Source organism: Mesorhizobium sp. WSM3864 (genome assembly GCF_002294955.1).
Taxonomy (GTDB): Bacteria; Pseudomonadota; Alphaproteobacteria; order Rhizobiales; family Rhizobiaceae; genus Mesorhizobium.
On sequence record NZ_NSGD01000003.1, the window covers coordinates 455,513 to 510,223 of the forward strand.

General features: G+C 63.7%; 62 protein-coding genes (1 of these 62 running past the window's edge). 43 read left to right on the forward strand and 19 right to left on the reverse strand.

Translation table 11 applies throughout. The features are described 5' to 3' along the window. A protein-coding gene (locus CK215_RS09965; RefSeq protein ID WP_348628587.1) for a HAMP domain-containing protein crosses the window boundary here: on the reverse strand, positions 1–1,916 show its 5' end (the start). 3,571 nt of this gene lie to the left of the window's left edge; only the first 1,916 of its 5,487 coding nucleotides appear in the window; the start codon lies at positions 1,914–1,916; the stop codon falls past the left edge of the window. Between CK215_RS09965 and CK215_RS32395 the strand changes: the two genes are divergently transcribed. Next, positions 1,917–2,135, forward strand: a complete 219-nt coding sequence (locus CK215_RS32395; protein WP_348628588.1) for a hypothetical protein — start codon at positions 1,917–1,919, stop codon at positions 2,133–2,135. It abuts the gene before it with no gap. Between the two features lie 158 nt (positions 2,136–2,293). On the opposite strand, the gene CK215_RS09970 is transcribed toward CK215_RS32395, so the two are convergent. Further along, entirely contained in the window at positions 2,294–3,793 is a 1,500-nt protein-coding gene (locus CK215_RS09970; protein ID WP_095830814.1) for an ATP-binding protein, read from the reverse strand. Between the two features lie 208 nt (positions 3,794–4,001). On the opposite strand from CK215_RS09970, the gene CK215_RS09975 reads away from it, so the two are divergent. Continuing rightward, the gene (locus CK215_RS09975) at positions 4,002–4,256 is read left to right on the forward strand and encodes a hypothetical protein (RefSeq protein WP_095783502.1); all 255 of its coding nucleotides are present in this window, start codon (positions 4,002–4,004) and stop codon (positions 4,254–4,256) included. A 96-nt stretch (positions 4,257–4,352) separates the two neighbouring features. Here CK215_RS09975 and CK215_RS09980 read toward each other — a convergent pair whose 3' ends face one another. Beyond that, positions 4,353–4,838: a hypothetical protein gene (locus CK215_RS09980; RefSeq protein ID WP_095826768.1), complete on the reverse strand. Its 486-nt coding sequence runs from the start codon at positions 4,836–4,838 to the stop codon at positions 4,353–4,355. Between the two features lie 199 nt (positions 4,839–5,037). On the opposite strand from CK215_RS09980, the gene CK215_RS09985 reads away from it, so the two are divergent. Both CK215_RS09985 and CK215_RS09990 read left to right on the forward strand, forming a co-directional pair. Next, positions 5,038–5,403 (forward strand): RidA family protein, encoded by a 366-nt coding sequence (locus tag CK215_RS09985; protein ID WP_095778768.1) that lies wholly within the window; start codon positions 5,038–5,040, stop codon positions 5,401–5,403. Positions 5,404–5,432: 29 nt separating this feature from the next. Next, positions 5,433–6,656, forward strand: a complete 1,224-nt coding sequence (locus CK215_RS09990; RefSeq protein ID WP_095830815.1) for an amidohydrolase/deacetylase family metallohydrolase — start codon at positions 5,433–5,435, stop codon at positions 6,654–6,656. 5 nt (positions 6,657–6,661) lie between these two features. Here CK215_RS09990 and CK215_RS09995 read toward each other — a convergent pair whose 3' ends face one another. Then, the gene (locus tag CK215_RS09995; protein ID WP_067003960.1) at positions 6,662–8,452 is read right to left on the reverse strand and encodes an NAD(P)/FAD-dependent oxidoreductase; all 1,791 of its coding nucleotides are present in this window, start codon (positions 8,450–8,452) and stop codon (positions 6,662–6,664) included. A 52-nt stretch (positions 8,453–8,504) separates the two neighbouring features. After that, positions 8,505–9,452, reverse strand: a complete 948-nt coding sequence (locus CK215_RS10000; protein WP_095783505.1) for a MurR/RpiR family transcriptional regulator — start codon at positions 9,450–9,452, stop codon at positions 8,505–8,507. Positions 9,453–9,722: 270 nt separating this feature from the next. Here CK215_RS10000 and CK215_RS10005 point away from each other — a divergent pair, with 270 nt between their 5' ends. The 13 genes from CK215_RS10005 (at position 9,723) to CK215_RS10065 (ending at position 23,551) form a co-directional block, all read left to right on the forward strand. Continuing rightward, positions 9,723–10,556, forward strand: coding sequence for an ABC transporter ATP-binding protein (locus tag CK215_RS10005; protein ID WP_067003964.1), 834 nt, complete (start codon positions 9,723–9,725; stop codon positions 10,554–10,556). Continuing rightward, positions 10,553–11,401: an ABC transporter permease gene (locus CK215_RS10010; protein ID WP_067318822.1), complete on the forward strand. Its 849-nt coding sequence runs from the start codon at positions 10,553–10,555 to the stop codon at positions 11,399–11,401. Before CK215_RS10005 ends, CK215_RS10010 begins: the two co-directional genes overlap by 4 nt. 84 nt (positions 11,402–11,485) lie before the next feature. Further along, the gene (locus tag CK215_RS10015; RefSeq protein ID WP_067003968.1) at positions 11,486–12,658 is read left to right on the forward strand and encodes an ABC transporter substrate-binding protein; all 1,173 of its coding nucleotides are present in this window, start codon (positions 11,486–11,488) and stop codon (positions 12,656–12,658) included. A gap of 74 nt (positions 12,659–12,732) precedes the next feature. Further along, a complete protein-coding gene (locus CK215_RS10020) occupies positions 12,733–13,824 on the forward strand; it encodes a Gfo/Idh/MocA family oxidoreductase (RefSeq protein ID WP_095830816.1) in 1,092 nt (363 codons plus the stop codon). A gap of 492 nt (positions 13,825–14,316) precedes the next feature. Continuing rightward, positions 14,317–14,406, forward strand: coding sequence for a K(+)-transporting ATPase subunit F (locus CK215_RS10025; protein ID WP_067003971.1), 90 nt, complete (start codon positions 14,317–14,319; stop codon positions 14,404–14,406). A 22-nt stretch (positions 14,407–14,428) separates the two neighbouring features. Further along, on the forward strand, positions 14,429–16,132 hold the full coding sequence (gene kdpA / locus CK215_RS10030; RefSeq protein WP_095830871.1) for a potassium-transporting ATPase subunit KdpA: 1,704 nt from the start codon (positions 14,429–14,431) through the stop codon (positions 16,130–16,132). Between the two features lies 1 nt (position 16,133). Next, on the forward strand, positions 16,134–16,364 hold the full coding sequence (locus CK215_RS10035) for a hypothetical protein (protein WP_245418656.1): 231 nt from the start codon (positions 16,134–16,136) through the stop codon (positions 16,362–16,364). A 1-nt stretch (position 16,365) separates the two neighbouring features. Next, complete coding sequence (gene kdpB / locus CK215_RS10040; protein ID WP_095830817.1) at positions 16,366–18,462, forward strand: potassium-transporting ATPase subunit KdpB; 2,097 nt, start codon at positions 16,366–16,368, stop codon at positions 18,460–18,462. Positions 18,463–18,474: 12 nt separating this feature from the next. Further along, positions 18,475–19,038, forward strand: a complete 564-nt coding sequence (gene kdpC, locus CK215_RS10045; RefSeq protein WP_095830818.1) for a potassium-transporting ATPase subunit KdpC — start codon at positions 18,475–18,477, stop codon at positions 19,036–19,038. Positions 19,039–19,094: 56 nt separating this feature from the next. Beyond that, the gene (locus CK215_RS10050) at positions 19,095–21,818 is read left to right on the forward strand and encodes a sensor histidine kinase KdpD (protein WP_095830819.1); all 2,724 of its coding nucleotides are present in this window, start codon (positions 19,095–19,097) and stop codon (positions 21,816–21,818) included. Next, the gene (locus CK215_RS10055; protein ID WP_095778757.1) at positions 21,815–22,507 is read left to right on the forward strand and encodes a response regulator transcription factor; all 693 of its coding nucleotides are present in this window, start codon (positions 21,815–21,817) and stop codon (positions 22,505–22,507) included. The genes CK215_RS10050 and CK215_RS10055 overlap by 4 nt, the downstream gene beginning before the upstream one ends. Positions 22,508–22,676: 169 nt before the next feature. After that, the gene (locus tag CK215_RS10060; protein ID WP_245299831.1) at positions 22,677–22,940 is read left to right on the forward strand and encodes a hypothetical protein; all 264 of its coding nucleotides are present in this window, start codon (positions 22,677–22,679) and stop codon (positions 22,938–22,940) included. A gap of 143 nt (positions 22,941–23,083) precedes the next feature. Further along, complete coding sequence (locus CK215_RS10065; protein ID WP_095778756.1) at positions 23,084–23,551, forward strand: NUDIX hydrolase; 468 nt, start codon at positions 23,084–23,086, stop codon at positions 23,549–23,551. A 110-nt stretch (positions 23,552–23,661) separates the two neighbouring features. On the opposite strand, the gene CK215_RS10070 is transcribed toward CK215_RS10065, so the two are convergent. From CK215_RS10070 to CK215_RS10090, 5 genes are all read right to left on the reverse strand, one after another. Beyond that, positions 23,662–24,501, reverse strand: coding sequence for a citryl-CoA lyase (locus CK215_RS10070; protein WP_095830820.1), 840 nt, complete (start codon positions 24,499–24,501; stop codon positions 23,662–23,664). Further along, positions 24,498–25,682, reverse strand: a complete 1,185-nt coding sequence (locus CK215_RS10075; RefSeq protein WP_095830821.1) for a CoA transferase — start codon at positions 25,680–25,682, stop codon at positions 24,498–24,500. Before CK215_RS10075 ends, CK215_RS10070 begins: the two co-directional genes overlap by 4 nt. Before the next feature lie 15 nt (positions 25,683–25,697). Continuing rightward, positions 25,698–27,221 carry a tripartite tricarboxylate transporter permease gene (locus tag CK215_RS10080; protein WP_095830822.1) on the reverse strand — a complete coding sequence of 508 codons (1,524 nt, stop codon included), beginning with the start codon at positions 27,219–27,221 and terminating at the stop codon, positions 25,698–25,700. Positions 27,222–27,226: 5 nt separating this feature from the next. Next, positions 27,227–27,763, reverse strand: coding sequence for a tripartite tricarboxylate transporter TctB family protein (locus CK215_RS10085; RefSeq protein WP_095830873.1), 537 nt, complete (start codon positions 27,761–27,763; stop codon positions 27,227–27,229). A 124-nt stretch (positions 27,764–27,887) separates the two neighbouring features. Then, the gene (locus CK215_RS10090) at positions 27,888–28,853 is read right to left on the reverse strand and encodes a tripartite tricarboxylate transporter substrate-binding protein (protein ID WP_095830823.1); all 966 of its coding nucleotides are present in this window, start codon (positions 28,851–28,853) and stop codon (positions 27,888–27,890) included. 202 nt (positions 28,854–29,055) lie between these two features. On the opposite strand from CK215_RS10090, the gene CK215_RS10095 reads away from it, so the two are divergent. The 7 genes from CK215_RS10095 (at position 29,056) to CK215_RS10125 (ending at position 32,577) form a co-directional block, all read left to right on the forward strand. Then, a complete protein-coding gene (locus CK215_RS10095; RefSeq protein WP_095830874.1) occupies positions 29,056–29,907 on the forward strand; it encodes an IclR family transcriptional regulator in 852 nt (283 codons plus the stop codon). Positions 29,908–29,991: 84 nt separating this feature from the next. Then, positions 29,992–30,462, forward strand: coding sequence for a nucleoside deaminase (locus CK215_RS10100; protein WP_095830824.1), 471 nt, complete (start codon positions 29,992–29,994; stop codon positions 30,460–30,462). Between the two features lie 141 nt (positions 30,463–30,603). Further along, a complete protein-coding gene (locus CK215_RS10105) occupies positions 30,604–30,927 on the forward strand; it encodes a metalloregulator ArsR/SmtB family transcription factor (protein ID WP_095830825.1) in 324 nt (107 codons plus the stop codon). Beyond that, entirely contained in the window at positions 30,924–31,334 is a 411-nt protein-coding gene (locus CK215_RS10110; protein ID WP_095830826.1) for an SRPBCC domain-containing protein, read from the forward strand. Before CK215_RS10105 ends, CK215_RS10110 begins: the two co-directional genes overlap by 4 nt. A gap of 83 nt (positions 31,335–31,417) precedes the next feature. Continuing rightward, the gene (locus CK215_RS10115; protein WP_095830827.1) at positions 31,418–31,651 is read left to right on the forward strand and encodes a hypothetical protein; all 234 of its coding nucleotides are present in this window, start codon (positions 31,418–31,420) and stop codon (positions 31,649–31,651) included. Beyond that, entirely contained in the window at positions 31,651–32,100 is a 450-nt protein-coding gene (locus tag CK215_RS10120) for a DUF1801 domain-containing protein (protein ID WP_095830875.1), read from the forward strand. The genes CK215_RS10115 and CK215_RS10120 overlap by 1 nt, the downstream gene beginning before the upstream one ends. 78 nt (positions 32,101–32,178) lie before the next feature. Then, entirely contained in the window at positions 32,179–32,577 is a 399-nt protein-coding gene (locus CK215_RS10125) for a DUF1801 domain-containing protein (RefSeq protein ID WP_095830828.1), read from the forward strand. A 48-nt stretch (positions 32,578–32,625) separates the two neighbouring features. Here the strand turns inward: CK215_RS10125 and CK215_RS10130 are convergent, their stop codons facing one another. Further along, on the reverse strand, positions 32,626–33,180 hold the full coding sequence (locus CK215_RS10130) for a GNAT family N-acetyltransferase (protein WP_095830829.1): 555 nt from the start codon (positions 33,178–33,180) through the stop codon (positions 32,626–32,628). Positions 33,181–33,394: 214 nt separating this feature from the next. On the opposite strand from CK215_RS10130, the gene CK215_RS10135 reads away from it, so the two are divergent. From CK215_RS10135 to CK215_RS10150, 4 genes are all read left to right on the forward strand, one after another. Beyond that, positions 33,395–33,850, forward strand: a complete 456-nt coding sequence (locus tag CK215_RS10135) for a DUF2214 family protein (RefSeq protein WP_095830830.1) — start codon at positions 33,395–33,397, stop codon at positions 33,848–33,850. A 261-nt stretch (positions 33,851–34,111) separates the two neighbouring features. Beyond that, on the forward strand, positions 34,112–35,089 hold the full coding sequence (locus CK215_RS10140; protein ID WP_095830831.1) for a tripartite tricarboxylate transporter substrate-binding protein: 978 nt from the start codon (positions 34,112–34,114) through the stop codon (positions 35,087–35,089). Between the two features lie 93 nt (positions 35,090–35,182). Further along, positions 35,183–35,644, forward strand: a complete 462-nt coding sequence (locus tag CK215_RS10145) for a tripartite tricarboxylate transporter TctB family protein (RefSeq protein WP_067318859.1) — start codon at positions 35,183–35,185, stop codon at positions 35,642–35,644. Between the two features lie 10 nt (positions 35,645–35,654). Beyond that, complete coding sequence (locus CK215_RS10150) at positions 35,655–37,163, forward strand: tripartite tricarboxylate transporter permease (RefSeq protein WP_095830876.1); 1,509 nt, start codon at positions 35,655–35,657, stop codon at positions 37,161–37,163. Between the two features lie 80 nt (positions 37,164–37,243). On the opposite strand, the gene nth is transcribed toward CK215_RS10150, so the two are convergent. Next, the gene (gene nth / locus CK215_RS10155) at positions 37,244–38,059 is read right to left on the reverse strand and encodes an endonuclease III (protein WP_095830832.1); all 816 of its coding nucleotides are present in this window, start codon (positions 38,057–38,059) and stop codon (positions 37,244–37,246) included. A gap of 22 nt (positions 38,060–38,081) precedes the next feature. On the opposite strand from nth, the gene CK215_RS10160 reads away from it, so the two are divergent. The 10 genes from CK215_RS10160 to CK215_RS10205 all read left to right on the forward strand — a co-directional run bounded on the left by CK215_RS10160 (position 38,082) and on the right by CK215_RS10205 (position 45,434). Next, positions 38,082–38,576 carry a DUF2244 domain-containing protein gene (locus CK215_RS10160; protein ID WP_095800560.1) on the forward strand — a complete coding sequence of 165 codons (495 nt, stop codon included), beginning with the start codon at positions 38,082–38,084 and terminating at the stop codon, positions 38,574–38,576. A gap of 211 nt (positions 38,577–38,787) precedes the next feature. Next, on the forward strand, positions 38,788–39,693 hold the full coding sequence (locus CK215_RS10165; RefSeq protein ID WP_245418657.1) for a methylated-DNA--[protein]-cysteine S-methyltransferase: 906 nt from the start codon (positions 38,788–38,790) through the stop codon (positions 39,691–39,693). A 233-nt stretch (positions 39,694–39,926) separates the two neighbouring features. Then, on the forward strand, positions 39,927–40,397 hold the full coding sequence (locus CK215_RS10170) for a hypothetical protein (RefSeq protein ID WP_067004020.1): 471 nt from the start codon (positions 39,927–39,929) through the stop codon (positions 40,395–40,397). A 23-nt stretch (positions 40,398–40,420) separates the two neighbouring features. Next, positions 40,421–40,813 carry a hypothetical protein gene (locus CK215_RS10175; RefSeq protein ID WP_095830833.1) on the forward strand — a complete coding sequence of 131 codons (393 nt, stop codon included), beginning with the start codon at positions 40,421–40,423 and terminating at the stop codon, positions 40,811–40,813. Then, positions 40,780–41,304: a hypothetical protein gene (locus tag CK215_RS10180; RefSeq protein WP_095783523.1), complete on the forward strand. Its 525-nt coding sequence runs from the start codon at positions 40,780–40,782 to the stop codon at positions 41,302–41,304. The genes CK215_RS10175 and CK215_RS10180 overlap by 34 nt, the downstream gene beginning before the upstream one ends. After that, the gene (locus tag CK215_RS10185; protein WP_095830834.1) at positions 41,285–41,764 is read left to right on the forward strand and encodes a hypothetical protein; all 480 of its coding nucleotides are present in this window, start codon (positions 41,285–41,287) and stop codon (positions 41,762–41,764) included. The genes CK215_RS10180 and CK215_RS10185 overlap by 20 nt, the downstream gene beginning before the upstream one ends. 149 nt (positions 41,765–41,913) lie before the next feature. After that, on the forward strand, positions 41,914–42,816 hold the full coding sequence (locus tag CK215_RS10190) for a ribokinase (protein WP_095830835.1): 903 nt from the start codon (positions 41,914–41,916) through the stop codon (positions 42,814–42,816). Positions 42,817–42,821: 5 nt separating this feature from the next. Continuing rightward, positions 42,822–44,273 (forward strand): amidase, encoded by a 1,452-nt coding sequence (locus tag CK215_RS10195; protein ID WP_095830836.1) that lies wholly within the window; start codon positions 42,822–42,824, stop codon positions 44,271–44,273. A gap of 93 nt (positions 44,274–44,366) precedes the next feature. Then, a complete protein-coding gene (locus tag CK215_RS10200; RefSeq protein WP_095778737.1) occupies positions 44,367–44,981 on the forward strand; it encodes a LysE family translocator in 615 nt (204 codons plus the stop codon). 51 nt (positions 44,982–45,032) lie between these two features. Next, entirely contained in the window at positions 45,033–45,434 is a 402-nt protein-coding gene (locus CK215_RS10205; RefSeq protein ID WP_170950266.1) for a hypothetical protein, read from the forward strand. A gap of 30 nt (positions 45,435–45,464) precedes the next feature. Here CK215_RS10205 and CK215_RS10210 read toward each other — a convergent pair whose 3' ends face one another. Then, positions 45,465–46,409 (reverse strand): nucleoside hydrolase, encoded by a 945-nt coding sequence (locus CK215_RS10210; RefSeq protein WP_095783603.1) that lies wholly within the window; start codon positions 46,407–46,409, stop codon positions 45,465–45,467. 140 nt (positions 46,410–46,549) lie between these two features. Between CK215_RS10210 and CK215_RS10215 the strand changes: the two genes are divergently transcribed. Then, positions 46,550–46,975, forward strand: coding sequence for an Hsp20 family protein (locus CK215_RS10215; RefSeq protein WP_067004038.1), 426 nt, complete (start codon positions 46,550–46,552; stop codon positions 46,973–46,975). A 64-nt stretch (positions 46,976–47,039) separates the two neighbouring features. Next, positions 47,040–47,297, forward strand: a complete 258-nt coding sequence (locus CK215_RS10220; RefSeq protein ID WP_067318876.1) for a DUF1150 family protein — start codon at positions 47,040–47,042, stop codon at positions 47,295–47,297. A 117-nt stretch (positions 47,298–47,414) separates the two neighbouring features. Here the strand turns inward: CK215_RS10220 and ptsN are convergent, their stop codons facing one another. From ptsN to lptC, 6 genes are all read right to left on the reverse strand, one after another. Next, entirely contained in the window at positions 47,415–47,879 is a 465-nt protein-coding gene (ptsN, locus tag CK215_RS10225) for a PTS IIA-like nitrogen regulatory protein PtsN (protein ID WP_067004043.1), read from the reverse strand. Positions 47,880–47,939: 60 nt separating this feature from the next. Beyond that, on the reverse strand, positions 47,940–48,524 hold the full coding sequence (gene raiA, locus CK215_RS10230; protein ID WP_067004045.1) for a ribosome-associated translation inhibitor RaiA: 585 nt from the start codon (positions 48,522–48,524) through the stop codon (positions 47,940–47,942). Positions 48,525–48,837: 313 nt separating this feature from the next. Then, positions 48,838–50,367 carry an RNA polymerase factor sigma-54 gene (rpoN, locus tag CK215_RS10235; RefSeq protein ID WP_095830837.1) on the reverse strand — a complete coding sequence of 510 codons (1,530 nt, stop codon included), beginning with the start codon at positions 50,365–50,367 and terminating at the stop codon, positions 48,838–48,840. A 189-nt stretch (positions 50,368–50,556) separates the two neighbouring features. After that, a complete protein-coding gene (gene lptB, locus CK215_RS10240) occupies positions 50,557–51,375 on the reverse strand; it encodes an LPS export ABC transporter ATP-binding protein (RefSeq protein WP_095830838.1) in 819 nt (272 codons plus the stop codon). Further along, positions 51,375–51,992 carry an LptA/OstA family protein gene (locus CK215_RS10245; protein ID WP_095830839.1) on the reverse strand — a complete coding sequence of 206 codons (618 nt, stop codon included), beginning with the start codon at positions 51,990–51,992 and terminating at the stop codon, positions 51,375–51,377. The genes lptB and CK215_RS10245 overlap by 1 nt, the downstream gene beginning before the upstream one ends. After that, complete coding sequence (gene lptC / locus CK215_RS10250; RefSeq protein ID WP_067004053.1) at positions 51,979–52,692, reverse strand: LPS export ABC transporter periplasmic protein LptC; 714 nt, start codon at positions 52,690–52,692, stop codon at positions 51,979–51,981. The genes CK215_RS10245 and lptC overlap by 14 nt, the downstream gene beginning before the upstream one ends. 306 nt (positions 52,693–52,998) lie before the next feature. Between lptC and sppA the strand changes: the two genes are divergently transcribed. The 3 genes from sppA (at position 52,999) to CK215_RS10265 (ending at position 54,706) form a co-directional block, all read left to right on the forward strand. After that, a complete protein-coding gene (sppA, locus tag CK215_RS10255) occupies positions 52,999–53,952 on the forward strand; it encodes a signal peptide peptidase SppA (RefSeq protein WP_067318883.1) in 954 nt (317 codons plus the stop codon). 75 nt (positions 53,953–54,027) lie between these two features. Further along, on the forward strand, positions 54,028–54,312 hold the full coding sequence (locus CK215_RS10260) for an integration host factor subunit beta (protein WP_027165368.1): 285 nt from the start codon (positions 54,028–54,030) through the stop codon (positions 54,310–54,312). A 61-nt stretch (positions 54,313–54,373) separates the two neighbouring features. Beyond that, positions 54,374–54,706: a DUF1049 domain-containing protein gene (locus CK215_RS10265; protein WP_095783527.1), complete on the forward strand. Its 333-nt coding sequence runs from the start codon at positions 54,374–54,376 to the stop codon at positions 54,704–54,706. Positions 54,707–54,711: the final 5 nt, after the last annotated feature.

Genomic DNA, 54,711 nt, shown 5'->3' on the forward strand with positions numbered 1-54,711 from the left:
CCGACCTCGCGAGCCACGCGCGTCACTTCCGAGGCAAAGGAGTTCAATTGGTCCACCATCGTGTTGATGGTGTCCTTGAGCTCCAGGATTTCACCGCGCACATCGACCGTGATCTTTTTCGACAGATCGCCGAGTGCGACGGCGGTCGTCACCTCCGCAATGTTGCGCACTTGGCCCGTGAGATTGGCGGCCATGGCGTTGACGTTGTCGGTGAGGTCCTTCCAGGTGCCGGCAACGCCGCGTACCTGCGCCTGTCCGCCGAGCTTGCCGTCGGAACCCACTTCGCGGGCGACGCGCGTCACCTCCGAGGCGAAGGAGTTCAACTGGTCCACCATCGTATTGATGACGTCCTTGATCTGCAGGATTTCGCCCAAGGCGTCGACGGTGATCTTCTGGGTCAGGTCGCCGGTGGCGATTGCGGTCGCGACCTTGGAGACGTCGCGCAATTGCACGGTCAAATTGCCGGCCATCGCGTTGACATTGTCGGTCAGATCCTTCCAGGTGCCGCCGACGCCCTCGACATGCGCCTGACCTCCCAATTTGCCTTCCGAGCCCACTTCGCGCGCCACGCGGGTGACCTCCGACGCGAAGGAATTGAGCTGGTCCACCATGGTGTTGACGGTGTTCTTCAGTTCGAGGATTTCGCCCTTCACATCGACGGTGATCTTTTTCGAAAGGTCGCCCCTGGCAACGGCCGTGGTAACATCGGCGATATTGCGCACCTGCCCGGTCAGATTGGCGGCCATCAGGTTGACGTTGTCCGTCAGGTCCTTCCATGTGCCGCCGACTCCGCGGACTTCTGCTTGGCCGCCCAGCTTTCCCTCGGTGCCGACCTCGCGTGCCACGCGGGTGACTTCCGAGGCGAAGGAGTTCAGCTGGTCCACCATCGTGTTGATGGTGTTCTTCAGCTCCAGGATCTCGCCCTTCACATCGACGGTGATCTTCTTCGAGAGGTCACCCAGTGCCACCGCGGTAGTCACTTCGGCGATGTTGCGCACCTGACCGGTAAGATTCGCCGCCATGGAATTGACGTTGTCGGTCAGGTCCTTCCAGGTGCCGGCGACACCGCGCACCTGTGCTTGGCCGCCGAGCTTGCCTTCCGTGCCGACCTCGCGCGCCACGCGCGTCACCTCGCCGGCAAATGAGTTGAGCTGATCGACCATGGTGTTGATGGTCGATTTCAGTTCCAGAATTTCGCCTTTCACGTCGACGGTAATCTTCTTGGAGAGGTCGCCCAAAGCCACCGCCGTCGTCACATCGGCGATGTTGCGGACTTGGCCGGTCAGGTTGGCGGCCATCAGGTTGACGCTGTCGGTGAGGTCTTTCCAAGTACCGCCAACGCCCTCGACACGGGCTTGGCCTCCGAGTTTGCCCTCGGTGCCGACCTCACGCGCGACGCGGGTCACCTCCGAGGCAAAGGAGTTGAGCTGGTCCACCATCGTGTTGATGGTGTTCTTCAGTTCGAGGATCTCACCCTTCACGTCGACGGTGATCTTCTTCGACAAGTCGCCAGACGCGACAGCCGTGGTCACCTCCGCAATGTTGCGCACCTGGCTGGTCAGATTGGTCGCCATCGCGTTGACATTGTCGGTCAGGTCCTTCCACGTGCCCGCCGCCCCCCTGACGCGTGCCTGACCGCCCAGCTTGCCTTCGGTGCCGACCTCGCGCGCCACACGCGTCACCTCCGACGTGAAGGAGGCGAGCTGCTCAACCATGGTGTTGACGATTTTACCGATGCGCAGGAATTCGCCGCGAAGCGGCCTGCCGTCAATTTCCACCATCATGGATTGGGACAGATCGCCCTTGGCGACCGCGCCGATGACGCGGGCAACTTCCGCGGTGGGCTGCACCATGTCCTCGATCAGGTCGTTGACCGAACGGACGCTCGATTCCCAGCTGCCTTTGGCGTTCCTCACATGGCCGCGTTCGCCGATGCGGCCGTCCTTGCCGACGACCCTGCTCAGCCGCGCAAATTCTCGCGCCATCTGATCGTTCAACTCGACGATCTGATTGAATGTGTCGGCGATCTCGCCGTTCAACCCTTCATAAGAATTCTCGATGCGGACGGAGAAGTCACCGTTTCGAAAGGCTTTGAGGGCGTTGAGAATCTGACGGGAATCGAATTGTTCCTTTGACGAACGAGAAACGCCCACACTCCCCTCCGCGCCTGCCCCGACAGCTATATTAAGCCGAGGGCCAAAACGCATCGCGGCCTGTTTGGTTCCGTGCCTGTTTGAACAGGTGGTTAATCAGATGTGGCGAAGCTTGCCGTAGAGACACTCAGGCCGGATTCTTATGCAGCCGAACTGCCCGGCTCTTCTTCTCCGCCATTCGGATCCCCCGGGGCCGTTGCCCAGGCGAGCTCGACCAGTGTCACCGTGCGGCGGCCAACACCGTCGATCTGGCAGACGATCAGCCCCTGCTCCTCGATGTAATCGAGCAGCCGCCGGGCGCGACGCAGCGAATGCGAGCCATAAGCGCGGGCGATCGCCGCGTCGCTCGGGCAGGGCCAGCCTTCCTTCGCCGCCCTCGCGATCATCATGAACACGCCCTGCATGTCCTCCGGCAGAAGCGATGCGCGCACGGAGACGTCGCGCCACGCGTCGTCCTCGGCCATGTCCGAGCCGACGCCGGCGCGGGCGCGCGTCAGCATGCGTCGGAATTCCGAAAGGTCGGGCACCACCGAAGCGAGTCCTTCGATTCGGCAGCGGACCACGAACTCCTGATAGAGCACGCCGATGACGCGGAATCCGGCATCGGGCTCAGCCAGGATAGCGCGCAGGATACGGTCCATCCGCCCGCGCCGCTCGGCAAGGTCCTCGGCGCTCGGCTGCGGCTCGGCCGGCTCGGGGCGGATGTCGAGCGGCGCGGCCTTGGCCGCCATCAACTGATCGAGCAGGTCGGGCGAAGGCCGGCGCTGCGGCCGGACCGTCTCCGGCGGCGGTGCCGCGAGGATGATGGCGCGCGCATCTTCGAGCGTCGCTTCGGGCAGCGGCATCAGCCGCGGCGTGCCGTTGCGCGGGCTCGTCTCGGTCGATCCGATCCGGACGCTGAGCGGGCGGCGCGACAGCGCCGGACCGAGCGCCATGAAATGCCCGCGCTCGAGATCGCGGAAGGCTTCCGCCTGCCGCCGCTCCATGCCGAGCAGGTCGGCGGCGCGCGCCATGTCGATGTCCAGAAAGGTGCGGCCCATCAGGAAGTTGGAGGCCTCCGCCGCGACGTTCTTGGCGAGCTTCGCCAGCCGCTGCGTGGCGATGATGCCGGCGAGCCCGCGCTTGCGGCCGCGGCACATCAGATTGGTCATGGCGCCGAGCGAAAGCTTGCGCGCCTCATCCGAGACCTCGCCTGCAGCAGCGGGCGCGAAGAGCTGCGCCTCGTCCACCACCACCAACATCGGATACCAATGGTCGCGCGCGACCTCGAACAACCCGCCAAGGAAGGCTGCGGCGCGCCGCATTTGGTTCTCGGCATCGAGCCCTTCGAGGTTTAGCACTGTCGAGACGCGGTGGATGCGCGCTCGCTCGCCGGCCGCCTGCAGGCCGCGCTCGGTATGATCCTCGGCGTCGATCACCAGATGGCCGTAGCGCTCACCGAGCGAGACGAAGTCGCCTTCGGGATCGATGATGGTCTGCTGCACCCAGGGCGCGCTCTGCTCCAGCAGCCGGCGCAGCAGATGCGACTTGCCCGAGCCCGAATTGCCCTGCACCAGCAGGCGGGTCGCCAGCAGCTCTTCAAGGTCGAGGGCCGCCGGCGCGCCTGCCGACGTCTGCCCCATCTCGATCGCAACCGTCATATTCTCGACTCGGATAGTCTCCCTGCGCGGGAGGGACTTAGCAACCGACGCGCGGTGCGTCGAGCACGGGGCCAAGGGCTCGGCGCGATGTTCCACACTTAACGGCAGGCCATCGCCAGCTGAACTGGTCCGACCACCATTTCGCTGGCGCAATCTCCTGATCGGCGTATCATCCCTTGAGGGAGGGGTTCATGGCAGGAGGAGGCTAATGAACGTCGCTGCGGAGGTGCCCGTCGTAGACCTGACGGTGCAAGACATTGTTTCGTCTGCTCTTTCGAAATTTCGCGCCGGCGACACCGTTTCGACCCGGGCAATGCTCGACGCCATCCGCCAATCGGACCCCGCCTGCGGGGACAGCGACGACCATCTGGTCGAACTGATCGTCATGGCCGCTGTTGGTAAGACCATGGGCGTCGTCTTCGATCACCGCTCGCCCGACGAGCGGTTGCCGTGCCTGTCCTAAACCTCGTTGCGCTGAAAAGGATTAGGCGAGGCGCTGTAAATCTTTGTTTGGGGCATGTCGGTGTCCCAGAACGCGCGCACGTCCGGGCGACATGCATTAGCTTCCGAGCGGATGCGGCATATAACCGACGAAACCGGCGATCTTCCAGCGCCCGCCGACCTTGCGGCAGAAATAGAGCGTCTGCCATTTGAGGCGGTCGACGCCGCCATCCACCTTGGCGATCGAGCCGTCGAACTTCTTGTGCAGCACAGCACGATCGCCGTCGACGTCGATGTCGCGCAGGTTGGTGACGCGGAAAATCGCCTCGCGCAACGGCTCGGCGAATTCCGTCGCGGCTGTCTCCTTGGCCTGCCGCAGCCATTCGTCGCGATAGACTTCCAGCCTGGGAAACTGCAGCCGCCAGGCGTCGGCATTGGGCAGGAAATGCGCATGCATGCCGAAGAAGCTTTCGGCGATGAAGTCGTCCTCGACCAACGACCAGTCCTGGCCGAGGAAGGCGTCGATGTCGCGCCGCACCAGCATTTCCCACAACGCATGGCGATCGGCATCGCCTTCCGGAAACGGATTCTTGTCAAAGGTCATGTTGGTTCTTCCCCTTGCGTTCGATCAGCAACCCACCGGTCGCATCGCCGGTTCGGGGTGCAGGATGCTCACGATTTGTAATAAAGCAACATGAATTTCGGAAAAATGTTGCTTTCCGACATTGCCTCTTGGAGGATCACCTCTACAAGCGTAGACGGCTGCAAAGAACGGTCCTTACGCTCGACAACAGGAGATTCATTTGCCCAAGCAGTGCTTTGGAAAATCGCATGTCCCGCTCTCGCCTGCCGTCCGCGCCGGCGATTTCGTCTATGTCTCCGGCCAGGTGCCGGTGGGCAGCGACGGCCTGGTAGTCAAGGGCGGCATAACTGACCAAGCCGAGCAGGTGCTGCAAAACGTCAAGGCTGCGCTGGCGCTGGCCGGATGCACCATGGACGACGTGGTGAAGACCACCGTCTGGCTCGAGGACGCCCGCGATTTCGGCGCGTTCAATACGGTCTATGCCAGGCACTTCCCGAACGACCCGCCGGCGCGCACCACCGTCGAGTCGCGCCTGATGATCGACATCAAGATCGAGATCGAGGCCGTCGCCTACCGGCCGATCTGATCGGGGCCAGACAACAACGGAGGCGCGGAATGCAGTTCGACCTGTTGATCAAGGGTGGCCGTGTGATCGACCCGGCTTCCGGGTTGGATGCGCCGCGCGACATCGCCGTCGCCGATGGTCGAATCGCCGCGATCGAAGCGGCCATCGATAGCGAGACCGCCGGTGAGGTCGTCGACGCCAGCGGCTGCATCGTCACTCCGGGCCTCGTCGATCTGCACAGCCACGTCTACTGGGGCGGCACCTCGCTCGGCGTCGACGCTGACCGTCTCGCCGCCAAGAGCGGCACCACCACCTTCGTCGATGCCGGCAGCGCCGGCGCGGGCAATTTCCTGGGCTTTCGCCGCCATGTCATCGAGCGTTCGAAGGCCCGCATCCTTGCCTACGTCAACATCTCCTTCGCCGGCATATTCGGCTTCGCCGAGACCGTATCCGTCGGCGAATGCAGCGATCTCAGGCTCTGCGAGCCGCGCGAGACGGTGGCCGCGGTGCGCGAGCACGCCGCCGTCGTCGTCGGCGTAAAAGTCCGCTCCGGACGCCACGCTAGCGGCACCAGCGGCATCGCGCCGGTCGACCTCGCGCTCGAAGCCGCGGACCGAGCCGGCCTGCCGCTGATGGCGCATATCGACGAGCCGCCGCCCGGCCGCTCGGAAGTGCTGCCGAGGCTCCGCCGCGGCGACATCCTCACTCACTGCTTCCGGCCGTTCCCCAACGCGCCGGTCTTCGCTTCGGGCGCGGTGCGGCCGGATATGCGGCAGGCGCGCGAGCGCGGCGTCATCTTCGACATCGGCCACGGCATGGGCTCCTTCGACTTCGAGGTGGCGAAGGCGATGCTGGCGGAAGGGCTGGCGCCGGACGTCATCTCGAGCGATGTGCATCTCTACTGCGTCGACGGCCCTGCCTTCGATATTCTCGTCTGCATGTCGAAGCTCATGGCGCTCGGCATGCCGCTGGTCGAGGTCGTGCGCGCCGCAACGCAGCGCCCGGCCGAAGCGATCGCCAGGCCCGAGCTCGGGGCGCTCAAAGTCGGCGGCATCGGCGATGTCGCGGTGCTGAGGCTGCAGCCCGGCCGCTTCACCTTTGTCGACGCGGTCGGTGCGTCACTTATTGCGGACCAGCGGCTGGTCTCGAATGGCATCGTCATCGGCGGCAAATGGTGGCGGAACGAGACGCCCGACCACAATGAGACCGAGCGCTTCGAGGCCCATGCGCACCACACGCATGTCGAGGTTGCGGCCAGGCACTTCGGGCGCTGATTGGCTCACCGTCGCGAATTGCTCGGCTCGCCATAGACCGGCGTCGCAATCCCCTCCATCCGCGCCTTGAGCTGCAGCGCCACGAATTTCGAATAGAAGCGCGACAGCGCGAGATTGCCGCCGTGGAACCATAGCGCCTCCTGGGCCGTCGGCTTCCACATGTTGCGCAACTCGCCCTGCCACGGGCCGGGGTCGCCCTTGACGCCGGAGCCGAGGCCCCAGCACGGCCCGACCTTGTCGGCGACCTCCCGGGAAACGATCCCTGCCACGGTCTCGTTCATCGACTGGTAGCCGGTGCAGGAGACGATCGCGTCGACCGCCAGCTCGCTGCCGTCCTCAAACAGGATACCGGTCGGCGTCAGCGATTTGATGCCGACGCCGCTCTTCACCGCGATCTCGCCGTTCAGGATCAGCTCGCAGGCGCCGACGTCGATGTAGTAGCCGGAACCGGTGCGATAGGCTTTCATGAGCAGTCCGGTCTCGTCCTCGCCGAAGTCGATGGCAAAGCCGCTGTCGCTGAGGCGCTTGTAGAAATCCGCGTCGCGCTCGCGGATGACGTCGTAGAGCGCCCGCTGTCCCTGTGGGACCAGCGCGAAGGGCGTCGAAGCGACGATCATGTCGGCCTTGTCGGTGGTGATGCCCCGCGCCAGCGCCTTTTCCGAAAAGATCTCGAAGCCGACCTCCATCAGCGTGTCGGACTTCACCACCGTCGTCGGCGAGCGCTGCACCATCGTGACCTTGGCGCCGGCTTCCCAGAGGTCGACGCTGACATCGTGGCCGGAGCTCGCCGCGCCGATCACCGCGACGCGCTTGCCGCGGAATTTCTCGCCGGTCGAGTACTGGCTGGAATGCAAAAGCTCGCCCTTGAAGCTGTCCGCGCCAGGCAGATCGATCTGCCGTGGCGGCCCGTAGGCGCCGGTGGCGAAGACGATTTGCTTCGGCTTCAGCGTGATGCGCTCGCCGACGCGGTCGACCACCACCGTCCAGACCTTTTCGGCCTCGTCATAGGCCGCGCTGATGCATTTGGTGGCGACCCAGTAGCTCAGCTCCATGACGCGGGCGTACATTTCGAGCCAGTCGCCCATCTTGTCCTTGGGCGTGAACACGGGCCAGTTTTCCGGGAACGGAATGTAGGGCAGATGGTCGTACCAGACCGGGTCGTGCAGCACGAGCGAGCGGTAGCGGTTGCGCCAGGAATCGCCGGCGCGCGCGTTCTTCTCGACGATGAGGGTGGGAACGCCGAGCTGCCGCAGACGGGCGCCGAGCATGATGCCGCCCTGGCCGCCGCCGATCACCAGGCAATAGGGCTGCTCGTGCACGCCGAGCTCACGCGCCTCGCGCGCTCTTGCTTCCGCCCAGGTCTCGCGTTCGGGATCAGCCTTATGGCGGATGCCGAGCGGCCGGGCAGGCCCCTTCTGCTCCTCGAAACCCTTGAGCTCGCTCATCGCCGTGAACAGCGTCCGGCAGCGGCCATCCTTGAGCCGCAGGATGCCCTCGCCTCGCGCCACGGCCGTCTCGAAGCTGAACCAGGCCTCGATGACGCCGTCGGCGACGCTTGGCTCCCCGGACAGGCGCCAGTGCGACGGTTGCGTCGAGAAAAGCGTCGCCTTGAGCATCTCGCGGACCGCGGGTTGGCCCTCCATGGTCTTGATGTTCCATGTGAAGGCCAGCAGATCGCGCCAGTAGCAATCGTCCACGAAAAGGTTCGTCGCCGCCTCGATGTCACCCGCCTCGAGCGCGCGGCCGAATGTGCCGAGCCAGGTTGCCGCCTGTTGCGATGCTGCGATGTCGAGCATTGATGTTCGTTTCCCCTGAATTACGCAGATCATAGCCTCGTTGCGGCTTTCCTCAGTCGCCGAGCGGCTCCATCTCCTTCCCCGTCCGATGGATCTGGGCGTTATATTTGATGCGGCGCACCGTCTCGCGCGCGGGGCCGTCGAGCTTGTAGGCGGACGCGACCGCGAGCAGGTCGATGGCCGCAAGAAAAGCGTAGCGCGAAGCTGTCGGCTTCAGCGTGTCGGGATATTCGGGAACCGCCATCGTCAGTTGGACATCGCAGACGCGTGTCAGCTCCGTGTCCGGCGCGGTCACGCAGATCGCGTCGGCGCGATAGTGCTTGGCAAGCTCCACCGCCTCGGTCACCTCCCGGGTACGGCCGGTCGCCGATATCGCGATCACCACATCGCCCGGCTTCAGCGTCGAAGCCGTCATGCGCATCAGATACGGATCGCATTGCGCGCTGATGGTGATGCCATAGCGAAACAGGCGATACTGCGTCTCTTGCGCCAGCGCCGATGAGCTGCCGCCAAGTCCGAATACCGTCACTTGCCTTGCCTTGGCGATCAGCTCCGCCGCTTTCTGCAACTGCCCTGGATCGATCTGCCGTTCGGCCTCCTGCAGCGCGCGGCGCGCTTCGCCGAAGACGGCGTTCCAGAACGGCATGCCGCTGTCGCCGTTCGTGCGTTGCGGCTTGGTGCTAAGATAAAGCGCGCCGACGACGAGGCTCTGCGCCAGCTTCAGCTTGAAGTCGCGCACGCCGTCGCATCCGATGGCGCGGCAGAAACGGGTGACCGTCGGCTCGCTGACCTGGGCGCGCTGCGCCAGCGCGGCATTCGATGCGTCGACGGCATATTTGACATCGTCGAGCACGACGTCGGCGACGCGACGTTCCGCCGGCCGCAAGTCCGTGTAGCTGTCCTTCACCTGCGAAATGATGTCGGGGAAGCGCCTGACATGATCATGCCGGCCGTCATCCGCGTCGGAAATCCGCAGCGCCTGGCTGTCAGCTTCGGTCATTGGCCGTCCTTCTCTGCCGTTTCTGGACCACCATATTTGCGATTATCCGCCGGCTGACCATAGGCAATCAGCCGAAGTGAGTATGTAGGAAAGTAACACACACTGCAAGCCCGTCTAAACAAGGCGAAATCAGTCACTTAGATAAGCTTTGGTTGAATGTGATGGCGCCAGATCTTTGCCGCCGCTTGACAGTAAAGTAGGATAGTTACAGACTGATTTCGCGGACAGAGGTGGCTCCGGCAACCCAATCACGCAGTCTCCGAGGGGAGCATGAATACCGGCAGTGCAAGAACGCCGAAGCTCGGCGTGCAGGCAGCGAGCAAGGTTTATACCACGGCCTCCGGCGATCTTCTCGCCCTAGACCGCTGCAGCCTCGACGTGCACGCCAACGAGATCGTCTCCATCGTCGGCCCCTCCGGTTGCGGCAAGACCACGCTCTTGTGGTCGATGTCGGGCCTGCATCGTCTGACCAGCGGCGCGATACTGCTTGACGGCAAGGAGGTCACCGGCCCGCGTCCCGAGATCGGTATCGTCTTCCAGGAAGCGAACCTTCTGCCCTGGCGCAATCTCGACGCCAACATCAACTTCCCGTTCGAGATCAAGGGCGAGAAGCCCGATCGCGCCTGGATCGCGCATCTGCTTCATCGCGTCGGGCTCGACGGCTTCGGCGGCAAGTTCCCGCGCGAGCTTTCCGGCGGCATGCAGCAGCGCGCGGCGATCGTCCGCGCGCTGGCGCTGAAGCCTTCCGTGCTCTTGATGGATGAGCCCTTCGGTGCGTTGGACAGCTTCACCCGCGAGGAGATGAACCGCCTCGTCGAGGAGATTTGGCTGGATACCAAGACGACCATCGTTTTCATCACCCACAGCATCGAGGAAGCGATCTTCCTCTCCGACCGGGTCGTGGTGCTGACCGCGCGGCCGGGACGCGTCGCCAAGGTCTACGACGTGCCGTTCCCGCGCCCGCGCTCGCTGGAGATCATGGCCACCAAGGAGGTCTTCGACCTCACCAACCGCATCAAGATGGACATCGTCGGCGAGCGCCGGCCGAAGGCGCAGGAGCAGCTCGAACACAAGAGCGCTGAAATCGTGAGGATCAGACCGTGAGCGGGGGCGACGCCATTCCGGAATTCTCCAAAGCCAAGTCCGGTGACGGCCAGGATGTCAGCCTCACCAACCTCTCCGCCTTCGCCGGCGGCCCAGGCATCAAGTCCGGCGCCGAGGTGGCCGCGATTCTCGTCGTCGCGGTGGTGATCATCGGCGGCATCGAGCTGGCGCTGCGCATCTTCCACGTGCCGCAATACATCATGCCGCCGCCGAGTGCGATCGTTTACGCTTTATTCGACGAGTTCCCGCTGATCGCGCCGCATCTCGGCTACACGCTGGTCGAGCTCTTCTCCGGCTTTGCCATCGGCGCCGTCGTCGGGCTCGTGATGGCGGCGGTGATCACGCAGTTTCCCTTCGCCGAGAAGATCGTCGCGCCTTACATCTTGATCCTCGTCACCACGCCGATGCTGGCGCTGGTGCCGCTTCTCATCCTGCGCTTCGGCTTCGGCTATACGCCGCGCATTATCGCGGTAGCTTTAGCCGCCGGACCGATGGTGATGATCAATGCCGCGACCGGGTTCCGCCGCGTGGACAGCGCCAAGATCGCGCTCGCCCGCTCCTACGGCGCCAGTACCTTGCAGATCTTTTGGAAGATCCGCGCGCCGATGGCGCTGCCGATGATCCTGGTCGGGCTGATGATCGGCGCGATCTTCGGGCTTCTCACTGCGGTAGGCGCCGAGATGGTCGGCGGCGGCTTCGGCCTCGGCAACCGGCTTACCTCGTATTCGTCGATGATCCAGATGCCGCAATTCTTCGCGGTGGTGCTGATCCTGTCGACGCTCGGCATCCTGATCTACGTGCTCTTCTTCCTGATCGGCAAGAAATGGGCGAGTTGGGAGGCATGAGCGCGGACGGATGAGATCGCCCGGGAGACGGGCGAAGGCAAGGGCAAAGCGATCGATAAGGGCAATCAACAAAAGGGGAATGCCATGACTAACGAAAGCTTATTCAGTACAGCGACAAGAGCGGGCATCAGCCGCCGCTACTTCCTGCAAGTGACGGCCGCCGGCGTGGTGACCGCCACCGCGCTCGGCGCATCGGGTCTGAAAGCCAGGGCGGCGGCTTATGAAAAATTCACCTGGATCTCGCCGCGCGGCACGCTCGAAGTGCTGGACGACTATCCCTACTGGTCGGCCAAGAAGGCCGGCTATTTCGGCGACCTCGCCACCGACATGCAGCCGGGTCCGTCGGACGGCACCGCGACGGTCAAGTTCGTCGATGTCGGCCAGGCCGACATGGGCTTCCCCTCGCCAGGTGTCTTCTCCTTCGCCATCCAGAACGGCATGAAGCTGAAGTCGGTGTTCCACATGGGCGCGCGCGACACCTTCAGCATCGCTTTCCGCAAGGGCCAGGGCACCAAGAACCTGAAGGACCTCGAAGGCAAAACGATCCTTCTCGGCTCCGCCGCTTGGCAGGCGATCGTCGATCCGCTGCTTGCCGCGCAGGGTGTCGACATCAAGAAGGTGAAATATGTCGAGGCCGGGTGGCCGACCTGGGGCACCGCGCTCGCCGGCGGCCAAGGCGATGCCGCGCTCTCCTGGGAAGGTCTGCGCGCCGAATGGATCGCCAAGGACCTCGACTTCGAATATTGGCTCGGCGTCCAGAATTCCAAGCTTCCGGCCAACACCTTCGTCGTGCGCGCCGCCGATCTCGAGGATCCCGACAAGAAGGCCTTCCTCGAAAAATATCTGCGCGGCTGGGCGATGGGCCTCGAATTCGGCTACCAGAACCCGCGCGCGGCCGTCGAAGCCGTGTTCGAGCAATTCCCGACCTTGGCCAAGAACCTTGGCCCTGAGCTCGGCACCACCTCGATCCTGCAGCAGATCAACGTCTTCCGCGGTGACATGGACAAGCGCAGTGGCTGGGGCTCGCACGACATGGCGAGCTGGCAGGGCTTTTTCGACGAGATCCTGAAGATCGGCCAGATCACCGCGCCGGTGAAGGCCGAAGACGTCTGCACCAACGACCTGATTCCGACCGCCAACGACTTCGACAAGGCGAAGGTCAAGGCCGATGCCGACGGCGTGAAACTGTCGGAAGGCTTTGCCGCGCTCGACGTCGAGAAGATCAAGGCGCACCTGTTCGATTCCGCCGTCAAGTAAGGCGGGCGCATTGACCATCGGGCGGCGCCTGATGCCGCCCGAGCTACTGTTCAAAGAGCATTGGGGAGGCTGACATGGCCGACAAAGTAAAAATCCTGGTGGTTGGTCTGGGCAATATGGGCGCTTCGCATGCGAGCGCCTATCACCGCTCCGACGGCTTCGAGATCGTCGGCATCATGAGCCGCACCATCAAGAGCAACAAGAAGATCCCGAAGGAGCTCGCCGGCTATCCGCTCTATGAGGATTTCGACTTGGCGCTGAAGGAGACCAAGCCGGACGCGGTCTCGATCAACAGTTGGCCGAACACGCATGCCGAATACGCGCTGAAGGCGATCGCCGCCAACTGCCATGTGTTCATGGAAAAGCCCCTCGCCACCAACATCGCCGACGCCGAGAAGGTGGTGGCCGGCGCGCGGGCCAAGAACCGGAAGCTGGTTCTGGGCTACATCCTGCGCGTCCACCCGTCCTGGATCAAATTCATCGAGGTCGGCAAGACGCTCGGCAAGCCGCTGGTGATGCGCCTCAACCTCAACCAGCAGAGCAGCGGCAGCGCCTGGCACTGGCACAAGAACCTGATCGACTCGCTGATCCCGATCGTCGACTGCGGCGTGCACTATGTCGACGTCATGTGCCAGCTGACCGGCGCCAAGCCGGTGCGCGTGCACGGCATCGGCGCCAAGCTCTGGGCCGAAGCCGACAAGCAGAATTATGGCCATCTGCACGTCACTTTCGATGATGGCTCGGTCGGCTGGTATGAAGCCGGCTGGGGCCCGATGATGAGCGAGACCGCCTATTTCGTGAAGGATGTGGTCGGCCCGAAGGGCGCCGTTTCGATCGTCGCCGGCCAGTCCGCAAGCAGCGCCAAGGAAGCCGAGGAGGTATCGGATTCCGCCGACATCGACCGCCACACCAAGACCGACGCGCTGAAGATCCACTACGCGCAGGTCGATGGCGACAAGAACTTCTCGAAGCCCGATGAGATCGTCAGCATGGAGGACGAGCCCGGCCATCAGGAGCTTTGCGACCGCGAGCAGGCCTTCTTCCTGCGCGCCATCCGTGAGGACCTCGATCTGACCGAGCAAATGGATGCCGCCGTCAACAGCCTGCGCATCGTGCTAGCCGCCGAGCAGAGCATCGCGGAGAAGCGGACCGTCGAGCTGACCTGAAGCTCCGAGTCACCTGCCGCGCAGCCTTAAGCCCTTCGCGGATGGGCAGTCCGCCGGCGGCGTGCCGATCGGCATGCAGCCAGTCGGGCCGCTAGGGAGCGCTCTCCACGCAGTTGGAAGAGGAGATGCCGTGCAAGGACCGACGGCCGGCCAACTAGCTTCCGGACTTTGGAATAGCACGTCGCCCTCCGCCTTCATCCGCGTGGCGTCAATTTCCTATAAAATTCCTATATCTTTGCTCCCCGCCTCGTCTCGAACCTTTATGGCGGTCGGGTCCATATTCCCCTCGAAAAACACTTTCATCGCCATCGCCGCCAAGATGACGGGCGGTCCTGTGCAATTTTGAACTCGACCGTGTCGGGGTGCAAACACAAGCGGAAACAAGGAATGCCTGCAATGGACATCGTTGTTTTCGGGATGGGGATTTTGTTCTTCGTCCTGTCCTTAGCTTACGTCAAAGCCTGCGACAGAATCTGATCGAAGGGTCTTACAATGCTTTTCGACTACGTCCTCGGCGGCGCGGTGACCTTGTTCTTGCTTGCCTACCTCACCTACGCCCTCATCCGCCCAGAGCGCTTCTGATCGGCATATGGAAAGTCAGTTCATGACACTCAACGGCTGGATACAGATCCTCGTCTATTGCGGGATCCTGCTTTTGCTCGTGAAGCCGCTCGGCGGCTACATGCACCGGGTCTTCAAAGGCGATCGTACGTTGCTGTCGCCCGTGCTTGTCCCGATCGAGCGCGGCCTCTATCGCCTCGCCGGGACAAGCGAGAAGGAAGAACAGCACTGGGCCGCCTACGCCACCGGCATGCTGCTTTTCAACCTCGCCGGTTTCCTCGTGCTTTATGCCTTGCAGCGGCTGCAGGGCGCGCTGCCCTACAATCCCGCCGGGATGGCTGCGGTCGAACCGGAGCTCGCCTTCAACACCGCGGCGAGCTTCGTCACCAATACCAACTGGCAGAACTACGGCGGCGAAAGCACGATGTCCTACCTCGTGCAGATGGCCGGCCTCACCGTCCAGAACTTTGTTTCGGCCGCCACCGGCATTGCCATTGCGATCGCGCTGATCCGCGGCTTTGCCCGCGCCTCGGGCAAGTCGATCGGCAGTTTCTGGATCGACCTGACCCGCTGCACGCTTTACGTGCTCCTGCCGGCCTGCGTCGTGCTGACGCTCGTCTATGTGTGGCTCGGCATCCCGCAGACGCTTGGACCCTATGTCGACGCCACCACGCTGGAAGGCGCCAAGCAGACGATCGCGCTCGGCCCAGTCGCCACGCAGGTCGCCATCAAGATGCTTGGCACCAATGGCGGCGGCTTCTTCAACGCCAATGCCGCGCATCCTTTTGAGAATCCGGACGCCATCTCGAACCTGATCCAGATGCTGTCGATCTTCGCGCTCGGCGCCGGTCTCACCAACGTCTTCGGGCGGATGGTCGGCAATGAGCGCCAGGGCTGGGCGATCCTTGCCGCGATGGCCGTGCTGTTCCTCGTCGGCGTCGTCATCTGCTACTGGGCCGAGGCTGCCGGCAATCCGCTGGTGCATGCGCTCGGCATCGACGGCGGCAATATGGAAGGCAAGGAGACGCGCTTCGGGATAGCGTTGTCGGCGCTGTTCGCGGTCATCACCACGGCCGCCTCGTGCGGCGCCGTGAATGCCATGCATGATTCTTTCACCGCGCTTGGCGGCATGATCCCGCTGATCAACATGCAGCTTGGCGAGGTCATCGTCGGCGGCGTCGGCGCCGGCTTCTACGGCATCCTGATGTTTGTCGTCATCGCCGTCTTCGTCGCCGGCCTGATGGTCGGCCGCACACCGGAGTATCTCGGCAAGAAGATCGAGGCCAAGGAGGTCAAGATGGCGATGCTTGCCATCCTCTGCCTGCCGCTGGCGATGCTGATCTTCACGGCTCTCGCCGTGGTCCTGCCGAGCGCGGTGGCCTCGATGGCCAGTGGCGGTCCGCACGGCTTCACCGAGGTGCTCTATGCCTATACGTCGGCGGCCGCGAACAACGGCTCGGCCTTTGGCGGACTGACCGGCAACACGCCCTGGTACAACACCACCATCGCCATCGGCATGCTGATGGGCCGCTTCCTGGTCATCATCCCGGCTTTGGCCATCGCCGGCTCGCTGGCCGCGAAGAAGACCGTGCCTGCTTCCGCCGGCACCTTCCCGACCGAGGGCATGCTGTTCGTCGGCCTCCTGGTCGGCGTGATCGTCATCGTCGGCGGCCTCACCTTCTTCCCGTCGCTCGCCGTCGGTCCGATCGTCGAGCATCTGGCGATGATCCGCGGACAGACTTTCTGAGATGACCATGCCCTGGTTCAACAACATACGTCGGCACGATCGTCACCAATCCGGTGACGGAACGCCCGATGACGGAGGGGACGAGAAGCCTCGTCCTTTCCCGACGCTCTCCACCTTCCTCGGCATGGCGGCCGTGCTGTTCGTGCTGTGGCTGCTGGCCTCCGGCCTTCCGCATCTGTTGCCGAAGACCGAACACCCGGCGCCATCCAACATCACCGATACCGGAGCCTGAAATGAGCCAGTCCAAATCCGCGAGCATTCTGGATGCCAGCATCCTGATGCCCGCCATTGGCGGCGCTTTCCGCAAGCTCGATCCGCGCACGCTGATCAAGAACCCGGTGATGTTCGTCGTCGCCATCGTCTCAGCACTCACCACCGTCCTGTTCGTCAAGGATGTCATCACCGGCGGCGGCGATCTCGGCTTCACCTTCCAGATCATCATCTGGCTGTGGTTCACCGTGCTGTTCGCCAACTTTGCCGAGGCGGTGGCCGAGGGGCGCGGCAAGGCGCAGGCCGACTCGCTGCGCAAGGCACGCACCGAGACCCAGGCCAAGCTGCTCGTCAACGGCGAGGATCGCGGCAAGTTCAAGTTGGTGCCTGGCACCAGCCTGAAGGTCGGCGACATCGTGCTGGTCGAAGCCGGCGACATCATCCCTTCCGACGGCGAGGTGATCGAAGGCGTGGCTTCCGTCAACGAGGCGGCAATCACCGGCGAATCCGCGCCTGTGATCCGCGAATCCGGCGGCGACCGCTCGGCCGTCACCGGCGGCACGCAGGTGCTGTCCGATTGGATTCGTGTGCGCATTTCCGCCGCCTCCGGCCAGACCTTCCTCGACCGCATGATCTCGCTGGTCGAAGGTGCGGAGCGCCAGAAGACCCCGAACGAGATCGCGCTTAACATCTTGCTTGTAGGCATGACGCTGATCTTCGTCCTGGCCACCGCGACCATCCCGAGCTTCGCCTCTTATTCCGGCGGCTATATCCCGGTGACGATCCTCGTCGCTTTGTTCGTGACGCTGATCCCGACCACGATCGGCGCGCTGCTTTCGGCCATCGGCATTGCCGGCATGGATCGCCTGGTGCGTTTCAACGTGCTTGCCATGTCCGGCCGCGCCGTCGAGGCTGCCGGCGACGTGGACACGTTGCTCCTGGACAAGACCGGCACCATTACGCTCGGCAATCGCCAGGCGACCGAGTTCCATCCGGTGAAGGGTGTGACCGAACAGGAGCTGGCCGATGCTGCTCAATTGGCCTCGCTGGCTGACGAGACGCCGGAAGGCCGCTCGATTGTGGTGCTGGCGAAGGAAAAATACGGCATCCGCGCCCGCGATATGGCGACCTTGCACGCCACTTTCGTGCCCTTCACCGCGCAGACCCGGATGAGCGGCGTCGACATCGACGGCTCGTCGGTGCGCAAAGGCGCGGTCGATGCCGTGCTAGCCCACGTCAATCAAGCAACGGTCGCAAGCCATGGCACGCGTCCGACAAGCGACACCATGCGCGACCTGCAGGCCAGGGCCGACGAGATCGCCAAGGCCGGCGGCACGCCGCTGGCGGTCGAGCGCGACGGGCGCCTGCTCGGCGTCGTCCACCTCAAGGACATCGTCAAGGGGGGCATTCGCGAGCGTTTCGCCGAGCTTCGCAAGATAGGCATCCGCACGGTGATGATCACCGGCGACAATCCGCTGACCGCAGCGGCCATCGCGGCCGAAGCCGGCGTCGACGACTTCCTCGCCCAGGCGACGCCTGAAAACAAGCTGTCGCTGATCCGCGAGGAACAGGCCAAGGGCAAGCTTGTCGCGATGTGCGGCGACGGCACCAACGATGCGCCGGCGCTCGCCCAGGCCGATGTCGGCGTCGCCATGAACACCGGCACGGTCGCCGCGCGCGAGGCCGGCAACATGGTCGACCTCGACAGCGATCCGACCAAGCTGATCGAGATCGTCGAGATCGGCAAGGCGCTGCTGATGACGCGCGGTTCGCTGACCACCTTCTCGATCGCCAACGACGTCGCCAAGTATTTCGCCATCATCCCGGCCATGTTCGCCGTGTTCTACGTCGCGCCCGGCCAGTCGGCAGGCCCGCTGCAGGCGCTCAACATCATGCATCTGGCGACGTCGCAGAGCGCCATTCTGTCGGCGATCATCTTCAACGCGCTGATCATCGTCGCGCTGATCCCGCTGTCGCTGAAGGGGGTGAAATACCGCGCCATCGGCGCCGGCGCGCTGCTCACCCGCAATCTTCTCGTCTACGGCCTTGGCGGCATCATCGTGCCGTTCGCCGGCATCAAGGCGATCGACCTGATCGTCACGGCTCTTGGCCTGGTATAGGAACCCATTCCGATGTTCAAGCAACTCAGACCCGCGATCGTCATGATCGTTTTCTTCACGGTGCTGACCGGCCTCATCTATCCGATCGGCATGACCGGCATCGCGCAGGCGCTGTTTCCCAGCCAGGCCAATGGCAGCCTGATCGAAAAGGATGGCAAGGTTATCGGCTCCGAACTGATCGGCCAGGGCTTCGCCAGCGACCGCTATTTCCACGGGCGGCCCTCGGCAGCCGGCGACGGCTACAACGCCGCCTCCTCCGGCGGCTCGAATCTCGGGCCGACCAATGCGAAGCTGATCGAACGTATCAAGGCCGACGCCGACAGGCTGAAGGCTGAGAACCCGAACGCACCGGTTCAGATGGATCTCGTCACCACGTCTGGCAGCGGCCTCGATCCTGACATCAGCCCGGAGGCGGCCTATTTCCAGGTGCCGCGGATTGCCAAGGCCAGGGGCATCGATGAAGCCAAGGTGAAATCGCTTGTCGACGGCCATGTCGAGGATCGCGAGCTGGGCTTCATGGGTGAGCCGGTGGTCAATGTGCTGGCCCTCAACATGGGGCTCGACGATCTCAAATAATCAGCACTTGCAGCGGGGATCGACACGATCCCCGGTGCAATCCATGATTGGACTTGATGCCGGACGACAGGACCAACTTCGAGAACAGACCTTCTCCCGACGCGCTGCTCGAGCACGCGGAGCGGGAGGGCCGCGGCCGTCTGCGCATCTTCCTTGGCGCGGCGCCCGGCGTCGGCAAGACCTACGAGATGCTGTTGGCAGGCCGCGCCCGGCGCGCCGACGGCATCGACGTCGCGATCGGCGTCGTTGAAACGCATGGCCGCAAGGAAACCCAGGCGCTGGTCGAAGGCTATGAGGTGATCCCGCGCCGCGAGGTCGAATACAGGGGCCGCGTCCTTGACGAGATGGACATCGACGCCATCCTGAAACGGCGGCCGGAGCTGGTTCTGATCGACGAGCTCGCGCACACCAACGCGCCCGGCAGCCGTCATCCCAAGCGCTATCTCGATGTTCAGGAAATCCTGTCGCAGGGCATCGACGTCTACACCACGCTCAACATCCAGCATGTCGAAAGCCTGAATGACGTCGTGGCGCAGATCACCCGCGTCAGGGTGCGCGAAACCGTTCCGGATTCCATCATCGACGAGGCCGACGACATCGAGGTCATCGACCTCACCCCGGACGACCTGATCAAGCGGCTGCATGAAGGCAAGGTCTATTTCCCGCAAACCGCTCAGCGCGCGATCGAGAACTATTTTTCGCCTGGCAATCTGACGGCGCTTCGCGAGTTGGCGCTGCGACGCACCGCGCAGCGCGTCGATGAACAGCTCCTCAGCCATATGCAGTCCCACGCCATTCCGGGACCGTGGGCGGCCGGCGAGCGGGTCCTTGTCTGCGTCGACTCGCGTCCGGACGGGGGCGCTCGTATCCGCTACGCGCGCCGGCTCGCCGATCGCCTGCGGGCGCCATGGACGGCACTGCATGTCGACACGCCTCGCCTGGCCGGCATGTCCGAAGAGGACAAGGACCGGCTGGCGACAAACCTGCGCCTTGCCGAACAGCTCGGCGCCGAGGTGGCGACCATCCCGGGCCAGAACGTCGCCCAGGACATCGTGCGCCATGCGACGGCGAACAACTTCACCCATATCGTCATCGGCAGGCCGACCCGCTCGCGCTGGCGGGAACTGATCGAGGGCTCGCTCACCTATGACCTGATCCGCAATGCCGGCGACATCAGCGTCCATGTCATTTCGGGCAAGGAGCGCGATGCCGACATGCCGTCGGCCCGGGTGAATTCCGCGTCCGAGCAGAAGCCCTTCCAGATCTGGCCCTATCTGTTCTCGACGGCCTATGTCGCCGGCGCGGTGGCCGTCAGCTCGATTCTCGATCAGTTCCTCGATGTCCGCAATCTGGCCAGCGTCCTGCTGCTGGCGGTGCTGACTTCTGCGGTGACGTTCGGACTCTGGCCGGCGCTCTACGCTTGTTTCCTGAGCGCGCTTGCCTTCAACTATTTCTTCCTCGAGCCGCGCTATACGTTCACGATCAGGGATCCGGAGAGCATCGTTGCCTTCGCGGTCTTTCTCGTTGTCGCTGTCATCGCCAGCAATCTGACGGCGCGCGTCCAGCGCCAGGCGGTCGCCGCCCGCTCACGCGCGCGAGCCACGCAGGACATCTACTCGTTCTCCAAGAAGCTCGCCGGCGCCGGCACGCTTGACGACGTGCTGTGGGCCACCGCCTTCCAGATCGCCTCGATGCTGAAAGTGCGCGTGGTGCTGCTTCTGCCCGAGAATGGAACGATCACCGTCAAGGCCGGCTATCCGCCGGACGATACGCTCGCCGAGGCCGACATCGCGGCGGCCCGCTGGGCCTGGGAACATGACCGCCCCGCCGGCCGCGGCGCCGATACGCTGCCCGGCGCGAAGCGCCTCTATCTGCCCTTGCGAACAGGCCGGACAGCGGTCGGCGTCGTCGGCCTCGACAACGACAAGCAGGGCCCTTTGCTGACCCCCGAGCAGCAGCGCCTTCTCGACGCGCTTGCCGATCAGGCGGCGGTCGCCATCGAACGCATCCAGCTTGTCGCCGATGTCGACCGCGCCAGGCTGGCGGCGGAAGCGGACCGGCTGCGCACGGCGCTGCTTACCTCGATCTCGCATGACCTGAAGACGCCGCTGGCCGCCATCATGGGTGCCGCCGGCACGCTGCGGGAATACGCGGCCGCCCTTCCCGAAGAGGACCGCGCGGAACTCCTGTCGACGGTGGTCGACGAATCGGAGCGGCTCAACCGCTTCATCGCCAATCTGCTCGACATGACCAAGATCGAGTCCGGCGCCATGGAGCCGAACTACGCCCTCCATTATGTCGGCGATATCGTCGGCTCGGCGCTCGATCGCGCTCGCAAGATCACCGGCGAGCACCGCATTGACACCGACATTCCGCCGGACCTGCCGATGCTGCGCCTCGACCCGGTGCTGTTCGAGCAGGCGCTGTTCAACCTCCTCGACAATGCCGCCAAGTATTCCGCGCCCGGCTCGACCATCCGCCTCCAAGGCTGGGTCGACAACGGCTCCGTCATCCTGCAGGTCATGGACGAGGGACCAGGAATCCCGCCCACCGACCTCGAACGGATCTTCGACACCTTCTACAGGGTGCGCAAGCGCGACCAGGTCCGCGCCGGCACGGGTCTCGGCCTGTCGATCAGCCGCGGTTTCGTCGAGGCCATGGGCGGCAGGATCTCGGCGACGAACCGCACCGACCGGCCCGGCGCGATCTTCACGATCCGCATGCCGGTGCCGCAGGAAATTCCGGGCCTTGCCGTCGCCAAAACGGATGACGCCGCATGACCGGTCAGAACGTCAGCATCCTGGTCGTCGACGACGAGCCGCCGATCCGCAGGCTGCTTCGGGTCGGTCTCGGCAGCCAGGGCTATGCCGTATCGGAGGCACCGAACGCCAAGGCAGCGATCGATCTCATGCAGGCGCAGCGGCCCGACCTGATCCTGCTCGATCTCGGCCTCCCGGGGATGACGGGCCTCGAACTGCTCGGCAAATGGCGTGACGACGGCCTCGACATTCCGGTCGTCATCCTGTCGAGCCGCACCGACGAGGCCGGCATCGTCCAGGCGCTCGAGATCGGCGCGGACGACTATGTGACGAAACCCTTCGGCATGAACGAGCTCGTCGCCCGCATCCGCGTGGCGCTGCGCCACAAATTCCAGCAGCAGGGCGAGAAGCCGGTGTTCCAGGCCGGCGACCTTTCGGTCGACCTGGTGAAGCGCATCGTCAAGGTAGAGGGCAGGGAAGTAAAACTGTCGCCGAAGGAATACGATATCCTGCGCATGCTCGTGCAGTATGCCGGCAAGGTTCTGACCCATCAGTTCCTGCTGAAGCAGATCTGGAACGAGTCGACGGACGTGCAATATCTCAGGGTCTATGTCCGCCAATTGAGGCAGAAGATCGAGAAGACACCGGACCAGCCGCGCTACATCATCACCGAGACCGGCGTCGGCTACCGTTTGCGCGAGGTCGATTGAAGGAACCGGCGGGCATCCTCCAACCGATTGAGGCTGTGCGGCGAGATCGGTCGCTTGAACCATGGTAGATCCGCACAAACACCCTATATTACGGCAAGGTTTCTGTTTTTCGTGCGGGAAGGAAGCGATGTCGCATCCTCGGCTATCGGCGGCTTTGATTGCCGCGGCTTTGTCGACTGCCGCCCTTTTGGGCGCGGCTTCATATGCCTCCGCGCAGGTCGTCATCCCCACAGACCGCAACGCCCTGATCCAACATAACGAGCTGCAGGCGCTCCGGAACCAGCTGCAGCGACGACAGTTCCAGCAACAGCAGCAGCTTTACCGCGAGCAGGACCGGCAGATCGTTCCGAAGGCTCGCCCTGAAGTGCCGATCGTCAAGCAGAATTGCCAGTCTCAGGTGATCGGCACCACGATTTCGCGCGTCTGCCGCTGACATTTTTCTTTTTTCGGTTTACTTAGCCGACTTACTGTCGGCGGCGTCCGGCTTGCATGGGCGGCGGTTTTGGGATTTGCAGGAGCGAGGTTTTGCCGTGTGGATAGCGTACGGCAGGAATGCCGCTTTGATCGGATTTTGGGATGGCAGCAGCCAAGAAGAAAGCAGTACGCAGGGCAAAGAAGGGAGAGCGGATCCGCCAGGTGGCGGCCATCCCCTTTCGCCTACGCGGCGACGGCCAGCTTGAAGTCTTGCTGGTCACCTCGCGCACGACCAAACGTTTCATTGTGCCCAAGGGCTGGCCGATGAAGGGCAAGAGCGGGCGCAAGGCGGCCGCGATCGAGGCCCAGGAAGAGGCGGGCGTGCTGGGCAAGGCGCTGAAGCAGCCTGCCGGCGGCTACTCCTATTGGAAGCGCATGGCCAGCCGTTTCGTCCGTGTCGACGTGGTCGTCTACCTGCTCGAAGTCAGCGAGGAGATGGCCAACTGGCGGGAGGCCGTGAACCGTCAGCGGGCTTGGCTGCCGGCGGCCGATGCGGCCCTGCTGATCGACGAGCCCGAGCTTTCCACGCTGCTGAGGGATTTGACGGCCTTGGCGACCGATCCGGCGTAAGACGATGGCCTGGCGCAATTCCACGAAAGTGTGACACCGCTGTCCGTCATGAATTCCGTCAAAACAAAGAGATAGATTGGTTCGCCGTTTCCGTCGAACGGTGAAACGCTCTAATCGGAGTCGCCAGGAAACGGCCGTGCCGGGGTGCCGCTATAAGCCCACAGCCATTCTTTGGGCAGAGGTCCCTTGTTGCGGTCGCTCTCCTGTGATTGCTCCCAGGCATGCGCCAGTATGCCTACCGAGCGCGACAGCACGAAGAGGCCGCGCGTCAGTGGCGGCGGGAAGCCTAGCTCGCCATAGATGACGGCCGTGGCGCCATCGATGTTGAGCGGGATCGTCTTGCCCTTGCGTGTCGCCACCTCCGCCTCGATCGCCTCGGCAATGTCGGCAAAGCGCCCGCTGACGACCCCGCGCCCGGCGAAGTCGCGCGTCAGTTCGATGAGGCGCGGCGCCCGCGGATCGATCGGGTGGAAGCGATGCCCGAGGCCGGGCACGTAGCCCTTTTCCTCGGCGAAGAACCGGTCGAGCCGCGCACTCACCGCTTCGGCGAGGCTCGCGCCACCATCCATTGCGGCGGCGATGTCGCCATAGAAGGAAAGCGCCTGCTCGCCGGCCCCACCATGCACGTCGCCCAGCACATTAATGGCGGAGGCCATGGCGTTGTTGATGCCGACGCCGCAGGTCGCCGCCATGCGCGCGATCGCGATCGACGGCGCCTGCGGGCCATGGTCGACGGCGGCCCCGAGCGCGATGCCGAGCAGCGCCGCCTCATCTTCGCCCGGCAAATCACCGCGCAGCATCAGCCAGATCATCGCGGGAAAGCTGACGCGGCCGATCAGATCCTGGATCTCGTAGCCGCGCAGCCGGATCACGCCGGGCCGCATCTCGATGATGCCGGTCTGCCACCACTCTTCGCCGCGCTCGCGGCCGGTCCTTTTGTCCGCGCTCATGCCCGCGCCCTCCCTTTGCCGCGCGCCGGCAAGCTGGCGAACACGTCGTCCATATGCGCGCCAAGACGTGGTGGAGGGCCGGCTGGCACGGGAGCCGCACCGTCGACCATAAAGCCGCCGCGCACCACCGTGAGCGGCTTCTCCATTCCGGGTATCTCCTGGAAGCGGGTCGTCATGCCGCGCTCGGTGACCTGGCGTTCCTCCAGCACTTGCGGGATCGTCAGCACCCGCCCGGCCGGCACGCCGGCGCGGTTGAGCTTTTCTTCCCAGACCGCCGCAGGAGCGCCGGCAAGCGCGTCCTCGATGATTGACTTCAGCGCTGCCCGGTTCCCTTTGCGCGTCTCGCGCTCGGCGAAGCGCGGATCCGAAGCCAAGTCTGGGCGGCCGATCAAGCCGCAAAGGATCACGAACTGCTCCTGCTTGTTGGCGGCGATGTTGAGCAGGCCCTCGCCGGTGCGGAACGCGCCGGAGGGCGCGGCCGTCATGTTCTCGTTGCCCATGGCTTCAGGCTCAACGCCCGCCGTCAGATAGTTCGACACGGGCCATCCCAAGGCCGACAGCGTGCATTCGAGCATCGACACGTCGAGGAAGGCGCCTTCGCCGCTGGTCTTCTGCCGCACCAGCGCCGCAGCGATGGCGAAGGCCCCCACCAGCCCGCCCAGCGTGTCGGCGACCGGATAGCCGACGCGCAGCGGCGCCGTTTCCGGCGTGCCGGTGATGCTCATGATCCCGGACAGCCCCTGGATGATCTGATCATAGGCCGGGTTGCCGCGCATCGGGCCGGTCTGGCCGAAACCCGATATCGCGCAATAGACGAGGCTTGGCCGCACCTCCTTCAGCTTCTCGTGGCCGAGGCCGAGCCGATCCATCACGCCCGGCCGGAAATTCTCGACCAGTGCGTCCGCCGTGGCGACCAGGTTGAGGAACCGCTCGCGGTCGGCCTCCTGCTTCAGGTCGAGCACCACCGATCGTTTGCCAGCGTTCTGCGCCAGGAAGGATGCACCCATGCCGGCTTTGTTGAGCTCCGGCGAGGCGCCAAGCTGGCGCGCGAGATCGCCGCCCGGCGGCGCCTCGACCTTGATGACGTCGGCGCCGAGCAGCGCCAGCTGGTAGGCGCAGTAAGGACCTGCCAGCACATTGGTGAGGTCGAGGACGCGTATGCCGGAAAGCAGGTCTGTCATGATGCTCCAGATCGGTCAGGCATCGCCCGGCACATGCTCTGGTCCGCGCGTGCGCCGGCGTTCGATCCAGGCCCAGATATGCGGGCCGACCAGACCGATGAAGGCGAGCGTTAATAGCGTCAGCGAGAGCGGGTGCCGGTAGAACACCGTCCAGTCGCCATTGGCGATCGTCATCGCCCGGCGGAACTGCGTCTCGGCGAGCGGCCCGAGGATCATGCCGATGATGACCGGCGCCGTCGGAAAATCGAAGCGGCGCATAAGGAAACCCGCCGCGCCCAGCAGATAGAGGATGATGAGATCGATCGGCGACTGCGAGATGCCGTAGGTGCCGACGGTGGCGAACACCAGAATGCCGGCATAGAGCTGCGGCGCCGGGATCTTGAGCAATCGTACCCAAAGGCCGATCAACGGCAGGTTGAGGATGACGAGGATGACGTTGGCGATGAACAGGCTGGCGATGAGGCCCCAGACGAGATTGGCCTGCGTCGTCAACAGCAGCGGTCCGGGATTGATGCCGTAGCTCTGGAAGGCCGACAGCATGATCGCCGCCGTTGCCGAGGTCGGCAGGCCAAGCGTCAGCATCGGCACCAGCACGCCGGCAGCGGAAGCGTTGTTGGCAGCCTCCGGCCCGGCGACGCCTTCGATGGCGCCGACCGTGCCGAACTCCTCCCTGTGCTTGGAAAGCTTCTTTTCGATGGCATAGGAGAGGAAGGTCGGGATCTCGGCCCCGCCGGCGGGCAGGGCGCCGATCGGGAAGCCGATTGCCGCGCCCCTGAGCCACGGCTTCCACGAGCGCGCCCATTCGGAAGCAGTCATGTAGAGCGAGCCCCTCAGCGGCACGATCTCGTCCTTCCCGGCATAGCGGCGCGAGGCCACGTAGAGAGTCTCGCCGACCGCAAAGAGGCCGACCGCTACGACGATGACGTCGACGCCGTCGAGCAACTCGCCCATGCCGAAGGTGAAGCGCGGCTGCCCGGTCTGCAGGTCGACGCCGATCATGCCGATGACGAAGCCGACGAACAGGCTGGTAAGCCCACGCACAGAGGACGAGCCGAGCACCGCCGAAACGGTGATGAAGGCGAGCACCATCAGCGAGAAATATTCCGCCGGCCCGAAAGCCAGCGCCAACTTGACCACGATCGGCGCAAGGAAGGCGACGCCCAGCGTGCCGATGGTCCCGGCGACGAACGAGCCGATCGCGGAAGTCGCGAGCGCCGCGCCGCCGCGGCCCGAACGCGCCATCCGGTTGCCCTCGAGCGCGGTGACGATGGTGGCGCTTTCGCCCGGTGTATTGAGCAGGATCGACGTCGTCGAGCCGCCATACATGGCGCCGTAATAGATGCCGGCAAACAGGATGAAGGAAGCTTCCGGCGCCACCTGGTAGGTGATCGGCAAAAGCAGCGCGATGGTCAGCGCCGGCCCGAGCCCGGGCAGCACGCCGATCGCGGTTCCGAGCGTCGTGCCGAGCAGGCACCACAAGAGATTGGTCGGCGTGAAGGCGACCGCAAATCCGTGCGCGAGATAACCGAGCGTGTCCATCGTCCTCAGCCCCTTCCCATGCCAACGAAGGCGCTGATCAACGCGTTGAGCTGGTTCTCGATCAGGCCGGCCCCGATGTTGACGCCGAGCGCTCTGGCGAATCCGAAATAGGCCGCCAGCGCCAACATCAGGCCGAGCAGCGCATCGCGCAGCGGATGCCGGCTGCCGAAGCCGAAGCAGACCAGCACGAACATGATCACCGAGGCGGCTGTGAAGCCGAGCGGCTGGATCAGCACGAGATTGGCAACGAGCCCCGCGACTACGAAACCCATCGCCTTCCAGTCGGTCGGCGTCTCCTTTTCCTCGTCCGGCTGCCAGCCGCCACGCAGGGCGGCGACGATGAGCAGCAGCGACAGGATCACCATGCCGGCCATGGTCATGTAGGGGAAGACCTTCGGGCCGACCTTGGAATAGAGCGGCGAAACCGGGATCGCCAGGGTCTGCCAGGCAACGGCCCCGGCGCAGACAAGAAGCCCGACGCCGATCAGCAATTCGGGTATGGCAAGGCGCGGCGGTGACGCCTGCTGGTCGCTGGTGCTCATGATCTCCTCCCCGGAAGGCCGGCCTTCGACTGCCGGCTTCACCGCAGTTTCATTCCTGAACCGTCGCATGTCCGCTGTCTCGAAGAAGGCGATGCAGCCTCCTTCGAGATCAGGCAGGAGCGGATCAGGCGAGGCCGAGATCCTTGAGGATCGCGCCGATGCGGGTCGTGTCCTCGGCGACGAACTTGGCATAATCGTCGCCGGTCAGCAGAATCGGCGTCCAGTTGCGGTTCTTGCACTCGGTCGCCCAGGCCTCGCTCTTGGCCATGGTCTCGACCATCTTGATCATCGCCGCCTTGTCTTCGTCGGAAACGCCGGGGGGTGCGAAGACGCCGCGCCAGTTGAACAATTCGACGTCGATGCCGGCCTCTTTCAATGTCGGCGCGTCGATGCCTTCCTGGCGCTTGTCCGACGAGATCGCCAGCAGCCGGAGCGCGCCCGCCTTGACCTGCTCGGAGAATTCGCCATAGCCGGAAATGCCGGCCGCGACCTGGTTGCCGAGCAGCGCCGACAGCGCCTCGCCGCCGCCCGCGAACGGCACATAGGACAGGTTGGCGGCAGGCACGCCGGCCGTCTTGGCGATCAGGCCGAAAAGGATGTGGTCAGAACCGCCGGCCGAACCGCCGGCCACCGGGACCTTCGTCGGATCCGCCTTCAGCGCCGCGACGAAATCATTAGCCGTCTTGAACGGCGAGGCTGCCGGCACCACGAGCGCCTCGAACTCGCCGGTGAGGCGCGCGATCGGCGTCACTTCGGTGAGATTGTTGGCGGCCTTGTTGGCGATGATGGCGCCAACCATGACCATGCCGGCAACCATCAGCGCGTTGCCCTTGCCCTTCCACTGGTTGACGAATTGCGGCAGGCCGACCGTGCCGCCGGCGCCGCCGACATTGGTGATCTGCGAGCCGGAGATCAGCTTTTCGGAGCGCAGCACCTGATCGATCGTGCGCGCGGTCTGGTCCCAGCCGCCGCCGGGGGCCGCCGGCACGAAGATTTGGATTTGCGGGGCGTCCTGCGCAAAGGCGGGTGCGAAATGCAAAGCCGCGAAGCCGGCGGCGGTGGTCGACAAGAATCTGCGTCTGTTCAGCATGGGATTCCTCCAAATCACGACACCTCCTCCGGTGCCTGCCAAGACGTGGCCTGAATTAAGACCCGCATTCGAGTTCAAGCATTTGTTACCGCGTTCTGTCAACGGGAATGCCATTCTGCTGGACAGAACGCATAGGATCGGACTAAATCCGCATGTCCAGGGTCATTCCCGGATGGGCGACCACGATGAAATCGTCACCGCAATGACAGACCTCCCTCCAAGCCAGGCTCCGGCCGACGGCGTTGCCGCGCTCGACCGGGCAATCGCCATCCTCGACGCGTTCACCATTGCCGACCGGTCGCTCGGCCTCGCCGAAATCGCGGCCCGCACCGGCCTCTACAAGAGCACGATCCTCAGGTTGGCCAACTCGCTGATGCGCGGGCAATTGCTGGAGCGCCTGGAGGACGGACGCTATCGCATCGGACCGGCGACCTTCAGGCTTGGCGCGCTTTACCAGCGCTCGCTCGTGGCGATGGATATTCTGTTGCCGATCATGCGCGATCTCTCCGAGCGAAGCTGGGAAAGCGTCGCCTTCTATGTCCGCTCGGGCGACGTGCGCACCTGTCTCTACCGGATCGAGTCCAAGCACCCGATCCGCTACACGATACGGGAAGGTGACGTGCTCCCCTTGCTGGTTGGTTCCGGCGGCCGGGTGCTGGCCGCGTTCTCGGGAGAACAGGGCGAGCCTTACGAGACGATCCGGAAAACCTATAGTTACATTTCTATCGGTGACCGCGATCCACAGACTGCAGGCATTTCCGCCCCTGTCTTCGGGCCGGGACGGACACTGCTCGGCGCGCTCACGCTCGCCGGTCCGAACACGCGGGTCGACGCGGCCTTCCTTACCCGCATGAAGCGGCCGCTGCTCGAAGCTGCCGCCCGCGCCACCCGCGCTTTTGGCGAAGATGCATCCATGCTGGATGCGGCAAGCCTCGACGCGCCGCCGAAACCCACAACGGATCCGGGTTTTGGCGAGCATCAAATTCGAGTTTCCGGCACGCAGCAGGCCAATGTCGCCGAGCTTCGGGCAGGTGGACGCTCACGCGACGGTTAGCTCTTGCCAATCGCGTCCCTTGGCACCAATCTCGGCTCAAAGGGCCGCCCATCGGGTGGATGGCGGCGCGATAGGGTTTTTGCCATGACCCGCGATCAGATGCTCGCCCACCTCCGATCCGCCGACGCCGCGGCGCGCGAAGCGGCGGCGCACGGACATCATCCATTCGGTGCGGTGCTGGTCGGCCCGGACGACGCGATCCTCATGCGCCAAGGCAATATCGACACCGTCCATCACGCCGAAACCGAACTTGCGCGACGCGCGGCGGCTGCCTATTCGCCGGAGTTTCTCTGGACCTGCACGCTGGTCTCAACCGGCGAGCCCTGCGCGATGTGCACAGGAACGCTCTACTGGGCCAATATCGGCCGGCTGGTCTACGGCTTCGAGGAGACCAAGCTTCTGGCGCTCACCGGGGATCACGCGGCGAATCCGACGATGAGCCTTTCTTCGCGCGCCGTGCTCGACTCCGGGCAGAAAAAGATCGAGGTGTTTGGCCCCTTCCCCGAAGTCGCGGACGAGCTGCTCGCACCACACCGCGAGTTCTGGAAGCGCTGACGCGGAAGCGGATGTCGGGGACGAGTCCGCAAGGATAGGGTGACCCAGTCCGCCCTAAGCTTCCGCCCTCTAGGCTCTGCTTGACTCACACATATCTCACTGGTTATACGTCAATCAATAGCCATTGAGTTATCGATCCAGATGACGAACGCACACGATATGCTGTTCCGGACGCTTGCCGATCCGACAAGGCGCGCCATCTTCGAGCGTCTGTGCCGGCAAGGCGAGCAGACGGTCGGCGCGCTGACGGCTGAGGCCGGTGTCTCGCAGCCGGCGGTGTCGAAACATCTCGGCCTGCTCAAGCAAGCCGGACTGGTGCGCGACCGCCACGAGGGTCGCCAGACCTATTACAGCGCGCAGCTTCGCGCGCTGGCGCCGCTAATGGATTGGACTCGCGATATGGCTGGGTTCTGGGAGAGCCGGTTCGACGATCTCGAGGATCTGCTGCAGAGGATGGATCAATGAACGATATGCCGGCCGGAACGCGCTCCGTTGTCGTCGAGCGCGAGATTCCCTATCCGCCGGACAAGATCTGGCGGGCACTGACCCAACCGCATCTCATCGAGGAGTGGCTGATGAAGAACAACTTCAAGCCGGTCGTAGACCACCGTTTCGAACTGAGCGCGGACTGGGGCGGTGTCGAGTGCCAGGTCCAGACAGTCGAGCCAAACAAAACGCTTTCCTACACATGGGACACCAAGGATCTAGAGAGCGTCGTCACATGGACGCTCACCCCGACCAGCGCCGGCACTCGCCTGCGCATGGAGCAGACATTCTTCCGGACTGACCAGGAGCCGTATTTCCGAGGTGCGACCGTTGGCTGGCCGAGGTTCTTTGCGGCCTTGGAGCAGGTGCTTTCGCGGATCGATTGAGGGCCTGCGGCAATCTCATTCAGATCACGCAACTGGCGTGCTGGTAGGCCCAGCGTTCATTGGTTCTTTCAGAGGAGGAAGCATTGGACTGGAGCAAGTGGATCAGGCAGTTGCATCGCTGGCTGTCGATCATCTTTACCACCACCGTCATCGCCAACTTCATCGCCATGGCGTTGGGCGAGCCGCCGGCCTGGGTGGTCTATTCGCCGCTCCTGCCGCTTTTCCTGCTGTTGTTCAGCAGCCTCTACATGTTCGTGCTGCCCTATGCCGCAAGGTGGCGCGGTGGGCCGGCGCGCGAGCGCGCCGGACCGGCCTGATGGCAAAAGCGAAATCGGCAAAGGTTGCAGCCAGGCCGTCGGGGGAAAAACCCGTCCTGCTTTCGGGCGGCAACCCGCAGATCGCCAAGGGGTATGGTGACGCTCCCGTGCAGGCCTATATCGCGGCGATGCCGGGTTGGAAGAGCGAGCTAGGCCGCCGGCTCGACCAACTCATCATGCAGGCCGTCCCCGACGTGCAGAAGGCCGTCAAATGGAACTCGCCGTTTTACGGCATGGACGGCGAAGGCTGGTTTCTCGGCATTCATTGTTTCACCAGATACGTCAAAGTGGCCTTCTTTCGCGGCATGTCGCTGAAGCCGGTGCCGCCCGGCGAATCCAAGAGCAAGGACACGCGCTATTTGCACATCCATGAGGACGACCAGCTCGACGAAGCGCAATTCGTCTCCTGGGTGAAACAGGCGAGTCAATTGCCTGGCGAACGAATGTAAGCGCATTATCGGTCACTCACGGTCCGCCCGACGAGGCATCATGGCGAACCGTCTAGCGGGTGTTGAAGGAGGACACATATGGAGAAAATCGGCGTGCAGGAAAGCAAGTCTCCTTCCGAGCTGATTGATGGCCGTATCGCGGAATTGGGCGATTGGCGGGGCGAGATGCTCGGCCGACTGCGCGCCCTGATTAGGGATGCCGATCCGGACGTCACCGAGGAATGGAAGTGGCGCGGCGTGCCGGTCTGGGAGGACGCCGGAATGATCTGCACCGGCGAGACCTACAAGGCCGTCGTCAAGCTGACCTTCGCCAAGGGCGCGGCGCTGCCGGATCCCTCACGTCTCTTCAACTCCAGCCTCGAAGGCAACACAAGGCGCGCCATCGATTTTCGCGAAGGCGAGGAGATCGACCAGGAAGCGTTCAAGACTCTCGTGCGAGCAGCGGTGGCCCTGAACAGGTCCAAGGCCAAACGCTGATCCCAGAAGCGCGTCAGCACCGGAGGCGGACGAACCCGGCATTGCCCTCTAGGCTGCTGCCCCTCCGGCCCACCGCTCCAGCAGGATCGTCGGCTTGTCGTGATAGGTGGTCCGCAGGATTTCGCGATAGCCGTTCTTATCTGCAACCTTGAGCGAGGCGCCATTTTCGGGATCGATGATGCAGACGGTCCTGGCTCGCCCGAACGCCTCGTCACCCCAGGCGACGATGCGCCCGACGACTTCGCTTGCAAGCCCCTGGCCATGCGCACCCGAAGCTAAAGCCCAACCGGCTTCCGGCACGCCTTCGATCGAGGGCTCGATCTCGCGCTTCAGATCATGGAATCCCGCCTCGCCGAGGAAGCGGCCCGTCGCCTTGTCCTCGATCGCCCAGAACCCATAGCCAAGCAGCGACCACAGCCCGGCATGGCGCAGGAAGCGCATCCAGCTTTCCTCGCGGGTGCGCGGCTTGCCGCCGATGAAGCGGGTGACCCCCGGGTCCGCCCACATTGCGACATAGGTCTCGAAATCGTTGAGCCGATGCGGCCGCAGGACCGTCCGCGCCGTCTCCAGGACAGGCACCCCGGCTTCCCTTGCAATGCTCATCGCAGTCCTCTCCTTTGAGCGGCAGCGCTTAGCAAACCTGCACGTTCGAACAAGGGCCAGGATCGCCCGGGGCATCCTCCAGCGACGCAAGTGGATGAGCGCGGTCATTGACCGGCTGACATTTCGGCGTGTGGGATTCTCGACAGGCGATGCTAGTCTTGGGACGAAGCTGATTCAGCGATATCGCGGCGCCGTCTGAAAACGAGGAAAGATAATGGACACCACCGACCTTCTGCTGGCGATCGCCCATCATCTTCTGGTGTTCTCGCTGGCCGGCATCATTGGCGCCGAGTTCGTGCTGGTGCGCGGCGAGTTGGGGGCGACGACCCTCAAGCGCCTTGTCGGCATCGACCGCCACTACGGCATCATCGCCGCGCTGATCGTTATCATTGGCGTCTGCCGGGTGTTCTTCGGCCTGAAAGGCTGGGAGTTCTACGTCTTCAACTGGGTGTTCTGGGCAAAGATGATGGCCTTCATCATCGTCGGCCTGCTGTCGATCATCCCGACCGTGCGCTTCATCTCCTGGAGCAGGCAGGCGAGCGGCAATCCTTCCTTCTCGGTTCCGGCGGCGGAGCTCGCCTCGGTGAAGAACTATGTCCGCGCCGAGGGCTTCATGTTCCTGCTCATCCCGGTCTTTGCGGCGGCGATGGCGCGCGGCTACGGTTATTAGAATAGAACCGAGGAAGAGCAGGGATCGGGCAGCAACCGGCATCCGCCAAACGTACCGTCGCCAGATGTCGACATCCCGCGATCCATCATCCGACCCAGATCTTTTCCATCCATCTTGCGGGTGATTTGTAGATAATTGCGGTTTGCCGTTTGAGTCCGATTGCAATCTGCTAGCCTGCACTAGTTGCTATTGCATCCACAGCCGTCGCCGAGAGGAATTTCGCGCGGTGGCTGGAGATTCATACTCTGGGAGGAAGTCACAATGAGAAAATTTGTTGCCGCTCTGGCTGCCGCAGCGGCCGTCACGCTTTATCCGTTCGCCGCGGGCGCGCAGACCTATCCGGAACGCACCATCACCGTGGTGGTGCCGTTTGCGGCCGGCGGCCCGACCGACACGGTCACACGCCTCATCGCCGAAGCCATGTCGAAGGATCTCGGCCAGCAGGTCATCGTCGAGAATGTCGGCGGTGCCGGCGGCACGCTGGGCGCGGGCCGCGTCGCGAAGGCTGACCCGGACGGTTATACGCTGCTCCTCCACCACATCGGCATGGCGACCAGTGCGACGCTGTACAGAAAGCTCGCATACGACACGCTCAACGCCTTCGAATATGTCGGCCTCGTCACCGAGGTGCCAATGACCGTCGTCGGCCGCAAGGACCTTGAGCCGACCGATCTGAAGGGACTGGCCGAGTACGCCAAGGCCAACAAAGACACTGTCACCGTCGCCAATGCCGGGATCGGTGCGGCCTCGCATTTGTGCGGCATGCTGTTCATGAGCGCCATCGGTACGCCGCTGGTCACCGTGCCCTACAAGGGCACCGGCCCGGCCATGACCGATCTTCTGGGCGGCCAGGTCGACATGATGTGCGACCAGACGACCAACACCACCAAGCAGATCCAGGGCGGCACGATCAAGGCCTATGCCGTCACCTCGCCGGAACGCCTCGATGTGCTGCCGGACGTCCCGACGACGACGGAAGGCGGCCTTCCCGAGGTGCAGGTCAGCATCTGGCACGGCCTCTACGCACCAAAGGGTACGCCGGCCGAGATCACCGGACGCCTGTCGAAATCGCTGCAGGTCGCGCTGAAGGATCAGAACGTCGCCGCCCGCTTCGCCGAACTCGGCACCAAGCCGTCGCCCGAAGCCGACGCGACACCGGCGGCACTGAAGGCCAAGCTTGAAAGCGAGATCGGGCGCTGGAAGCCGATCATCGAAGCCGCCGGCCAGTACGCCGACTGAGGTTTTGGACGGGGCGCGATCGGCGCCCCGTTTTTGCTTCGGCCCCGTTTTGCGTTGCAACGGCGCGCCCGATGCGCACCTGAGAGGAACGTGATGAAGCCTTTCGCAATCGACACGACCAACGGCATATGCGCCGCGCTGTTCATCGCCTTCGGCGCATTTTTCGCTCTGCAGTCGCTCGGCCTCGAAATCGGCAGCGCCTTCCGCATGGGACCGGGCTATTTCCCGCTGGTCCTGGCGATCGTGCTGCTCCTGCTCGGCGTTATCATCCTCGTCCAGGCAGTGCGCTTCGAGAGCGAGGCGATCGGCCACATTGCGTGGCGCGGCATGCTGCTCATCCTCCCCGCTCCGATCTTCTTCGGCCTGACGGTGCGCGGCCTCGGCTTCATCCCATCGATCTTCCTGACGGCGCTGATCGCATCCTTTGCCAGCGCCCGCATGAAACCGCTGACCGCGCTCGTGTTGTCGGCCGGCCTGACGCTGTTTGCGTCGCTCGTCTTCAGCTACGCACTCGGCCTGCCGTTCCGACGCTTTGGCCCGTGGCTGCCATTGTGAGGAGATGACCATGGAGCTCCTCGCCAACTTGGTGCTCGGCTTTTCGACGGCGACATCGCTGACAAATCTCGGTTTCTGTCTGATCGGCGTCCTTCTCGGCACGCTGATCGGCGTCCTGCCCGGCATCGGCGCCACCGCAACCATCGCCATGCTCTTGCCGATTACGTTCCAGATAGGCGACCCAGTTTCCTCTCTCATCATGCTCGCCGGCATCTATTACGGCGCGCAATATGGCGGCTCCACCACCGCCATTCTCATCAATATGCCCGGCGAATCCTCGTCAGCCGTCACCGCAATCGACGGCTACCAGATGGCCAAGAACGGCCGCGCCGGGGCGGCACTCGCGATCGCGGCGATAGGCTCGTTCTTTGCCGGCACGGTGTCGACCTTCCTGGTCGCCATCTTTGCTCCGCCGCTGACGGCGATGGCGCTGGAATTCGGCGCGGCCGAATACTTTTCGCTGATGGTCGTCGGCCTCGTCTCGTCCGTCGCGCTCGCCCACGGCTCGATAGTCAAGGCGCTGGCCATGGTTGTGCTCGGCCTGCTGCTCGGCATTGTCGGAACCGACATCTATACCGGCACGCCGCGCTTCACGCTCGGCATCACCCAATATGCCGACGGGCTGAATTTCGTCGCGGTAGCGGTCGGCGTCTTCGGCGTCGCCGAGATCCTGCGCAACCTTGAGAACGAACACGAGCGCTCCGTGCTGATCCGAAGAGTCTCCGGTCTCATGCCGACCCGCGAGGATTTTCGGCGCATGGCCGCGCCCATCGTGCGAGGAACGATCATTGGTTCGGCGCTCGGCATCCTGCCGGGAGGCGGTGCGATCCTTGCAGCCTTTGCCTCCTACACGGTCGAAAAGCGCGTATCAAAAAACCCGAGGGAATTCGGCAAGGGCGCCATCGAAGGCGTCGCCGGGCCGGAATCGGCCAACAATGCCGGCGCGCAGACCTCCTTCATCCCCATGCTGACGCTTGGCATTCCGGCCAATCCGGTAATGGCGCTGATGATCGGCGCGATGATCATCCAGGGCATCGTGCCCGGCCCCAATGTCGCGACCGAACAGCCGGAGCTGTTTTGGGGCATCATCGCCTCAATGTGGATCGGCAACCTGATGCTGATCGTCCTCAACCTGCCGCTGATAGGGCTTTGGGTGAAGCTCCTTACGATCCCATATTACGTGCTGTTTCCGATCATCATGGCGTTCTGCTCGATCGGCGTCTACAGCGTCAACACCAATGTTTACGACCTCTACGCCGTCGCCTTCTTTGGCTTGCTCGGTTACCTCCTGATCAAGCTGCGCTGCGAACCCGCGCCACTGCTGCTCGGCTTCGTGCTCGGCCCGTTGCTTGAGGAAAACTTGCGTCGCGCCATGATTCTGTCGCGCGGCGACCCGAGCACCTTCGTGACGAGACCGATCAGCGCCAGCCTGCTCTTCATCGCGCTCGCCGTGCTCGTCATCGTCTTCCTGCCCGCGGTCAAGAAGAAGCGTGAAGAGGTGTTTGTGGAGGAAAATTAAGTCATTGAATTTCGTTGCAATTTTTGAATTCGGCGTGTTGGCCGCAGGCGCCGTCGCTGGCATCATCCGCTACACTCCGCCTAGCTGACACCAATCGCTCGGTCCTCAGTTTCGTCGAGCGGCGCGAGCTCGATCAGCGGCGCCGGCAGGTCGGTGGTCTTTTCCTTGGACTTGCAGATATCCGCGATGACACAGACCGGGCAGTCGGGCTTGCGCGCCTTGCAGACATAGCGGCCATGCAGGATCAGCCAGTGATGGGCGTGCCGCATGTATTCGGCGGGAATGACTTTTAGCAGCCCGTGCTCAACCTGTTCCGGCGTTTTGCCGGGCGCCAAACCAATACGATTGCCGATGCGAAAGATATGCGTGTCCACCGCCATCGTGTGCTGGCCGAAGGCGACGTTGAGCACGACATTGGCGGTCTTGCGTCCCACGCCCGGCAGCTTGACCAGCTCGTCCCGATCTTCGGGCACGTTGCCGGCATAGTCGTCGATCAGGACCTTCGAGAGCGCGACCACGTTCTTGGCCTTGTTGCGCCACAGGCCTATGGTGCGGATGTAGTCACCGACCTTGGCCTCACCGAGCGCCAGCATCTTGTGTGGCGTATCGGCGACCGAAAACAGCGGCTTCGTTGCCTTGTTTACCCCGGCATCGGTCGCCTGTGCCGACAGCACCACCGCGATCAGCAGCGTGAAGGGATTGACATAGTCGAGCTCGCCCTTCGGCTCGGGCCGCTGCACGGAAAAACGCCGGAAGATCTCATGCACCTCGGCGGGCGTGTAGAGCGAGCGCAGCCCGCCCTTCCGGGACGGCGTCTTTGCTTTCGCACTGCCGCCTGAGGCGGAGGCTGACGGCTTTTTGACGAGGAAGGAGTTTTTGGACTTGGGCGGCGCCATTCCCTTCCTATAATATTTCCCTATGAGCGACACAAACGCCTCGTTCGAAGCCGACAAGCCATTCTTCCAGGCCCTGCTGACGCCGCATCGCTCCCTCGGTCGGACCGGCTTTCTGATATTGATGGGCGCGCTGATGTTCGGCTGGGCGATCACCGGCGCGATCTTCCTGGCACATGGCGCATGGCCGGTCTTCGGCTTCTTGGGGCTGGACGTGGTCGCCGTCTACATCGCCTTTCGCGTCAATTACCGGGCGGCCCGCGCCCGTGAGGAAATATCGGTCTCGCGCACCAGGCTTGACATCCGCAAAACGGCGCCGTCGGGCCGCTTCGAGGATCATCGCTTCAACCCGTTCTGGGCCCGCTTTTCGATCGCCCGCCATGCCGAGATCGGCATCACCAACATGGCCGTCGAGGCGCAAGGCGAAAGCGTTTCGATCGGGTCTTTCCTGGATCCCGGTTCCCGCGAAAGCTTTGCTGCTGCCTTTTCGCGTGCACTGGCGACCGCCAGGGCGCGTTGAACTGGCACGGCGCTCCGGCGCCTCGCCGTAGAGCGTCATCAGCAAGGTCTGCCTTACCCCGGTCAAATCTATCTTTTCGCCGGCCGTCATCGCCCTTCGGCTCGAAGCCTGGTCGATCTGGGTGGGCCGGAGGAAGGCAAGTTTCGGGTGGTGGCAATGCGCGGGAAGACCGATATTCGCGGCCGAGCAGATAGCCATGGGAGATATTGCCATGAACGGCCAGATGACCATGAATACCCGGATGGAACCGTCAGCGATCCTGCAGAACGACATCACGCCCGTGGGCAGCGACTACGAAATCGTGCGCCGCGCCATCGAGAAGATCAGCCTCGACTATCGCGACCAGCCCTCGCTGGAGGTTCTGGCCGAGGCGGTCGGCGAGACGCCGACGGGCCTGCAGAAACTGTTCACGCGCTGGGCCGGCCTGTCGCCCAAGGCCTTTCTGCAGGCGGTGACGCTCGACCATGCGCGCAGGCTGCTTGATTCCGGCATGCCGCTGCTCGAAACCTCGTTCGAGCTCGGCATGTCGGGCCCCGGCCGGCTGCACGACCTCTTCGTCACGCACGAAGCGATGTCGCCCGGCGACTACAAGACCCGTGGCGCCGGCCTGACCATCCGCTACGGCTATCATATCTCGCCCTTCGGCATTGCGTTGATCATGGTCACCGATCGCGGGCTGGCCGGCCTGGCGTTCTGCGACGCCGGCGGCGAGCGGGCTGCCTTCGCCGATATGTCCGGCCGCTGGCCGAACGCAGCTTACGTCGAGGACATGTCGGCCACCCAGCCCTATGCCGCGCGCGTCTTCGATCCGACAAGATGGCGCGCCGACCAGCCGCTGCGTGTGGTGATGATCGGCACCGATTTCCAGCTGCGCATCTGGGAGGCGCTGCTGCGAATTCCGATGGGCAGGGCCTGCACCTATTCCTCGATTGCGGCAAGCATCGGCGCGCCGAGCGCCAGCCGGGCCGTCGGTGCGGCGGTGGGCGCCAATCCGATGTCCTTCGTGGTTCCTTGCCATCGTGCGCTCGGCAAGTCCGGCGCCCTCACCGGCTACCACTGGGGACTGACGCGCAAGCGCGCCATCCTCGGCTGGGAGGCGGGACAAATGGCGTCCTGAAACTTCGTTTTTTCCGCGCGCCATTGCGAAAAACCGTGGATCTGAATATAGGTAAGTATAATCGAAACAATACTTCCGAAATATCGGGATATGCAACCGGAGACAACCTCAGGTTTCGCCGGTTGTATTTTGAATTGTTTGCAGTCGTTATCTTGTTTAACGCTAAATTAACTACGATAAACGGATGATACCTCTGTATTGAGCCGCATTTTCCGGCTCGAAAGAGGGGTCTCATGAAGTTCTTTCGCGTCGCAATGGCCGCGAGCCTGCTGGCCGTCTGCACCGGCCAGACTGCATCGGCAGCCACCGGAAACGTCCTCTTCAACGGCACTATCACCGCTACCTGCACGGTCACGATCAACTCTAACGGAGCGATGACCGTCAGCAGCAATCTTCAGTCGCTGAGCTCTCACAATGCCGGCGGTTCGGCCGGCAGCGCCCAGGTCGATACCACCGGCGGCGTCACGCTCAGCGTCGATCCGGTCACCACCACCACCGTCCCGGCCTCGGACACCACGGCCACGACATGGACCCCGACCTTTGCCACCTCCGGCGCGCAGACCATTGCCGAAACCGGCACAGCGACGGCGCTCACGGTACCGGGCACATCGACGGTCGCGGTCAATCTTGCCGGCACCAAAAGCGGCACGGACCGCTTCTCCGCCGGCAACTACCAGGCAACCGTGACGCTGCGCTGCGAATAGCCCTCTCGCGAAAGGAGCGCTCCTTGAGAACGATTGGAATCCTGGCGGCGGGGCTGATCGCCGTGCTGTCTCCCATTGCCGCGGCGGGCCAGTCGATGACGCCGATGCGGGGCGAGGTCAGGTCCTTCACCGATGCTTTCGCGGTCCGGGTTTTCCCCGGCAACCCCTACGACCAGCGCATACGCGTCGAGATTCATGTCTATGACCAGGATTTTCGGCCGATCGACGCCAGGATCACGCCGAGCGCCTTCGTTCTGGCCGGCCAGGCGTCGCGCCCGGTTCTGGTGGTTGTCCCGTTCGACGGAGCGAACGAGCGTAAAGTGCGTATCTGTACCGAGAGTATCCCCTTTCCAAGCGAGCAGACGCAGATAAGGGCACAGATATGCGGAAAGTTCTTCGGGCATCGCAGGTTCTGACGCTTGCCCTGCTGCCCGCCTTGGCGGTCGCAAGTCAGGGGTATGCTGAGGATATACTGAACCTGAACCAGAACCAGACGGGCTTCACCTTGCCCGGCGTCACCCTGCCCCAGGGCCAGGACGAGGTTCATGCTTCCGACGGCACGACCTGCCGCTCGGCCGTTTCCGGCAGCGGCGCCTATCTGGACGTCGGCGTCATCCGCGGCAACAGCAACAGCCAGTCGAACAGCGACCTCGCCACTTACGGCCGCGTGGTGGTCCCGATCGGGCGGACGCCGAAGCGCGTGGATTGCAGCCGCCTCTACGAACTCGAGGTCGAGCGCCTGCAGCTCGAATTGAAGCTGCTCAAGATGGGTCTCGGCGCCGACGGCCAGACGGGAAGCGTGGCTGCTCCCAATCCCGCGACCGCCTCCGCTGCCGCATCGACTGGATGGGCTAACGAGGGCTGGAGCATCAGAGGCACAACCGGCAATGACAAGAAAAAGAAATAGCCGCGCGCTGATCGCCGCGGTGGCTGCGCTTGCAAGCCTCTGTCTCCCGGCTCAGGCGGCTATCATCGGCACTTGCACCATCATGATCGGCGCCTCGGGAACGATGAAATCGAACCCCGCCATCAATATCTTCGGCTCCAGGCAGGCGGGCGGGTCGAGCGCCGGCGCCACCATCACCGCGAATGCGACGGTATGCACGATCCTCAACCTGCTCGACTGCTATTCCGTCTCGGCACCGGCGCCGATTGTCTTCACGTCCGCGCCGAGCGGCGGCGACACCGACGTCACCTTCGCCACCGTCTTCCGCCTCGATGGCTCAGGCGCGGACATCCCGGGCAGTTCGCCGCAGCGGGTGACCAACGGCACTCACACCATCCAGGTCGATCTCACGGCCACAAAATCGCCGGGCATCTTCCCGGCCGGCAACTACCAGGGCACGGTGACGGTGCGCTGCGAATGATGCTGTGGGCCGGTGCGGCGCACAACCGGCTTGATCTGGCAATAGACGGTCTTTGCGGCTAGCCTCCCGCGCAAGCAACTGCGTAAATGCAAGGACTTGCGGCATCGGCCTTCGATCGAAGGCTCGCCCGCTCGTGCAGGAGGCCTTTCTTGATCATCATCGTCGGCTCGATCAACCTCGACCTGATCGCCAATGTCGACCGTTTGCCTGAACCCGGCGAGACGGTCCGCGGCTCCGGCTTTGCCACCGCTCCCGGCGGCAAAGGCGCCAACCAGGCGCTGGCCGCGGCCCGCGCAGGCGCTGAGGTGCGCATGGTCGGCGCCGTCGGCAAGGACAGCTTTGCCGCCGAAGCGCTGGCGCTGCTGAAGGCCGGCGGTGTCGATCTTTCCGGCGTCGGCGAGAGCTTCGCCTCCACCGGCACAGCGCTCATCCTGGTCGGTGCCGACGGCGAGAATGTGATCGCCGTCGTGCCGGGCGCTAACGATTCTGTACTGCCCGGCGACATCGCCAAGGCGTATCTGAAGAAGGGCGATGTCGTGCTTTTGCAGCACGAGATCCCGCTGCCCACGGTCGAAGCGGCGCTCGATGCAACCCGCGCGGCGGGTGCCGTCAGCGTGCTCAACACCGCGCCTTTCCGCCCCGAGGCGGCCGGCTTTCTCGGCAAGGCCGACTACGCCGTCGCCAACGAGACCGAGTTCGACCTCTATGGCGAGGCGCTGGTGCTCACCGGCCGCGACCGGGAGGCGCGGATGCGCGACTATGCTCAAAAGACAGGCCGCGCCATCGTCGTGACGCTCGGCGGCGACGGCGTGCTGGCCGCCACTCCCGACCATTTCCTCACCGTCCCGGCACTGAAGATAACTCCGGTCGACACGGTCGGCGCAGGCGACACTTTTTGCGGCTATTTAGGCGCCGGCCTGTCGTCCGGCCTCCCGCTCGAACAGGCGCTCACGCGCGCCGCGGCGGCAGGCTCGCTCGCTTGCTTGAAGCCGGGTGCGCAGCCGGCGATTCCGTTGGCGAAGGATGTCGACGCGGCCTTGGCCGCGCGGTGACGGCGATGCGCCCGTCGACGAAACACGCCGTGCCGCCGGCCGGCGACATCTGTCGCTTGTCCGCCGTAGAGCTTACCGACACGATCAGGCAGCGCCGTCTGTCGGCGCGAGAGGTCGTCAGCGCCTTTCTCGACCGCATCGATGCTGTGAACCCGCTGGTCAACGCCATCGTGTCGCTGCGCGAGCGCGCCGATATCCTGGCGGAAGCCGACAGGGCGGACGCCCATTTGGCACGGGGCGGCGCGGCCGGATCGCTGTTCGGCCTGCCGATCGCCATCAAGGACCTCGCCCTGACCAAGGGCTTAAGAACAACCTTCGGCTCGCCGATCTTCGCCGATTTCGTCCCGCAAGAGGACGATTTCTTCGTCGAGCGCCTGCGCAAGGCCGGCGCCATCATCATCGGCAAGACCAATGTTCCGGAATTCGGGCTGGGCTCCAACACCTACAATCCGGTCTTCGGTCCGACGCTCAATGCCTTCGATCCGACGCTCACCGCCGGCGGCTCGAGCGGCGGCGCGGCGGTGGCGCTGGCGCTCGACATGGTGCCGGTCGCCGACGGCAGCGATTTCGGCGGCTCGCTGCGCAATCCGGCGGCCTACAACAACGTCTATGGCTTCCGCCCCTCGCAAGGGCTGGTGCCGGCCGGCCCCGACATCGATGTCTTCCACGCCCAGATGGGCGTCGAAGGGCCGATGGGCCGGAATGTGCGCGACATCGCGCTGCTGCTCGATGAGCAGGCCGGCTATCATCCGCGGGCGCCATTGTCGCATGACAAGCAGGGCTCGTTTCTCGAAGGCCTGCGGGAGAAAGCCACCGGCGGCCGCATCGCCTGGCTCGGCGATTTCGGCGGCCATCTGCCGATGGAGCCAGGCATTCTCGACCTGTGCGAGACTGCCCTCGCCCGCTTCGCGGACGCCGCGTTCCACAGCGAAACGCTGGTGCCGGATGCCGACTTCGAAGCGCTCTGGCAGGCCTTTGTGACGTTGCGCCAGGCGAGCAGCGGCTGCGGACTGAAGGCGCATTATGACGCTCCGGAAAAGCGCAGGCTGCTGAAGCCGGAGGCGGTTTGGGAAGTTGAGCAGGCGATGCGCCTTACCGCGCCCCAGATCCATGCCGCCTCGGTCCGGCGCACCTCATGGCACCGCACGCTGCTGTCGCTGTTCGAGCGCTTCGACCTTATCGTGCTGCCGACCGCCCAGGTCTTCCCCTTCGAGGTCTCGACGCATTGGCCGCGCGAGATCGCCGGGCGGCCGATGGACAGCTATCACCGCTGGATGCAGGTCTCCGCCTTTGCCACGCTCGGCGGTTGTCCGGCGCTCAATGTGCCGGTCGGCTTCGACGGCAAGGGCCGGCCGATGGGTATGCAGCTGATCGGCCAGCCGCGCGGCGACCTGGCGGTCCTGCAGGCCGGCGCCGCCTATGAGGCGACGCTGCCCTGGCCGGCGGGGGCTGCCTGACGGGCTCAACCGGCTGGCGCGCTTGCGCCGGCGTCAACTCCGTGCATTGATCGCGCTCCGCGCGTGTCGGCGCGATCCTGTTCGAGGGAAAACATGTCGCTGGAACTCTACGCCGCCTATGTCGTCGCCTGCATCGTCATCGTCCTGGTACCCGGGCCGACGGTCACGCTGATCATCGCCAACAGTATCCGCCATGGCTCGCGCGCCGGGCTGGCCAATGTCGCGGGCACCCAGGCCGGGCTCGCCATCATGATCGCCATCGTCGGCATCGGCCTCAACACGCTGATCGCCGGCATGGGTCACTGGTTCGAATGGGTGCGGCTGATCGGTGCGGCTTACCTCATCTGGATGGGCGTGCAGATGCTCCGCGCCAAGGGAGCCCTGAACCCCGATGGATCGGCCAAGAAACCGCGCGGCGGCTTCTTCCTGCAAGGTTTCCTGGTGGCGATTTCCAATCCGAAGACGCTTGTCTTCTTCGGCGCCTTCTTCCCGCAGTTCATCGCGCCACAGGGCAATTACACGCTGCAGATCGTGGTCATGGGCCTGACCGCGATGGTCTTCGCCGCCATGTCGGATTCGACCTACGCGCTTGCCGCCGGCCGCGCCGGGCGCATGCTCTCGGCCAGCCGCGTTAAGCTGATGTCGCGGATCAGCGGCAGCTTCCTGGTCGGCGGCGGGCTCTGGCTGGCGTTCTCCAAGGCGAAATGAGAGCGAATACTCTGGTCGCAATTATTTTTGACGCCTATTGAATAACTGTGCTTGGCAGCACACTTCTTCAGGATGAACAAGTCAAACGTTTCCTTCCGGAATCGCTTGCTTATTTGGCAATATGAGTACAGCGACGCCGTGATCGGCGTCGCTTTGTTCGGCGCATTTGCGGCTATGAAATCCATCGCCATCGTTGAGCTTCAGGCCAATCCGGTCATCGCCACTCAACGCGTGATGGGCGTGGTCGAATACGTCAGGGTGAAGCCCATCAATCCGTACGGCACGATCGGCCACAATCTATACTACACCTACGATCTGCGCCTTGATGACGACAACACACGGATATCTGTCGACGACGATGTGAGGCGACCCCATCTTGTCGGCTCCGTCCTTCCCATCGAGCGACAGCACCACAAGCACGGCGCCGACACCTATCGGTTGCTCAACGGATGACGACGTGTGCTCGGTTGGCCGCTTTGACGGTCAGTTGAGCCGCCCCAGCCGCTCCACCAGCAGCGCGAAGAACGTATCGTGGTCGATGTCGCGCATCACCATGGCGTTCTTCTCGCGCTTGGTGACGCCCCACCAGTCGATCACCGTCATGCCCATGGTCAGCTCGGAGCTGGTCTCCACGCTGACATTGCAGCGGCGACCCTTGAACAGCTCCGGCTTGATGAGATAGGCGATCACGCACGGATCGTGCAGCGGCCCGCCGTCGGTGCCGTATTTCTCCTCGTCGAAGCGCTCGAAGAACTCCAGCATCTCGGCGGTTGCGGTGCCGACCTTGGTGCCGAGCTGGCGGAAGGCCTGGATGCGCTTGGCCGAGGTCAGTGCCTTGTGGGTGACGTCGAGCGGCATCATCACGATCGGAACGCCCGACTTGAACACCAAATCCGCCGCCTGCGGGTCGACGTAGATGTTGAATTCGGCGGCAGGCGTGACGTTGCCGCCCTCGAAAAAGCCGCCGCCCATCAGCACGATCTCCTTGATACGCGGCGCGATCCGCGGCTCGCGGATCAGCGCCAGCGCGACATTGGTGAGCGGCCCGAGTGGGCACAACGTGATCGTGCCCGCTTCCTCACGCATCAGCGTCTCGACCATGAAATCGACCGCGTATTGCTCCTGCAGCGGCATCGTCGGTTCGGGCAGCTGGGGTCCATTGAGGCCGGTCTTGCCATGCACGTCCTCCGCCGTGACGAGCTCGCGCGCCAGCGGGCGGATGGCGCCGGCATAGACCTTGACGTCGGGTCGGCCGCCGAGCTCGCAGATCTTGCGCGCATTCTTCTCGGTGAGCTTCAGCGGCACGTTGCCGGCAACGGCGGTGATGCCGACGACCTCCAGCTCGGCGCTGCCGAGCGCCAGCAATATGGCGACGGCATCGTCCTGGCCGGGATCCGTGTCGATGATGATCTTTCGTGACTGGGGCATTTCAATTCCTTTGGGGAGTCTTTTTGGGCGGGGTTTTGACGGCTTGAACTTGATCGCGCGGCGGACCATATCAAGACCATCGGGAAAAATGCCATCCGGGTTTTTCCGGTTTGTGTCGCTCTTAAGAGGACAGTGTAACAATGAGTCGAATGACGCCCTTCTCCAGCCCGCTTCTTCTGGGCTTCGACGCCATGGAAAAGACGCTCGAACGTCTGGCGAAGTCGGGCGACAGCTACCCTCCGTATAACATCGAGCGTCTGGGCGCCTCGGACGGCAAGGCCGAAAGGCTGCGCATCACACTTGCCGTGGCGGGTTTCGCAGAGAACGACCTCGATGTCACCACCGAGGAAAACCAGTTGATCGTGCGCGGCCGTCAGACCGACGACACCGAGCGTGAGTTCCTCCACCGCGGCATCGCCGCTCGCCAGTTCCAGCGCTGCTTCGTGCTGGCCGACGGCATGCGGGTGGTCGGCGCGGAATTGAAGAACGGCCTTTTGTCGATCGATCTCGACCGTCCGGAGGCCGAGCGGCTGGTACGGAAAATAAACATATCGGTGAAAGACTGATCTTTGCCGATGGCTCTAATGCGGGACGGCCGGAAGTGGCGTCCTTGCGCCAAGGAGGCTTGTAATGACCAGAATTGACGAAACCCTGACCATGACCAGCGGCGAATTCGCCCATCTCGGCGAAGGTTCGGTCGCATATCTGAGGAAAATATCGAGCGACGATTTGCGCGGCCGCTTCCCCGGCCTCGGCGAAATCGCGCCCGGGCTGGAACTGTGGGCGCTGTTTGCCGCCAACGGTCAGCCGATCCTGCTTTCCGATGCCCGTGACCGGGCCCTGGCGGGTGCGCTGGAGAATGATCTGACCACCGTCGCCATCCACTGACCCCAACCACTATTTGAATTTGAGGTCGTTGCCTGAATTGGAAAGGGCCGCTCCCGGCGGCCCCTCAAGGTTATATCCCAAAAACCGGGTTTATCCAAAGGCCAGCTTCACCCAACCTCAGGCCGCGTGCGAGGCCTGGGTATCCGACAGCAGAGCGTGGATCGCCACTGCGTCGCGCGTCCCCCTGATCTTGGCCACCGTATCGCCATCGCGCAGCACGCGCGCGATACGCGACAGCGCCTTAAGATGGTCGGCGCCGGCGCCTTCGGGCGCAAGCAGCAGAAACACCAAGTCGACCGGCTGGTCGTCGAGCGCCTCGAAATCGACCGGCGCCTCCAGCCGGGCAAACACGCCGGCGATCCGCTTGACCCCTGCGAGCTTGCCATGCGGAATGGCGATGCCGTTGCCGACGCCGGTGGAGCCCAGCCGCTCACGCTGCAGGATAGTGTCGAACACTTCCCGCTCCGGAATGCCTGAAATCGCCGCCGCCCTCTCCGACAGCAATTGCAGAAGCTGTTTTTTGGAATTCGCCTTCAACGCCGGCATGATAGCCGGGACGCTGATGAGATCGCTGAGATCCATGCCTGAAAAATCCCTTGCTCGCCTACCGCGCCGGTCGTCCCCCTCGCGCGGCCGGCTTTCTTATCCCTGCGCGACTTTGGTGGTCGACGGATCAATCCAGCCGATGTTTCCATCCGGCCGGCGGTAGACGATATTGACGTGGTCGTTTCCGGCGTTGCGGAAGACGAAAACCGGGCTGTCCTTGGTATCGAGTTCGATGACGGCAGACGCCACCGACATGGTGCGAAGCGTCACGGTCGATTCGGCGACGATGGCCGGAGCGAAGTTCTCCGGGATTTCCTCTTCGTCGTCGGCGAGCGGCTCCATCACGGCGTAGGCGATGTCGGTGGATTCGCCGTTGCCGTTGCTGGAATTGTGCGACTTCAGCCGGCGCTTGTAGCGCCTGAGCCGCGTTTCGAGGCGATCGGCGGCCGCCTCGAAGGCAAGCGTGGGATCCTGGGCGTCCCCGGTCGCCTGCAGCGAGGCGCCCGAATCGAGACGGATCATGCAATCGGCCGAGAAGCGCGATCCCGCTTTGATGACCGTTACATGTCCTGAAAAACCCCGATCGAAATATTTTTCAATCGCTTCGTTGACACGATCATTGATGCGCGTACGGAACGCATCGCCGATGTCCATGTGTTTTCCCGAAATGCGCAGATTCATCTGAAAACTGACCTTCCCTGCTCAGGCTTCAAACTGTCCCAAGTTTATACCCGTGGTGCGCGCGCACAAGCTTTGCGGCGGCACGCGCGCCGATTTTAGACCCGAACTTTCCGGTTGATCACAAGTCGCCTTCTGGCCGTCCGAGGCCTTCGCTTTGACGGAGCCATTCGCGAGGCGGGCATCACGGCCCGGCTCATGCGGGCGGGCTTCTAGACACTTCATTGCAGCTTGTCAATGAAACACGAAAACTGTGAAAAATCGCCATTCCTCAGCTCGGACCAAACTAGGTCAGGCCCGATGAATATCAACTGCCCTATCGCCCGGCGTTGGCCAGCGCCCGCTTCTCCCGGCGCCGCTGCACCGATGAAGGAATGTTCATGCCCTCCCGGTATTTGGCGACCGTGCGGCGGGCGATGTCGACGCCGCTTTCCCGCAGCATGTCGACGATAGCGTCGTCGGAAAGCACGTCGGCGGGCTTTTCCTCGTCGATCAGTTGCTTGATGCGGTCACGCACGGCTTCCGACGAATGCGCTTCGCCGCCTTCCGCCGAGGCGATCGAAGCGGTGAAGAAATAGCGCAGCTCGAACACGCCGCGAGGCGTCAGCATGTATTTGTTGGCAGTGACGCGGCTCACCGTCGATTCATGCATGCCGATCGCGTCGGCCACCGTGCGCAGGTTGAGCGGCTTGAGATGCCGCACGCCATGGACGAGGAACGCGTCCTGCTGGCGCACGATTTCCGAGGCCACTTTCAGGATCGTCTTCGCCCGCTGGTCGAGGCTGCGCGTCAGCCAGTTGGCGTTCTGCAGGCATTCGGCCAGAAACTCCTTTTCCGCCTGGTCCTTGGCATGGCCGGAAACCCGGGCGAAATAGACATGATCGACCAAAACGCGCGGCAGCGTGTCGGCGTTGAGCTCCACCGCCCAGCTGCCGTCGGCAGCGGCCCGCACCTCGACGTCGGCAACGATGGCGTCGCTCGCGCCGCCCGAAAACGCGCTGCCGGGACGCGGATCGAGCGCCCGGATCTCGGCCAGCATGTCGAGAAGGTCTTCCTCGTCGACGCCGCAGATGCGTTTCAGCGTCTGGAAATCCCGCCGCGCCAGGAGTTCGAGATTAGCCACCAGGGCCTTCATCGCCGGATCGAGCCGGTCGCGTGCGGCAAGCTGCAGCGACAGGCATTCGGCGAGGTCGCGGGCAAATAGGCCGGCCGGCTCGAAGGTCTGGCAGACCGCGAGCGCTCGCGCCACCGCTCCCATGTCCGCCCCCAGCCGCGCGGCAATCTCTTCCAGATCGGCGCGCAGATAGCCCGCTTCGTCGAGGCTGTCGGCAAGCTCGCCGGCAATCAGGCGCTCGGCGGGTTTGGCGAAGGCAAGCGCGATCTGTTCGCCGACATGCTCGCGCAGCGTCACGATGGTCGCGGCCATCTCGCCGACGTCGAAGCCTTCCGACGAAGCGCTGCCGGCGCTGCCCGCGGATGCCGACTTCCACTGCGCGGTGAGATCCGGTCCGAGCTTTTCGCTGGTGCCGGGATCGTCGGGAAACAGGTTCTCCAGCGAAGAGTCGAGCTTTTCCGAGATCGCCTCGGCGCTCCATTCCGTCTCGCTTTCGAACCAGTCGTCCCCGGCGGCGGGTTCCGGGGCGGTCTCGCTCTTCTGCGGCTGGTCGCCGCCCGCATCGTCCTGCGGCTCGGCTCGCTCCAAGAGCGGATTGCGCTCGATTTCCTCGTCGATGAAGCGGTCGAGCTCGACATGGGTGAGCTGCAGCAGCCGGATCGACTGCATCAGCTGGGGCGTCATCACCAGCGACTGGGACTGTCTGAGCTGCAGTTTGGCCGCCAGCGCCATGGTTGGATTCAAACGCCTCGTCTACGCATCGAGCTGCCGTTTTCGGTCGGGCATAGAAACTGGCCCGGCTTTTGCTTGTCAAGGCAAACGCTAGCAGAGACGGCTTACCGGAGCCTTTATTCGCGGGCAGAGCAGGCATAAAGCCGAAAAATTCAGCGAGAAATTGCCGCGCAACCCGAATTTTCGCGTTTAGAGCGTAAAACCCTCGCCGAGATAGAGCCGCCGCACATCGGCGTTGGCGACGATCTCGTCGGCGCGGCCATGCGTCAGCACCTGGCCGGCATGGATGATATAGGCGCGGTCGATCAGGCCGAGCGTCTCGCGCACATTGTGGTCGGTGATCAGCACGCCGATGCCGCGCGCGGTCAGATGGCGGACGAGCTGCTGGATGTCGGCGACCGCGATCGGATCGATACCGGCGAAGGGCTCGTCGAGCAGCATATAGGCCGGCCGTGTGGCCAGCGCCCGCGCGATCTCGAGGCGGCGTCTTTCGCCGCCGGACAGCGCCATCGACGGCGCCTTGCGCAGATGGCTGATGTGGAATTCCTCGAGCAGTTCGTCGAGCGTGCGCTCACGTTCCTTGCGGCTCTTTTCCACCACTTCCAGAACGGCGCGAATGTTCTGCTCGACGTTGAGGCCCCGGAAGATCGACGCTTCCTGCGGCAGATAGCCGATGCCGAGGCGGGCGCGCCGGTACATCGGCATCGAGGTGACGTCGAAGCCGTCGATCTCGATCGTGCCTTCGTCCACCGGCACGAGACCGGTGACCATGTAGAAACAGGTGGTCTTGCCGGCGCCATTGGGACCAAGCAGTCCGACGGCCTCGCCGGCCCGCACGCCGAGCGTCACGCCGCTCACCACCTTGCGGCCCTTATAGCTCTTGGTCAGGCCCTTGGCGATCAGGGTGCCCTTGAACTTCGCCTTGTCGGCGCCGATCGTTGCCGGCGCAGACGTTTTTGCGGCTGTCCGCCCCGGGAGGCGGGCCAGCAGCGACGATACGCCGGCCATTAGTTGCTCGACGCTCCCTGCTGGGCCGTGCCCTTTTGGGGCGCGCCCTGCTTCTGCGGCGTAATCGACATGATGACCCGACCGCCGGTGCCGCAACCGTCGACATTGGCAAGGCCGCTTTTCATCTGAACGGTGAGCTTGCAACCCTTGAGCACGTTGTCGCCCTGCGAGAGCACGACTTCGCTGCCGGAAAGAACGAGCACCTGGGTCTTCATGTCGAACGTGCCCTTGTCGCCGGTGGCGATCTGGTCGTTCGATTTGATATAGACTTTGTTCTCAACCACGAGGTGGTCGATGTTGGCTGCCCCGGTCATCGCCGATGTGCCCGCCGCCGCGCCCTTGGGAGCGTTTGGGTCCTTGACGTAATAGACCGTCATCTTGCCGGCCTTGAGCAGCGTCGGCCCCTGATTGACGGTGACGTTGCCGCTGAAGATCGCCGCGCTGTCGGCTTGACGGACCTCGAGCTTGTCGCTTTCGATCTGGATCGGCTGGTCGCCTGACAATTTCAGGCCGGACATCTGGCTGGTGCCGCCGGATTGGGCAAGCGCCGGCGCCGCCCCGAGCAACATGAAGAGAGAGGCCGCCGCTGCAAGCCTTGCCGAACTACTGCGACGCATTCTGCTCTCCGCCCTTTGCCTCTGCCGCCTTCAGACTTGCCGCGTCAATGTTGACGCGCACCCGGTTCTCGAAGACCACGACCTTGCCGTTTTCTTCCACCGACATCGAGTCGGCGGTGATGCGCGATCCGCCGCGGCTGACATCGACCGGATTGTCGGTCTTCATAGAGCCTTTGCCCATGTCTAGGAAGACCGATTTGAACTTGGCTTCCATGCCGTCGCTCGTCGTCACCAGGACATCGCTTGTGAGGTCCATCGTGTTGGCGTCGCGGTCGTAGATGCCATGCGCGGCGTTGACCGCCACCACATTGTCGCTGGCGACGGGCAGCTTGGCGTTGATGCCTTCGAGGTCGATGATACCCTGCTTGCCGACATCCTGGGTCGCCCTGGTCGCCGTCAGCGAATAAGGCAGTTTCTGCTTGGTGAAGCCGTTGAGCTTGGGATTGGCCATCACCAGCTTGCCGTCCGAAAAGGCCGTGCCGTCGGCCTGTACCGAGATCGACACCGGCGCGGCGAGATAAGAATAGACCGGAAAGGCGATCGCAATTGCCGCCGCCAGCAGCGGCACGGCGAATTTCAACACGCGCACGCGGCGCGAATGCCGCTGCGCACGATCGAACGCATCGCCGCGCGTGCCGCTTTCGCCAGCGGCAGCCGATACCGTTTCGGCATCGCTCGTTTCGTCAGATCGCGCCAACATGACTGTTTTCTAATGAGCCCTTGCCCCGCCAAACACCGCCTATAGGTGGTATGCCGGTCCCCGCAAGCAAGCACAAGCGGAGGAAAACTGCAAAAATGTGACGGCTACTACCGTACGACTAGGACGAATCCGGCTGCACTGCCAGCTCTTCATAGCAGATAGGAACGGGCTGCGTTAATTTTTCGTGAGGTCGTCGTGACCGCCGCGTTGCGCCAAGACCTGTCAGGGCCAGGGCATCAGGAAACGGTAGCCCCGCGCGGATGGTTGCTTTAAAAGCGTCCTTTCCCACCGAATGTGAGGCTGACCATGGCAATGAGAGCCGACGACCTGATCGACCGCCGCCGCTTGCGCCGCAAGCTGACGTTCTGGCGCGTGACCGCGTTTGTGATTGTGGCGGCAGCTCTGATCGCGTTTTCGGCATGGATCTATGGTGACGATTTCACCGGTCAGGCGATCGACCACATCGCGAAGGTCAAGATTGAAGGCACCATCACCGAGGACGAGGAGCTGATCAAAAGACTGGAGACGATCCGCAAATCCGCAACGGTGAAGGGCGTCATCCTGTCGATCGATTCGCCCGGAGGCACCACGGTCGGCGGCGAGTCGATCTATGAGGAAGTGCGCAAGCTCGCCGCCGACAAGCCGGTGGTGGCCGAGGTCGGCACGCTGGCCGCGTCCGCCGGCTATATGATCGCAAGCGCGGCCGACCACATCGTCGCCCGCAAGACCTCGATCGTCGGATCGATCGGCGTGCTGATCCAGTATCCCGACGTGAGCGGCCTGATGGACAAGCTCGGCATCAAGCTCGAGGAAGTGAAGTCCTCGCCGCTCAAGGCTGCGCCCTCGCCGTTCAAGCCGACCAATGACGACGAGCGCGCCATGGTGCGCAAGCTCATCCTCGACAGCTATGACTGGTTCGTCGGCATTGTCGCCGAACGGCGCAAGATGACCCGCGAGCAGGCGCAGGCGCTGGCCGACGGTTCGATCTTCACCGGCCGCCAGGCGCTCGCCAATCACTTGGTTGATGCCGTTGGCGGCGAACCCGAGGCGATCAACTGGCTGGCGACCAAAGGGGTCGACAGCAAGCTCAAGGTCGTCGAATGGAAGGATACGGAGGGGCACGGCCTCCTGTTTTCGAGAAGCATGACCAAAGCCGTCGCCAATGCGCTCGGCCTGCCGGACGCCGGCGGCGACATCATTCACGAGCTTGGCGCCGACCGCTTGTTCCTTGACGGTCTCGTTTCGGTCTGGCACCCTTGACAACCATTGGGACGAGCCAAATAAAGCAATAAAATCATCCTGATATTTGACCGCAGTGGTTTACGGGGAACGTTCATGATCAAGTCCGAGCTTGTGCAGATCATTGCCGCGCGCAACCCCCATCTTTTCCTCCGCGACGTTGAAAACATCGTCGGCGCGATCTTTGACGAGATCACCGACGCGCTCGCCGAAGGCAACAGGGTCGAGTTGCGCGGTTTCGGTGCCTTTTCGGTGAAAAACCGTCCTGCCCGCACCGGCCGCAACCCCCGCACCGGCGAATCCGTCGAGGTCGAGGAGAAGTGGGTGCCGTTCTTCAAGACCGGCAAGGAGTTGCGCGAAAGGTTGAACGGCGGCAAATAGGCGCTGCGCCGGCAGGTCGGGAAACGACGTTTCGGCGCTTAAGCCACCTCCAGGAGATTTGATGTTCAATCGCGTCATGCTCGTCGTGGTCTTCGTGCCGCTGGCCGTCATCCTGATCGCGCTTGCCGTCGCCAATCGCGGCCTCGTCGCGTTCACGCTCGACCCGTTCCATCCTGGCAATCCAGCGCTGACGCTGAATTTGCCGCTCTTCATCTTCCTGTTCCTGGCTTTGGCCTTCGGCATGATCGTCGGCAGCATGGCTACCTGGGTGAAGCAGGGCCGCTACCGCAAGCTCGCGCGCCAGCGCGGGCTGGAGGCCGAGAACCTGCGCCAGGCAGTGAGCCGCGCACCCGCTGCGCCGAAAGGACCGGCGCTGCCCAAGCCGACGAACTAAACAGC

Coding starts and splice junctions, on each gene's coding strand:
- lptC (WP_067004053.1), bottom strand. CDS start 52,692: ATGTTGGCGCGATCTGACGAAACGAGCGATGCCGAAACGGTATCGGCT.
- CK215_RS10020 (WP_095830816.1), top strand. CDS start 12,733: ATGGCCGACAAAGTAAAAATCCTGGTGGTTGGTCTGGGCAATATGGGC.
- CK215_RS10265 (WP_095783527.1), top strand. CDS start 54,374: ATGTTCAATCGCGTCATGCTCGTCGTGGTCTTCGTGCCGCTGGCCGTC.
- CK215_RS10140 (WP_095830831.1), top strand. CDS start 34,112: ATGAGAAAATTTGTTGCCGCTCTGGCTGCCGCAGCGGCCGTCACGCTT.
- CK215_RS10080 (WP_095830822.1), bottom strand. CDS start 27,221: ATGGACACGCTCGGTTATCTCGCGCACGGATTTGCGGTCGCCTTCACG.
- sppA (WP_067318883.1), top strand. CDS start 52,999: ATGGCAATGAGAGCCGACGACCTGATCGACCGCCGCCGCTTGCGCCGC.
- CK215_RS10170 (WP_067004020.1), top strand. CDS start 39,927: ATGAAGTTCTTTCGCGTCGCAATGGCCGCGAGCCTGCTGGCCGTCTGC.
- CK215_RS10180 (WP_095783523.1), top strand. CDS start 40,780: ATGCGGAAAGTTCTTCGGGCATCGCAGGTTCTGACGCTTGCCCTGCTG.
- CK215_RS10145 (WP_067318859.1), top strand. CDS start 35,183: ATGAAGCCTTTCGCAATCGACACGACCAACGGCATATGCGCCGCGCTG.
- CK215_RS10195 (WP_095830836.1), top strand. CDS start 42,822: ATGCGCCCGTCGACGAAACACGCCGTGCCGCCGGCCGGCGACATCTGT.
- CK215_RS10130 (WP_095830829.1), bottom strand. CDS start 33,180: ATGAGCATTGCAAGGGAAGCCGGGGTGCCTGTCCTGGAGACGGCGCGG.
- CK215_RS10095 (WP_095830874.1), top strand. CDS start 29,056: ATGACAGACCTCCCTCCAAGCCAGGCTCCGGCCGACGGCGTTGCCGCG.
- CK215_RS10005 (WP_067003964.1), top strand. CDS start 9,723: ATGAATACCGGCAGTGCAAGAACGCCGAAGCTCGGCGTGCAGGCAGCG.
- CK215_RS10160 (WP_095800560.1), top strand. CDS start 38,082: ATGAGCGACACAAACGCCTCGTTCGAAGCCGACAAGCCATTCTTCCAG.
- CK215_RS10055 (WP_095778757.1), top strand. CDS start 21,815: ATGACCGGTCAGAACGTCAGCATCCTGGTCGTCGACGACGAGCCGCCG.
- kdpA (WP_095830871.1), top strand. CDS start 14,429: ATGACACTCAACGGCTGGATACAGATCCTCGTCTATTGCGGGATCCTG.
- kdpB (WP_095830817.1), top strand. CDS start 16,366: ATGAGCCAGTCCAAATCCGCGAGCATTCTGGATGCCAGCATCCTGATG.
- CK215_RS10070 (WP_095830820.1), bottom strand. CDS start 24,501: ATGAGCGCGGACAAAAGGACCGGCCGCGAGCGCGGCGAAGAGTGGTGG.
- CK215_RS09980 (WP_095826768.1), bottom strand. CDS start 4,838: ATGACCTTTGACAAGAATCCGTTTCCGGAAGGCGATGCCGATCGCCAT.
- nth (WP_095830832.1), bottom strand. CDS start 38,059: ATGGCGCCGCCCAAGTCCAAAAACTCCTTCCTCGTCAAAAAGCCGTCA.
- CK215_RS10075 (WP_095830821.1), bottom strand. CDS start 25,682: ATGACAGACCTGCTTTCCGGCATACGCGTCCTCGACCTCACCAATGTG.
- CK215_RS10110 (WP_095830826.1), top strand. CDS start 30,924: ATGAACGATATGCCGGCCGGAACGCGCTCCGTTGTCGTCGAGCGCGAG.
- CK215_RS10125 (WP_095830828.1), top strand. CDS start 32,179: ATGGAGAAAATCGGCGTGCAGGAAAGCAAGTCTCCTTCCGAGCTGATT.
- CK215_RS10200 (WP_095778737.1), top strand. CDS start 44,367: ATGTCGCTGGAACTCTACGCCGCCTATGTCGTCGCCTGCATCGTCATC.
- CK215_RS10185 (WP_095830834.1), top strand. CDS start 41,285: ATGACAAGAAAAAGAAATAGCCGCGCGCTGATCGCCGCGGTGGCTGCG.
- CK215_RS10050 (WP_095830819.1), top strand. CDS start 19,095: ATGCCGGACGACAGGACCAACTTCGAGAACAGACCTTCTCCCGACGCG.
- CK215_RS10260 (WP_027165368.1), top strand. CDS start 54,028: ATGATCAAGTCCGAGCTTGTGCAGATCATTGCCGCGCGCAACCCCCAT.
- ptsN (WP_067004043.1), bottom strand. CDS start 47,879: ATGGATCTCAGCGATCTCATCAGCGTCCCGGCTATCATGCCGGCGTTG.
- CK215_RS10025 (WP_067003971.1), top strand. CDS start 14,317: ATGCTTTTCGACTACGTCCTCGGCGGCGCGGTGACCTTGTTCTTGCTT.
- raiA (WP_067004045.1), bottom strand. CDS start 48,524: ATGAATCTGCGCATTTCGGGAAAACACATGGACATCGGCGATGCGTTC.
- CK215_RS10210 (WP_095783603.1), bottom strand. CDS start 46,409: ATGCCCCAGTCACGAAAGATCATCATCGACACGGATCCCGGCCAGGAC.
- CK215_RS10090 (WP_095830823.1), bottom strand. CDS start 28,853: ATGCTGAACAGACGCAGATTCTTGTCGACCACCGCCGCCGGCTTCGCG.
- CK215_RS09975 (WP_095783502.1), top strand. CDS start 4,002: ATGAACGTCGCTGCGGAGGTGCCCGTCGTAGACCTGACGGTGCAAGAC.
- CK215_RS10100 (WP_095830824.1), top strand. CDS start 29,992: ATGACCCGCGATCAGATGCTCGCCCACCTCCGATCCGCCGACGCCGCG.
- CK215_RS10215 (WP_067004038.1), top strand. CDS start 46,550: ATGAGTCGAATGACGCCCTTCTCCAGCCCGCTTCTTCTGGGCTTCGAC.
- kdpC (WP_095830818.1), top strand. CDS start 18,475: ATGTTCAAGCAACTCAGACCCGCGATCGTCATGATCGTTTTCTTCACG.
- CK215_RS10135 (WP_095830830.1), top strand. CDS start 33,395: ATGGACACCACCGACCTTCTGCTGGCGATCGCCCATCATCTTCTGGTG.
- CK215_RS10065 (WP_095778756.1), top strand. CDS start 23,084: ATGGCAGCAGCCAAGAAGAAAGCAGTACGCAGGGCAAAGAAGGGAGAG.
- CK215_RS10245 (WP_095830839.1), bottom strand. CDS start 51,992: ATGCGTCGCAGTAGTTCGGCAAGGCTTGCAGCGGCGGCCTCTCTCTTC.
- CK215_RS09995 (WP_067003960.1), bottom strand. CDS start 8,452: ATGCTCGACATCGCAGCATCGCAACAGGCGGCAACCTGGCTCGGCACA.
- CK215_RS09990 (WP_095830815.1), top strand. CDS start 5,433: ATGCAGTTCGACCTGTTGATCAAGGGTGGCCGTGTGATCGACCCGGCT.
- CK215_RS10165 (WP_245418657.1), top strand. CDS start 38,788: ATGAACGGCCAGATGACCATGAATACCCGGATGGAACCGTCAGCGATC.
- rpoN (WP_095830837.1), bottom strand. CDS start 50,367: ATGGCGCTGGCGGCCAAACTGCAGCTCAGACAGTCCCAGTCGCTGGTG.
- CK215_RS10120 (WP_095830875.1), top strand. CDS start 31,651: ATGGCAAAAGCGAAATCGGCAAAGGTTGCAGCCAGGCCGTCGGGGGAA.
- CK215_RS32395 (WP_348628588.1), top strand. CDS start 1,917: ATGGCCGCGTTCGCCGATGCGGCCGTCCTTGCCGACGACCCTGCTCAG.
- CK215_RS10220 (WP_067318876.1), top strand. CDS start 47,040: ATGACCAGAATTGACGAAACCCTGACCATGACCAGCGGCGAATTCGCC.
- lptB (WP_095830838.1), bottom strand. CDS start 51,375: ATGGCCGGCGTATCGTCGCTGCTGGCCCGCCTCCCGGGGCGGACAGCC.
- CK215_RS10085 (WP_095830873.1), bottom strand. CDS start 27,763: ATGAGCACCAGCGACCAGCAGGCGTCACCGCCGCGCCTTGCCATACCC.
- CK215_RS10000 (WP_095783505.1), bottom strand. CDS start 9,452: ATGACCGAAGCTGACAGCCAGGCGCTGCGGATTTCCGACGCGGATGAC.
- CK215_RS10150 (WP_095830876.1), top strand. CDS start 35,655: ATGGAGCTCCTCGCCAACTTGGTGCTCGGCTTTTCGACGGCGACATCG.
- CK215_RS10035 (WP_245418656.1), top strand. CDS start 16,134: ATGACCATGCCCTGGTTCAACAACATACGTCGGCACGATCGTCACCAA.
- CK215_RS10015 (WP_067003968.1), top strand. CDS start 11,486: ATGACTAACGAAAGCTTATTCAGTACAGCGACAAGAGCGGGCATCAGC.
- CK215_RS10105 (WP_095830825.1), top strand. CDS start 30,604: ATGACGAACGCACACGATATGCTGTTCCGGACGCTTGCCGATCCGACA.
- CK215_RS09970 (WP_095830814.1), bottom strand. CDS start 3,793: ATGACGGTTGCGATCGAGATGGGGCAGACGTCGGCAGGCGCGCCGGCG.